This is a genomic window from Lutispora saccharofermentans (genome assembly GCF_024363565.1).
Taxonomy (GTDB): Bacteria; Bacillota; Clostridia; order Lutisporales; family Lutisporaceae; genus Lutispora; species Lutispora saccharofermentans.
On sequence record NZ_JAJEKE010000021.1, the window covers coordinates 1 to 57,671 of the forward strand.

Below are 57,671 nucleotides of genomic sequence, written 5' to 3' on the forward strand. Positions count from 1 at the left end.
ATTTATATTTACAGGTGACAAGACAGGTGTAAATACATTTGAGGAGGTAAAAAATTGGACAAGAGGTTTTCAATTAAGAGTTATCTTATAGACACATTGGGATCTATGGCTTTGGGTCTCTTTTCATCGCTTATTGTCGGACTTATACTTGATCAAATAGGCTCCAAGCTAGGGATAAGCATACTTGTGGACTTAGGCAGAGTCGCAAAATTTCTCATGGGCCCGGCTATAGGTATTGCTGTGGCGTACGGCAGAAAAGCCCCTGCTTTGGCGGTGTTTTCCTCTGCGGTCACAGGCGCTTTGGGCGCGGGAACAGTATTTTTAAATGCGGCTAATCAATACGGCATAAGGGTAGGAGAGCCTATGGGAGCTTTCATCGCTGCCCTTGTAGGCGTTGAAGTGGGCAAATTGATATCGGGAAAGACCAAGGTGGATATAGTGCTGGTTCCTTCCTCGGTGATCATAGCGGGAGGTATTGCAGGCAAATATATATCGCCTGTAGTATCGGCTATAATGACTGCTCTGGGCAGCATAATAAATACAGCCACTGTAATGAATCCCATACCCATGGGCATATTGGTTTCTGCTATCATGGGCGTTGTATTGACGCTTCCCATAAGCAGTGCGGCATTAGCCATAGCTCTCGGGCTTAAAGGGTTAGCAGCAGGGGCCGCAACCGTGGGCTGCTGCACCCAAATGGTAGGCTTTGCTGTCGCCAGCTACAGGGAAAACAAATTGGGAGGACTCATAGCTCAGGGATTAGGCACGTCCATGCTCCAAATGCCTAATATAATAAGAAATCCTATGATATGGATTCCTCCAACCTTAGCCAGCGCAATATTAGGGCCGCTGTCCACTACTTTGTTCAAGATGGAAAATGTTCCGGAGGGCGCGGGTATGGGGACCAGCGGACTTGTAGGTCAGTTCGGGACTTTTGCTGCCATGTCCGGTACAAACGGCGGGGCAGTGATATTGCTGAAAATATTGATACTTCAGGTATTGCTCCCGGCTGCCCTGACTCTCATCATATCGGAGTTCATGAGAAAGAAAGGATATATCAAAAACGGAGATATGAAGCTGGATCTATAGAGCTCAGGATTCAGAACTCAGAGCTCAGAGATTACAGGGAACACGGATTTTCACAGAGGGTATTATTTTAGAGTTACAGGTGAGACTTATGCTCGTCATTGGGAGGATAAACGACCAAGAGTCGTTATCAGTTATGACAACAGCACTAAAACCATTTGAATATTTTGGCTTATGATTGTATAATTTACTTACATAAGCCATATTCTTTTTTTGGAGGGATAACGATGAAAGGTAAAGGGACTTGGAAGCTCAAGGGCCTTGCAATAATATTAATCTTGTTGGTTATGGTTATTGCCGTATTCGCAACTTTGTCCGGTTATTTGATCGATTTTCAGTGGTTTGGAGAGCTAGGCTTCAGAGAAGTATTTTTTAAAAAGCTCTTCACTCAGATTAAATTTTTTATACCTTCCTTGATAGTTAACTTCGCTTTATTTTATGTATTCATGAAATCTATCAACGCACATTCAATAAAGAGGAGCGGGGCAATACTATCGGCTCAGGAAAGCAAAACAAGGAACAGGGTATTCATCATTGTTTCAGGCCTGATTTCCGTCATATTTTCCATAGCCTTTGTTACAGAGGTATGGTACGATTTTCTGATATTTATCAATAAAACGCCATTTAATATAAAAGATCCGATTTTTGGATACGATATCGGCTTTTATATATTTACGCTGCCTTTCTTGAATAAGCTCTACGGATTTTTGCTGGGCATTATAGCATTCTTTGCCATAATAACCTTAGTATTCAATGCCATATTGCTGGTTTCTCCGAAACAGCAGGATGTAGGCATAGAAGATGGTTTTAATGTCCGCCGAATAAAGAGTGTGTCCTATAAGGATGTATTGAGTGCAGCCTGGAAGCAGCTATCCTTCTTGGGAGGGATATTTTTTCTGCTGCTGGCTTTCGGTTTTTATCTCAGAAGCTTCGAATTATTGTATTCTACCAATGGTATAGCCTTTGGAGCAGGTTATACCGATATTCGTGTGAGATTGCCTTTCTACTATGTATATATTGCTGTTTCAATTATAACCGCAATATCTTTTATGATTTCATATAAAGGTAAGAAGCCTAAGCTGGCCATATTCGGCCCCCTTATCCTTGTTGCGGCAATATTATTATCCGGAGTTGTATCCACAGCCGTACAGAACCTTATAGTGACTCCAAACGAGTCGGCAAAGGAAGAGAAATATATTCAGCATAATATAGATTACACTAATTATGCTTATGGGCTTGACAAGGTGGAGGAAAAAGAGTTTGGGGTAGCTCAAAACCTTGTGAGACAAGACATTGAAGAAAACAGGGTCACGATAGATAATATTCCTGTAAATGATTATAAACCGGCAAAGGATATATATAATCAGATTCAGGGCTTGAAGAGCTATTATCAGTTCAATGATATAGATATAGACAGGTATATGATCAATGGCACCTATAGACAGGTTTTCATATCCTCCAGAGAGCTGCAAAGCGCCAATATACCGAAGCAGGAGGTAGGAAACACTGCATCCTGGATTAACAGATATCTAAAATACACCCATGGGTACGGTGTGGCAATGTCACCTGTAAACGAAGTAACTCCTTCGGGTCAGCCAAGGCTCTTTGTCAGAGATATGCCGGTGACTTCTGAGGTGAATATAAAGGTTGAGAGACCGCAGATATACTTTGGGGAGCTGACAAAGGATTTTGTGATTGTAAATACGAGAGAAAAGGAATTTGACTATCCTGCAAGCAATGCCAATGTAGAAACCCTATATGAAGGCACCGGAGGCATAAGGCTTACGCTGCCGAATAGGATCATGCTGGCGCTGACTCAGGGCAAGATGAACTTTTTGCTTTCCCAGGACATAAACTCTCAAAGCAAAATTTTGCTCCACAGAGAGATAATCGAAAGAGTAAAAAAGATAGCGCCTTTTCTGGCTTATGACGAGGACCCATATATAGTAGTAAGCGAAGGCAAGCTATATTGGATTATTGATGCATTTACTCTAAGCAGCAAATATCCTTATTCTCAATCCATAAACAAAAATACCAGCACCAATTATATAAGGAACTCTGTAAAGGTTATAGTAGATGCTTATAACGGAAGCGTAGAGTTTTACGTTGCTGATGAGGATGACCCGATAATAAGCACTTATGCCAAGGTGTTCAGAACCATGTTTAAGCCACTGAGCGGCATGCCCGGTGATTTAAAAGCACATTTGAGATATCCTCAGACCTTGTTTGATATACAGACGGATATTTACAGCAAATATCATATAAAAGATGCCAGAGAATTCTATAATAAAAGCGATATATGGGATATATCGACACAGATATACGGCCCAAGCAGCGGAAGCAGTGAAAGCCAGCCGGTTGAGTCTTCGTACCTGATCATGAAGCTTCCCGACTCAGATAAGGAAGAATTCATACTTATGGTGCCCTATACACCTCAGGGAAAGAATAATATGACAGCTTGGTTTGCCGTGAAAAATGACGGGGAAAGCTACGGGCAGCTTAAGCTCTATACCTTCCCTTCGGGTAAGATCGTAGAAGGGCCTATGCAGGTGGAAGGCATAATAAGCCAGGATGTAGCCATAGGCAATGCTATTAATTTGCTCCAATCCGGCGGCAATTCCCAGGTTATCAGGGGCAATATGCTCATCATTCCGATAGAGGATTCAATACTATATGTTGAGCCTGTATATTTGAGGGCCAGCAATGCCAGCGCATTGCCCGAGCTCAAGAAGGTTATAGTATTTTACAGAAATCAAGTAGTCATGGAAGATAGTTTGGAAAAATCTCTCGCCCGGATATTCCCGCTGCCAAAGGAAGAAGAGCCTAACGTACCGGAGAAGCCTCAAACACCGCCGGCAAACCAGCCAACCGCAGAAGCTGATACGGTTGCAGAGCTTATAATCCTGGCCAATGATACCTTCAATCAGGCTCAGGAAGCCATGAAGGCAGGCAATTGGGCCCTATACGGCGAGAAGATAAACGAGCTCCAGGGCATACTCCAGAAGCTGAACACCTTAGGCGCTGCACCAGCCCAGTGATAAGGCACGGCAGAAGGGGATAAATGGAACAAATAATCGATAAAATCAGTCTAATTGGAAATAGGAATAATTAAAGTTAACCGGGGACATACTGCAATCACAAATATGCGCATTTTGCAGCTATGGGCCCCTGTTCCTTGAATGGGATTTCATTCAGTGTTAAAAAGGGGGAGTGAGAGATATTGAAGAGGTTGACGGCAATAATTTTAGCTGCTGTATTATTAACCGGCTGCAGCAAGGGCATAGAAACCGGTCCCGGCAGCAATGAACCGGAAAATCCATTAAAGCCCTTCGAGATAGTCATGGCCGTTGGGAACAGAGAAATATCCTTGAAGGAGAAGCAGGAGGGGACTTTTGACAACCCATTTCAGCTTGATTTCTGGTTTGACGGCAAGCTGAATATAAAGGACGAGGACCTGGAAAAGTATCTGGTAGTTTCATCCGGGGAGGTGAAGCCTCAGACAAGCATTATACATAGCGACAAGATTGATACGACGAGAATAACTGCTGAATTCAATGAGACTGGGAACCTTCCCGATGAGATAAAAATAACTTTGAAAGCAGGAATCATTGATGATAAAGGTAAAAAACTCGCTGAGGATATTAGCCTGTCTTTAAAAAGAGAGAAGCAGGTGAATGCATACATAAGGCTGAAAAATGACCCTACCATAAGCTCTGATTCCGGGTTTGACTTTAACTCCTATACTTTGGATGAGAAGGATAAGGATTTTGAAGTCACCTTCAATTATCCGATGAACAGAAAAAGTGTAGAAGAGGCTTTTTTAGACGGCTTTAGGTATGTGCCGGAAGAATTCACGGCAAAGGTGTCAATAGCTTGGAAGGATGACAGCAATCTTACAGTTCATTTTTCCGATATGCAGGTCGGACAATCCTACCCTATAAGCTTTAATGGTGCAAAGACAGCAACGGGTGAGGAATATAAGGAAATTGAAATGAATAAAGCTTTCGGATTCCTTGTGCAAGAGGCACAAGAGATATCAAAGATAGATGCCAAAGGCAATATTGCCGGAGATATGCCCATCGGGGATGAAATCCTTGAGCTGGAGGAAGTAGCGCCGGACGGGAAATATGCTTTTGGATATAGGATTATAGATACTGGGGGAGATTTCTTCCCTGTAAGGCCCGTCTTGCTGGAGCTTTTGAACAACGGTGTCAAGAAGCATTTTTTGAGAGGCATTGATAATATGGAAAGCATAATATTCGGATGTAAATGGATGCCGGACGGCAAAAGCTTTCTCATATACAACAGCAAAAGCATATGGCTCTATACCCTTGAAGAAGTGCTGCAAGGCAAGCCGGGCAAGCTTATATTCGGATATGCCGCTGATAAAATGGACTATATAATAGGAGCGGAAATATCCCCTGACGGAAGCATGATCGGGGTGTTCAAATCCGAATATAAGGATTTTGAGGATGAGGACAGCAAGCTGGTAGACCTTTATTATATCGATCTGGAGGGCAAGACTATAGAAAAGCTGGAGGATATTTTCTACCACAACAGCAGCGACGGTTTTCCAATCCCATTGAAATACTCATGGAAGGATAATGATATCATTATATCGGAAGGGTACAGCCAGAAAAATGACGAAGCAAATATATACAGTATCAGCTTAAAAGAAAAAAAGACAGCGGTGATAGCTGCTAAAGCTTCCAATCCAAGCCTTTTGAATGATGACATCATGATAATAAGAAAGGTAGAATATGATAAAGATAACGGATATATGGCATATGGAGACGGGAATATAATAAATTTGAAAAATAACAACATAGAGGATGTAATACAAGGGAATCTTACTTATTCTGTCTATGGACTGGGCAACGCTATAATAGCTTATGAATTGTATGAAGATGATTTCACTATTTATATATATGACAGAGTCCAGCAAAAAGTAATAAAGAAGCACCAGGGAATGATATTTGGTGCAGATTCGGATTATTTTTATATATTGAGATAGGCACGCAATAAAAATAGCCCCGGGGGTAGGGCTATTTTTATTGTTTCATCTTTTGTATTTTAGGAGCTTCATCTATCGTGCTAGATAGATTTTACCCATTAAGCAATGGATTTATTCATCACAATCTTTTTTAAAAATTATCGATTTGCCTATTGCATTTTTAAAAAAGTGAGTGTATAATAATTCGAAATAGGTAAAACTGGTGACAGGGAAAATGATAAATACTTAGTTGAGAGAGCCTGCGTCTGGTGCAAGCAGGTCTGAGATTTTATCTTATCCACCCTGGAGGGATTGCGAGGAGCAAAACGGGGGCAGCCGTTACACTGCATAGAGAGGATCACTAGATCAATTTGGGTGGTAACGCGGAAGCAAGTCTTTCGTCCCTTTATGGGATGAAGGGCTTTTTTTAATGTGGGATTTTATGTCCTGGGCCTGTATGTATGTCAAAATACTCAAAAGATCTATTGGTTAATTTGGGTGGCAACACGGAAGAAGAGTCTTTCGTCCCTTTGTGGATGAAAGACTTTTATTTTTTATTTTAAAAAGGGAGGCAGAAAAATGCACAAAAAACTATTTATTCCGGGTCCTATTGATGTAAAGCAGGATGTGCTGGAGCAAATGACAAGGCCTATGATAGGGCACAGGTCAAAGGAGGCTTCTATCCTTCAGAGGAGTATAAGTGAAAAGCTCCAAGAAGTTTTTTATACAAAGGAGCAAATCCTTCTTTCCACTTCTTCAGGCTCCGGGCTGATGGAAGGGGCAATCAGATCATGTACAAGGAAAAAAGCGGCTGTATTTTCTGTAGGAGCTTTCGGAGACCGGTGGTACAAGATGGCGGTGTCCAACAATGTGCCGGCAGACAAATTTACCGTTGAACCGGGAGAAGCCACTAAACCGGAGATGGTGGATGAAGTTCTTGGAACCGGGAAGTATGATTTGATCACGATTACGCATAATGAAACCTCTACAGGGGTTATGAATCCGGTGGAAGAGATTTCAAAGGTGATGAAAAAATATCCGGAAGTCATCTGGTGCCTGGATGCGGTGAGTTCTATGGCAGGAACAAAGATTGAGGTAGATAAGCTAGGTGTAGATATATGCATCACTTCAACTCAAAAATGCTTCGGGATGCCTCCGGGAATGGCCGTAGCATCTATGTCCAAGAAGGCTGTAGAAGCGGCAAAGCAGGTAAAATACAGGGGTGTATATTTAGATCTTCTGGAGCTTTATGAATACATTCAGAAAAAGGATTATCAATACCCGTCCACACCGGCTATACCTATAATGTATGCCATGGATTACCAGCTGGATAAGATTTTGTCTGAGGGACTCGAAAACAGATTTGCCAGGCATTTAGAGATGGCTCAATATGTAAGGGCCTGGGCTAAGAAGAATTTTGAGATTTTTCCCAGAGAAGAGTATACCTCAAATACACTGACCACCATAAAAAATACTAAAGAAATTGACGTATCCTTATTGAATAAGGAGCTAGGAAAACGGGGATATGCAATATCCAACGGCTATGGGAATTTAAAGGAGAAGACCTTCAGGATCTCTCATATGGGGGATTACACCTTGGATGATGTAAAGGGCCTGATACAAGAGATAGATGATATTTTAGGCAAATAGGGGAAACGGGGAGGACGGAAAACACGGATTAACACGGAATTATGCACGGATTTTCACGGAGGGGGTTAGTTAAGTTTTAAACTCCAGTGAATGAAGTCTCGTTCAAGGTTACAAAAAAGACCTATGAGGAATCCCCTAATCTAGAGGCTGATCCAAGATTGATAAAGAGAGGAGAAAGGATAATGTTAAGAATATTGATAGCGGATGGAATGGAAAAAGCAGCTGTAGAAAAGCTGAAAGATATGAAGTTTGAAGTAGTGGAACAATATTATGGACAGGAAGAGCTCATGGAAAAAATCAAAGCTTTTGATGTTTTGGTAGTGCGCTCAGCCACCAAGGTCAGAAAGCCTGTGATAGATGCTGCCTGTGAGACAGGCAGATTAAGGCTCGTTATCCGCGGCGGAGTGGGGGTTGATAATATAGATGTGGATTATGCAAGGGCTAAGGGCATCATCGTAAGGAACACCCCCAATGCAAGCAGCTCATCTGTGGCTGAATTGGTAATAGGGCATATGTTCAACCTGGCCAGATTTATTCACAACTCAAATGTTACCATGAGGCAGGGAAAATGGAACAAAAAAGCCTATGAAGGGATTGAGATCTTTGGCAAGACAATAGGCGTCATCGGCTTTGGAAGGATAGGCAGAGAAACGGCAAGAAAAGTAAAGGCCCTGGGAATGAATGTGGTGTATACTGATATTGCAGGAGAAATAAATGGATTCCCCGAATATAAATATCTGCCTATGGACGACTTGCTGGCTGTTTCGGATTTTATTACCCTTCACGTTCCTTACAGCGGAGAAAGGGCAGTTATAGGCAGAGAAGAGATAGGCAAGATGAAGGATGGAGCATATATAATAAATTGCGCCAGGGGAGGAGTCGTGGATGAAGGAGCCCTGATAGAAGCTCTCGACTCCGACAAGCTGGCGGGGGCGGCGATGGATGTGTTCGTGGAGGAGCCGGCAAAGAACTGCCCGCTGTGCAGCCATGACAAGGTATCCTGCACCCCTCATATAGGTGCATCCACCATGGAAGCTCAGGAGAGGATCGGAGAGGAAATAGTAAATATAATTTTGGATTTTGTGCAGGAGGGTGAATTGAATGGCTGCGCTGAAAGCCTTTAGGGCAATAAGGCCGGTACCCGGGCTTGCTTCGAGGGTAGCGGCGCTGCCCTATGATGTCATGAACAGTGAAGAAGCCCGGAGAATGGTGGAAGGAAACCCTTATTCATTCCTTCATGTAGACAAAGCGGAGGTAGATCTTGATCCATCCGTAGATATCCATGATAAAAGAGTATATGATAAAGCGAGAGAAAATCTTGAAGCTATGAGGGAAAAGGGCTGGCTGAAAAAAGATGAAAAGGAAAGCTTATATATATATAAGCAGGTAATGGATGGTCATGAGCAGGTCGGCCTGGTGGGCTGTGTTTCTGCAGATGATTATATGAATAACAGGATAAAGAAGCATGAAAACACGAGAAAAGATAAGGAGCAAGATAGAATAAGCCATGTGAAGCATTGCAATGCAAACACGGGCCCAATATTTCTGATGTATAGGGCTCAAGAAGAAATCTCTGAAATGATAGGTAGATGGATGAAGGGAAATGCGCCTATATATGACTTTGTCTCAGAGGACGCCATAGAGCATGCGGTTTGGGTCCTAGATGATTATGAGATCATAAAATCCCTAATATCTCTGTTCAGCGGCTTAGACAGCCTTTATATCGCAGACGGCCATCACAGAGCCGCATCCGCCGTGGAAGTGGCCAAGATGAAAAGAAGAGAAAACCCCGATTATAAAGGGGATGAAGAGTTCAATTATTTCCTGGCAGTTTTGTTCCCTCACAATGAGCTGAGGATAATGGATTATAACAGAGTTGTGAAGGATTTGAACGGGTATACGGCCGAGAACTTCATGGAAAAGGTCAATGAAAAATTTATAGTGGAAAAATTCTCCGGCAAAGGTCAGTATAAGCCTGATGAGAAGCATACTTTTGGTATGTATTTTGATAATAAGTGGTATAAGCTGACTGCCAAGAAAGGGACCTATAATCCCCATGATGCAGTAGGCAGCCTAGATGTGTCCATACTCCAGGATAATCTTTTGAATCCGATACTGGGCATTACAGACCCGAGAACAGATGACAGAATTGATTTTGTAGGCGGAATAAGAGGATTGGAGGAATTGGAAAAGAGGGCAGCGGAAGGTATGGCTATTGCCTTTTCATTGTATCCGACCTCTATAGAGGACTTGATGGCTATTGCAGACGCAGGGGAAATCATGCCCCCCAAGTCCACCTGGTTCGAGCCCAAGCTGAGAAGCGGACTTTTCATACATGATTTGGATTAAAACAGCAGAATACATCAAAATACCCCGAATTATTATAATTGGATTTATAATAATTCGGGGTATAATAATTACAACTGCTTTACCATCGTTTTTCCAGCAAGTCAGGCATATATTAATCGGCTATATCAAATCTGGCATTGAAGAATCTGAGCATTGGCGGCTCATATGTGAATTTCAAGCCCTTAATCTTGCCTCTGTCCTTATATAGCTTGATGCAAGCATCAGCAACAATATCCATGTGCGCATAGGTGTAAACACGGCGCGGAATGGTAAGCCTTACCAGCTCAAGCTTTGGCTTATGGTTTTCGCCTGTTTCAATATTACGGCCTGCAGAGATTATGCCTCTTTCCATTGAACGAACTCCTGACTCAATGTACAGATGTGCAGCCAGTGATTGCGCAGGGAACTTTTCCTGAGGAATATGGGGCAGGAATAGCTTGGCATCAAGGAACACAGCATGTCCCCCAATAGGCTGTACCACTGGTACGCCGGCAGCTATCAATTTATCTCCAAAATATTCTACTTGTTTTATTCTATGCTCGATATAACCTTCGTCTACCGATTCTGTGATACCAATGGCCATAGCCTCCATATCACGGCCTGCAAGGCCGCCGTATGACGGCATGCCTTCATATACAACGACTAGTTCTCTTGCCCTTGTATACATATCATCATCATTCATGCACAGGAAGCCGCCGATATTAACAAGGCAGTCCTTTTTACCGGACATGGTGCAGCCGTCTGCATAGCTCATCATCTCTTTGAGGATGTCTTTGACGAGTACATTTGCATAGCCTTCCTCCCTTGCTTTGATGAAATATGCATTTTCAACACAGCGCGTTGCGTCGAAGAACACTTTGATGCCGTTTTTATGTGCGAGCTCCTTAACTGCCCTCATGTTTGCCATGGAAACAGGCTGGCCGCCGGCAAGATTGACTGTAACTGCAAGACAGATGTATGGTATTTTCTCTGCGCCAACCTCATCAATAAGGGCTTGAAGCTTGTTAAGGTCTATATTGCCCTTGAATGGAAGGTCTTTTTGAGAGTCATGGGCTTCATCGATAATAATATCTCTGAATGCAGCACCGTTTGCCTCCTGATGATATCTTGTGGTTGTGAAATACATGTTGCCTGGCACATAATCTCCCGGCTTTATCATGAGCCTTGACAGCAGGTTTTCGGCTCCACGACCCTGATGAGTAGGAACAATATGCTTGAAGCCATAATATTCTCTGCCTATCTCTTGCAAATGAAGGAAGTTTTTGCTGCCTGCATAGGCCTCGTCGCCGATCATCATACCTGCCCATTGTTTATCAGACATAGCTGTTGTGCCTGAGTCTGTAAGAAGGTCAATGTATGTGTCCTCGCTGTTTATTAGAAATGTGTTGTATCCTGCTTTTTTGCAAACTTCTAATCTTTCTTCTCTGGTCATCGTTTTACATGGCTCTACCACTTTAATTTTAAACGGCTCTGCGGGATAAGTTTTTATGAATAACACCGCTCAAAGCAATATTCAATGCGTGATGTGTCAATACTTTATTTACACGCGTCTGCTAAAGATTTAGAAGTCTTGACAAAATAGGTTTATTTTTATATGATTAAAAAAACGACGGATTAGGGTAAGTGATTGGAATGGCAGAGATTATAAAAAAATCTTTATCTGAGCAGATTTACGATGTGTTAAAAGAGGAGATACTCAATCATCAAATAGGGTTTGGTAAAAGGCTTACGAATCGAGAATTGCAAGAGCGTTTTGGGGTCAGCTCCACTCCTGTCCGTGATGCTATCAACAGGCTTTATCAGGATAATCTGATTGAGGAGATTACAAAGGTAGGAGCTAAGATTATCGACTTCGGCCTGGAAAATGCGATAGAGATCAACGAGCTGATTGGGCTGCTGTGCCGGGATGCCGTGATTCTTTCCGCAAAGAATGGTGATATCGATGAAATATCTGCCTTGCTTGAAGAATCCATCATCAATCAAGAAAGATACATTGATGATGACGAGTACTTATATTATGATTATCTTTTTCACTTGCTATTTTTTGATCACTCAAACAATAGCAAGCTCAGAGAAATATATATAAGGTATAATACTTTACGTTCTATTTTAGTAAAATGTTATTACTCCAATAACACCAGTAAAGCTGAATCGATTATTCAACACAGAAATATACTGGAGCATTATCACGCTGGAAATATAAAAATCGCAGCAGATACGATGAGTGCTCATTTTGAGCATGCAGAAATTCTCATAAAGGAAAATTATGATAAGTATTTTGGCATCTAGTTCAGCATTCATGATAGGGAAAAGGCGCTTCATTTCTAAATAATTATAGAAATGAAGCGCTTTTAGTGATGCTGTAATATGATTTCGTATGAGGCTTCCTTATTTCTTGATCTGCTGCAATATCTGAAACATCTCCTCCGATGTGGCACCCTTGACGTTAATTTCCACCAAGGTATCTCCATACAGCACTCCGAAACGCATCCGGCAGCCAGGTTCATCCCCTGCATCCGAAACCTCATAGGTTCGGGTGCGCACTACATCCAGAGTGAGATCTTCGCTGTGGAAGATGGGATCATTCACCATCTCCCTCAGTCCATCGGGAACCGAATCGGCGCGGGGAATGCGATAGAGTGAAAGATCATAGTTTTGCCTGTCGGTCACAGAGGTGATCCTTGCCTTGTCATCCTCTCCCAGAGCAGAAATGCGCCAGTGAATACTACCCATGCCCTTTACCCATAGGGCACTGAGGTAATTCTGCTTCTGATTGATAAAACGCATGGCGGACTCGAAGGCAAATCCGGACGGCATACTCGCAGGCATATACGGCCCGAAGTCAGCGTCGGCACGGGCCTCATTCAAGTCAAGAGCATCTTCGCGCAGCTCAGGTATTGTGGGATTATCAAATGCGCTGAGGTCGGCTGCGCCTCCTTTAATGAGAAGGCCAATAAGCCCAGAGATTTCCTTTTGAAGCTCTTCCTTTTTCGTTTCTGCTCCGCCAAGCTCCACATAGTAGTCCAAGTTAGCGATCTTGAAGGAAGCAAAATATATGATGTTTCGTTGGCCCTTGCTATTCGGTTTGGTCTCAAAATACCCTGCAGTGACCGCTGTGCCGAGGACATCGGAAATTTTAACCCGGCCATTCAGCACATAGTCAAGCAAGACCTTTCCGGGAGCGGCCTGGATATAAGACGCGCAGCCGTTTACTGACACCGCATTGGCCTCAATGTTGAGCAGCGTTCCATCGCCCTGAAAATTGGCTGTGGCTGTAACGGCATACGTATCCGTCAAGCCGGGGAAGACCTTTTTAAGTTCATCGGAGGTCAGCTCCTGCCAGAAATGACCTGAAATATAGGCACTATCCGCAGAACGCAGGCTGTCGGCTTTATTGAAAATAAGCGCGTATTTGCCGGCTTCTCCGGGTAATGGTGCGGACACACCGGGTTGTGAAACAGACGGAGTATTCCCCGGTGTATTGCTTTGCATTAGCTGCGGTATTGCCACCGCTCCCAATAAAATTACGGCGAGGCAGGCAAAGGCCGTGGCATAACGCCTGATCATAGCTGGGCGGCGTGCGGGCCTGGCATTGGCAGTATGTGATATGAGCCTGTGGTGGAGTGTATCCGAAACTGAGATATTGTCCATATATTGATTATATGCTTTCATAAATATTGTCCTCCTTTAAGACGGACTTGAGCTTTTGCCGGGCTCGGGTGAGCAGGCTACGAACAGTGCTTTCCTTTTGCCCGGTCAGCCCGGCAATTTCTTTTACAGAATAACCCTCGTAGTAGAACAGATGGATGACGGCACGATATTTGGGCGGCAAAGACAGAATGTGCTCCAGCAGCTCATGCTGCTCCGGCTCGGCAGCAGGATAGGAAGCCAGAAGCGGTTCCCTGCGTTTTCGCCAGGGTGAGCGAAGGCGGCTGTTGCATAGATTTACCGTTACCCTGATGAGCCACGCCTTCTCGTGATTATCTGTCTGAAATTCCGGAGCCTTCTCATAGGCACGCAAAAACGCCTCCTGCACCACATCTTCGGCATCGGATATATTTCCCATAATAGCGAGCGCCGTGCGGTAGAGCTTATTCTCGTGCTTTATTACAAACGCCTCGAAGTCCTCCGGCCGACAGGACTTATATGCCATTCGCTCCACCTCCTTTACCTTATATACGCTTTATACGGTGAAAAGGCTGCAAAGTATTCGGAAAAAATTTATATCATTCGCCCGCCATATCAAAACAAATATTTTTCAAGAATCCTTATCAACGATGGCCGAAGCGGCAGGAAGATTTTTTATGCAGCAATTTGGACAGCATCGGTGGTATTATATAATTAAGGTAATATTCATAGGGCTCATGCGTAGTTAAAGCCTTAAGAAAATCTTAAGAATTTGCGGAAGATTTTATTAAGAAATTTAATATATAATGAAGAGCAATTGTTGTAAAAAATATATTATTGATAGATACGGCGGTGGATAGTATTATGACGGATAAAGAAACTGTGCTCATTGTTGACGATGAAAAGGAGATCAGCGATTTAATCGGAATATACCTGAAGAATGAGGGCTATGCTGTTCTGAAAGCCTCTGACGGTCTGGAGGCCCTTGAGGTTTTGAAGAAAAGTGAAGTTCATCTGATCATCCTTGATATTATGATGCCCAAAATGGATGGAATTCAGGCATGCATGAGGATAAGGGAAGAAAAAAACATGCCTATAATCATGCTGTCTGCCAAGAGCCAGGATATGGATAAGATCATGGGGCTCAGTACCGGCGCCGATGATTATGTAACAAAGCCTTTTAACCCTTTGGAGCTTATCGCCCGCGTCAAATCCCAGCTAAGGCGGTACACAAGGCTTAATATACCCAACGAGAAGAAAAAGGATGAAATTGATATCGGCAATCTCAGCATAAATGTTGCTACTCATGAGGTTATCGTAGATGGCAAAGAGGTGAAGCTGACCCCCAGGGAATTTGATATTCTTGAATTGCTTGCCAGAAATAAAGGCATTGTATTCAGCATAGAAAAAATATTTGAAAGCGTTTGGAAAGAAGATTATTATGAATCGGATAATACGGTCATGGTTCATATCAGAAAAATAAGAGAAAAGATTGAAATGAATCCGAGAAAGCCGCAATATATAAAAACGGTATGGGGGGTAGGCTATAAATTTGAAAATTAGATTTTCATTGTTTTGGCTGGTAAAACCATTGATCTGGTTGATGAAGCCAGTATTTTGGCTGATGAAAAAGCTGTTTTGGCCGATAAAACAATTATCCGGGCCTTTAAAAAAGGCTTCTCGAGCGATTCGCAGCAGAATAGAGGCCAGCATCCGCATGCAGATGATTCTGACTTTTACTATTTGTCTTTTATTATCTATGCTGATAAGTTCTGTTACGTCTGCTTTTTTAGCCGACTATACAAAAAAGGCGCGCATAGAATATACTCGGGGCCAATACCAGATCGATGAAGCTGCCAGGTATATTGCGGAGCGGTTGGCTGAAGACCCGTCTCTCCGGTCGGATGATAAAACTGTTCAGGAAATCATTGATGATACCGTTGGAGAGCATAACTATAAAATAATAATTGCAGATGTGGACGGTAAAGTGCTTTACAAATCAAAAAATGCCCAAGAAACTCAGATAGATCTATACAGCCTTATTAAAAAAGTAATGGGCCCTGCGGCTGTGCAGGATAATAGGGGGCAACCATTGGAGTATTCCAGTTTCTATCCGTCCCAGGTAGATCAAACAGAGGTTTATGTCATAGGCACCGGAGTACCTGAAGCAAATATAGTTTACAGGAGCAATGTAGACTTGCTGGTAATGCTGGCAGCTGTTATAGTCTTTGTCGGTGTATTTGGCATTTCATTTCAGATGCTCACAAGGAAAAAGATGAAATATATTGAGGAGCTTGCGGCCGGGCTTCGGGTCATATCTACCGGCAACCTTGACTTCAGGGTAGTAAGCAAGGGGTCAGATGAACTGGCTTCTTTTGCCGACAATATAAACAGCATGGCAGAAGAGCTCAAATGCAAAATAGAGGAAGAACGCAAAGCAGAGAAAACTAAAAATGAACTGATCACCAACATATCACATGATCTGAGAACCCCGCTTACCTCCATTATGGGGTATTTAAAGCTGGTCGGCGATAAAAAATATGAAGATGACAAGCAGCTGGAGGATTATATCAATATAGCATATGGAAAGTCTGAAAAGCTTAAGACATTGATCGATGATCTTTTTGAATACACTAAGATATCTAACCAGGGTATAAGGCTGAATATCACTGATGTGAATATCAACGAGTTGATGGAACAGTTGATTGAGGAGCTGGTTCCCGCCGGCGAAGAAAATGGATTGGAATTTGTAAAGCAAATTCCCCATGAAAAAATGATTGTGCGCGTTGATGCGGATTTAATAGCCAGAGTTTTTGAAAACCTTCTGATGAATGCTGTAAGATACTCTTATAAGCCTGGGAAGATATTGGTAAGGATATACCGCCAGCAGGATAAAGCTTTGTTGTGCATAGAAAATAATGGGGATCCAATACCATTAGAAGAACTGCCCAATCTTTTCAACCGGTTCTACCGGCTGGAGAAGTCCAGATCTTCAGGCACAGGAGGCTCGGGACTCGGCCTTGCTATTGCTAAAAATATAGTGGATCTTCATCATGGCGATATCTGGGCTGAGTGTGAAGAAAACAGGATAAAATTTTTTGTAGGTCTGCCCTTGGGGTAGATTTTATATATAACGCATTAAATATTCTACATAGCTGTTATGCTGTAAAATCTTTTTCACGTTATATATAGATAAGTAAAATAAGCCAGTTATATGGCTTATTTTTTATGCATTAAATGTGCATGTTGGTAAAGAAACAAAATTGTAAGACAATGTTAAGATAATCTTAAGATTTCCTTCAATGATTGTTAAGCTCCATATTGCATAATGGATTCATCACATAAAAAGGAGCTGCTCGATCATGGACAAAAATCATCTTTATATTGTTCTGACCAGGACAAATACGGTATTATCAAGGCTCATCAGGCTATTTATGAATGATGAATACACACATGCTTCAATAGCATTGGACAAAGACCTCAACAAAATGTACAGCTTCGGAAGGAAATACATATACAATCCTTTTATAGGCAGGTTTAAAAGGGAGTATATAGATGATGGGTTTTATAGGCTTCAGAAGGAAGTGCCTTGCATAGTATTGGAGGTTAAGGTCTCAAAGCAGCAGTACGAAAAGGCCCAAAGCATAGTTGGCGGATTCATCTCGAATAGTCATCTGTATAAATATAATTACAAAGGATTGTTCTATAACTTATTTGATGTGGAGAGATATGAAGATAAGCGTTTTGTATGTTCTGAATTTGTATATTATGTTTTGAATCAAAGCGGCATTGCAGATTTAAATATGCCCGGCAACCTGGTCAGACCCCAAAGCTTATTGGATATCAAGAGCAATATCATATTCAAGGGTGACTTGAAGCATTTTGGAAAGCGGGAGAACCATTATATGATAGAGAGAAATTGCATCAGGGGGTTAAGCGCTGTATGAATAACAAGGGAGGAAAGCTCAGATATGTTTATTGGCTTTTGGGGATTACCGGAGGATTAATTGGGGCGGCTGTATATATAAAAACAAGCGGTATTCTGGATATCATCACCTCGCTGGAAGCATTTAAGGAGTATATCGTTGGGTTCGGAACAAAGGCGGATTTAGCCTTTTTCATAATTCAGCTTGTATCCGTTATTATTGCTCCTATACCCAGCAATATAAGCTCGGCTGCAGGAGGGATGATATTCGGCTTGTGGAAGGCATTTTTCATCAGTGCGGCGGCAATAATATGCGGTTCAATTGCGGTATTTGTGCTGGCAAGAAAATTGGGGAAGCCCTTTGCCGATAGATTTATCAGCCCCAAAATTGCAAATAAGTATGGACGCCTTCTTGCGCGCAAGGGAGATATACTGCTTGCATTGATATTCTTTCTTCCATTCTTTCCGGATGATGCGGTTTGTGTTGTAGCAGGACTCAGCAGGATAAAATTCAGCAAATTTTTTATTATTACTTTGCTGACACGGCCTTGGGGGATTCTGGCTGCATCAGCAGTGGGCTCAGCCGATATAGCGATCCGGTGGTGGGGTTGGGTAATAATTGGGCTGATATTTGCAGCATTGTATCTGTTTGTATCAAATTACCATAGAAAAGCTGAGAGTCAACTCTGATAGCAAGTTGCTCTTTGCTGATGTTGCCTTTCCGTTAGGAGCTGTATGATTAAGTAAAGAAGCATATTGATGCTTTATCATAATTATGATAAAATTAAGATAAAACAGTGGAAGGGTGATTTTATGCCACAGATTAGACCCGTTTCCGATTTAAGAAATAATTTTTCAGATATTTCCAGAATTGTGCATGAAACAGGGGAACCGGTGTTTTTGACAAAAAACGGTTATGGGGATATGGTTGTTATGAGCATTGAAGCCTATGAACGCAAGCTGTATGCAAGTGAAATATATTTTAGCCTTAAAGAAGCAGAATTAGAAGCTAAATCTACCGGAATAAGATATTCTCATGAGGAAGTATTTTCGGACTTGAGAAGAAATCTTATTGATAAGGTAGGCGAGGATGAACCTTGAAAAGCTTATTAAATAGTTATTTATGATGCTTGAATTGATGAATCTAATAATATGTTGACGATATCGACACAATAATATATAATAAGCCTAAAATGATATTAAGCAATGAAGAGGAAAAAAGAGCAAGCAATCCGAAAGAGAGAAAGACTCATAGGCTGAGAGGTCTTTCAGGTAAAGGCTGCTTCAACCCACCTCAGAGCTGCTGGCGAAGAGCCAGGCCGGTGAGCCGCCGATAAGGGCTTTGAGATAGCATGATATTCATGCTAAATTGGGTGGTACCGCGAGCACAACCTTCGTCCCATTATGGGGATGAAGGTTTATTTTTTTCAAATATATATATCTTATCGATTAAGGAGTGATTTTTTATGGGAAACAAGAAGGAACAGGATTTTGTAAAAGAGATTACACCTATGGAAGAGGATTTTTCTCAATGGTACACAGATGTAATACTAAAAACTGATATGGTGGATTACGCTCCCGTTAAAGGGTGCATGGTCATAAAACCCTACGGTTATGGAGTATGGGAAGGCATACAAAGGGTGGCAGACAGAAGATTTAAAGAAACAGGGCACAAAAACGCCTATTTTCCTTTGCTCATACCGGAAAGCTTTTTAAAGAAGGAAGCGGACCACTTCGAAGGCTTCGCACCGGAGGTTTTATGGGTCACTCACGGCGGCAACGAAAGATTGGCAGAAAAGCTGTTTATAAGGCCTACATCAGAGACTATAATTTGTACCATGTATTCAAAATGGGTTCAATCCTATAGGGATTTACCGGTTCTTATCAATCAGTGGTGCAATGTTATAAGGTGGGAAAAGACTACCAGGCCATTTTTGAGAACTGCTGAATTCCTGTGGCAGGAAGGACACACAGTTCATGCAACTGAAGAGGAAGCACAGGAAGAAACCTTGAGGATGCTTGAGGTTTACAGACAGGTAGCAGAGGACGAATTGGCTATGCCTGTTATATTGGGAGAAAAGAGTGAGAAGGAAAGGTTTGCGGGAGCCAACAAGACCTATACCATGGAAGCCATGATGCATGACGGCAAGGCTTTGCAGGCAGGAACTTCTCATAATCTGGGTCAGAATTTTGCCAAAATGTTTGATATACAATTCCTTGATAAGGACGGGATAAGAAAATACGGCTGGAGCACCTCCTGGGGCATATCCACCAGATTGATAGGCGGCATCATAATGGTACATGGAGATAACAGAGGGCTCATGATGCCTCCGAGAGTTGCACCTGTTCAGGTTGTTATCCTGCCTATAGCATTCCATAAGGAAGGCGTATTGGATAAGGCTTATGAAATAAAGAGCGAATTGGCAAAGAACTTCAGAGTTGAAATGGATGACAGGGATACCTACAGCCCGGGCTGGAAGTTTAACTATTGGGAAATGAAGGGCGTGCCCCTCAGACTGGAGATAGGTCCTAAGGATATTGAAAATAACCAGGTTACTGCAGTAAGAAGGGACACTCTTGAGAAATTTACGATATCTATGGAAGGCTTGACCGAAAAGATTGGGGAAATATTGGATGACATCCATCAAAACATGTTTAACATGGCATTGAAGAATAGAGAAGAAAAGACTTACACTACCACCGACTATGAGGAAATAAAGAGAATAATGAAAGAAACTCCGGGCTTTGTAAAAACCATGTGGTGCGGAAGCAGGGAATGCGAAGATAAGCTGAAGGAAGAGACATCAGCCACCATAAGATGCTTGCCATTTGAACAGGAGCAACTGGGAGATACATGCCCCTTCTGCGGCAAAAAAGCTGAGCATATGATCTATGTAGCGAAAGCGTATTAATAGGACTCAGGATTCAGAACTCAGAGCTCAGGAGTAGAGCAGGGATCTGAGTAATACATTGGCTTTCGAAACTTTTGCATAAACTGCTTGAAAAATTTAATAATAAGTAGTAAAATAAAAAAAACTATATAGTAAAATGCATTGATGGGAAAAAGTAGATGAAACTGCTATAAAGAGAGTCGGCGGATGGTGAAAGCCGGTGTGCAAGACATTGAATTCCATCCCGGAGCAGCCTGTGATGAGCAGGAGCGGTGAAGCCGTTATATCTTTGAGAGAGCAGCATATGCTGGTGCTGTTAACTAGGGTGGCAACGCGGATTACCTTTCGTCCCTTTTATGGGGACGGAAGGTTTATTTTTTTACCAAAAATTTTAAGGAGGTAATTTTATGCTTGACATTAAAGAAATAAGAGCTAATGCAGAAGAAGTAATAAGAAAGCTGAAAAGAAGAGGCGGAGAATACAGGGTCGGGAAGATACTTGAATTGGATGAAAGAAGAAGGGCGTTCTTGGCTGCCGTTGAAGATTTGAAGGCTCAAAGGAATAAAGTATCCGAAGAAATAGCCAAGATCAAGAAGTCAAGAGGAAATGCGGATGGGCTGATTGCTGAGATGAAGGCAGTTTCCGATAAAATAAAGGAAGATGATGACAAGGTAAGGGAGATAGAGGATGAAATCAATCAAGAGCTCCTGACCATCCCCAATACTCCCAATGACAGCATTCCTGACGGCAAATCCGATGCGGACAACAAGGAAATAAGGAGATGGGGAGAACCTACTAAATTCCCCTATGAACCCAAGGCTCATTGGGATATCGGAGAGGACTTGGGCATATTGGATTTCGCCACCGCAGGAAAGGTCACAGGTGCCAGGTTCACATTCTACAGAGGCTTAGGCGCCAGGCTTGAAAGATCATTGATAAACTTCATGCTGGATACTCATACGGCAAATGGATATACCGAGATACTGCCTCCCTATATGGCCAACAGCAGGAGCATGCAGGGAACAGGCCAGCTTCCTAAATTTGAGGAAGATATGTTTAAAGTAAACAATACGGACTATTATCTCATACCTACCGCAGAGGTTCCTGTGACCAATATACACAGAGAAGAAATATTGGAAGGCGTGCAATTTCCTATAAAATATACTGCCTACAGCGCTTGCTTCAGAGCAGAAGCCGGCTCTGCAGGAAGAGATACCAGAGGGCTCATAAGGCAGCATCAGTTTAACAAGGTAGAGCTTGTGAAATTCGCTCATCCGGATAATTCCTACGAAGAGCTTGAGACACTCACGAATGATGCAGAAAGGATTCTGCAGCTTTTGGGCTTGCCCTATAGAGTAGTATGCCTGAGTGCAGGGGATATAGGATTTTCATCTGCCAAGACCTATGATTTGGAAGTGTGGATGCCCAGCTATAACAGGTATGTAGAAATATCAAGCTGCAGCAACTTTGAAGATTTCCAGGCAAGAAGGGCTGATATAAAGTTTAAGGAAAACCCGAAGGCCAAGGCCAGGTTTGTTCACACCCTGAATGGCTCAGGAGTGGCTATAGGAAGAACAGTAGCCGCCATATTGGAAAACTTCCAGCAGGAGGACGGCAGCGTATTGGTGCCCGAGGTCCTCAGATCTTATATGGGCGGTGTAGACAGAATAAAGAAGTAGCAGGATGGCGCTGAAACCGGTAATCAGGTTTCGGCGCTTTTTCTTTATTCTAGACAGCGGCTTTAAAGAAGGATATAATTTTCTAAAAGGTCAATGTAATACATTGGCATGTATGCCAATAAATGAAGGAGAAATTTTGTATGAAGCGATGTAATTGGTGCGGTGAGGATCAGCTGTACATAAAATACCATGATGAAGAATGGGGCGTCCCTTCCTTTGATGACAAAAAGCAATTTGAATTTCTTGTATTGGAATCTGCCCAGGCAGGGCTGAGCTGGATCACCATTTTAAGAAAAAGGGAGAACTACAGAAAGGCTTATGATGATTTTAATCCTGTGTCGGTAGCAGGCTTTGGTGAGGATAAAGTCCAAGAGCTGATGAAAAATGAAGGAATCATAAGAAACGAAAGGAAAATAAGAGCTTCAATAAACAATGCAAAAAGATTTCTGGAGGTTCAAAAAGAATTCGGAAGCTTTTGTGATTATATATGGGGATTTGTAGATCACAAGCCTATAATAAACTGCTGGACAAGTGAATCGGAGAATCCTGCGAAGACGGAACTGTCCGAGAGAATAAGCGCGGATATGAAGAAGAGAGGGTTTAAGTTTCTGGGACCTGTAATAATATACTCCCATATGCAGGCTACAGGCCTGATCAATGATCATATAAAGGACTGCTTCAGGCATAGTGAGCTGGCGAAGGATAGCGGGATATAGGACGGAGACTAACAGTTGGAGGGATTGACAATGAATTATAGAAGGATTGAACTTAACGGCAGCAATAACGACAAGAAAACAGATATGCTTTTGATGCAGATCGCCAGATGGCATAACCTCACACCGAAGCTGTGGATACCGGATTACAAAGCTTCAGCAGCCGATATAGATGAAACGATACAAAGGATTAAGAATACAAAGAGGGAAGACTTATTTATTGCGGTTGCAGAGGATGATCAGGGCCAAGCTCAGGGATTCATATGGGCGTGCAAGCAAGAAAAGCCCAAAGAAAGCGTTATGATTTTATCTTTATATACTGCAGAAGGCTGCAGGAGACATGGCGCAGCAACAAATCTGAAAGCATTGCTGGAAGAATGGTGCCGGCTTGAGGGTATAAAGACCATACAAACAACGGTTCATTACAATAATAGCAATATGATGGCGTTAAATCAGAAGCTTGGATATATTCCCGGAATGGTGAATATGACCAAAACCTTGCTTTAAAGTGCATGGCTGTCATTGATTGGATTGGAGGATTATTATGGAAATAAGGACTATAAAAGAAAATAATACAGAAATTGCTGTTATAAGCAGCAGCGAAATATTGATAACAGATGTTCAGTCGGCATTGGATTTAATAGCAACGGTAAACTATGAAACAGGCTGTGATCGTATGATTTTGAACAAAGCAGCCCTATGTGAGGATTTTTTTCAGTTGAGAACGAAGCTTGCGGGTGAAATACTGCAAAAGTTTATCAATTATCATATGAAGATAGCCATTGTAGGCGATTTTTCCGGCTATACAAGTAAAAGCTTGAAAGATTTCATTTATGAAAGCAACAAGGGAAATGATATATTTTTCTTGCCAGGCGAAAAAGAGGCTGTCGAAAAATTGAGCGCAGTTTAGCTTTAATGGTTCAATAAATGAGGATAGGAGTGTTTTTACATGTATTATGGAGACAAAGTAAAATTGAGAGCCTATAAAAAGGAAGACATAAAATTGGCTTATGAGTATATGAATGACAGCGAAATGAAAAGATTGCTGGTAGCTCAAATCCCTTACCCTATGATCCTGGAGCAGGAAGAAAAATGGTTTGAAAGCCTGTTGACCGCGAAAGATACTTATAGCTTTGCTATAGAGGATTTAGAAACGGGAAAATATATCGGCGGCTGCGGAATAAATAGTATCAACTGGCTCAACAGGATTGCTACGATAGGCATATTTATTGGGGATAAGGAATATTGGAGCAAGGGATACGGCACAGATGCGCTCAATGTTCTCATCAAATTCATTTTCCAGCAGATGAACATAAATAAGATAAAGTTGAATGTTTTTTCTTTTAACAAAAGGGCTATCAGATGCTACGAAAAGTGCGGCTTTAAAGTGGAGGGAGTTTTTAAGCAAGAGCTTTTCAGAGATGGGCAATACTATGATGATCACGCCATGGCCATTTTCTTCGAGGATTGGCAGAAAGCAAATTTCGCTTTATGTTAGCAGATCTGAGAATAATATAGAAAAGAAAGAGGGGGTTAATATGGATATAGAGAAAGTGGGAAGCAGGGGGACCCTATTCAAATTTAATGAAAAGGATTCATCCTTTCCTCAAGATACATATGTATATTTAATAGATGCAGGGGAAAAGCTATTCCTCTGCGATACTCATGTGGGGCCAAAATCCATGGAGACTGTAAAAGAGTATATAGATGCTCAAGGGCTTGGAAGCAAAGAAATCATAGTGTTCAATTCCCATGGGGACTGGGATCATATCTGGGGAAACTGCGCTTTCCCGGATGCGGTAATTATAGCCCATGAAAGCTGCAGACAGAGGATCATGGAGAGCGGAGAAAGGGATCTGGAGAAATTTAAAGGCAAGTATCATGACGGTTCCTTTAAGCTGAAGCTGCCCAATTTGACCTTTGACAGCAGATTGAGCTATGATGATTATGGTATAGAGTTCATATATGCCCCGGGTCATACGGCAGATTCCGCTATTTGCTATGATAAAAGGGATTATGTTCTGTTTGTCGGGGATTTGGTGGAGCATCCATATCCGTATTTGAGCTATGATGATTTGGAAGCATATATTAAATCGCTGGAATACATAAAGGGCATCGGAGCCCGGACCGTTTTATGCGGCCACTCAGGCAAAGCGGATGAAAAGCTGATAAATGAAAACATTGCTTATATTGAAGAGCAGATGAAATAGGGGGGCCGCTATGTACATTAAGTCACTTAACAATTTAGATTCAGCTGTGGAGAAAGAGATAAGAGAGGTATACTCATGCTGCAAGAAGCATGATAGCCTGAAAGCCAAGCTGCTTCTTGATGGAGCAGTAAACTTTAATCAGGAAATCAATTATTTGTTTTTGCTATATGAAGAAAATAGACTTATAAGCTTCTTATATATGTTTATACCCACAGCCCGGGGAGCTGAAATATCAGCATATACATTGCCTGAATACAGAAGAAAAGGATGCTTCAAAAGGCTGCTGCTAGAGGCAGTGGAAGAGTTAAAAAGATATGATGTAAAAGACATGCTGTTTGTTTGTGAAAGTCAATGCTTATCAGGGCAGGAAAGCATCAAAAGACTGGGCGGAAGCTATGACTTCACTGAATATTTTATGAGATTTGATATATTCGCCAATGTATTTGATAAGAGCTATGAATATAAAACTAAACTATATATGCCTGGCATATCAGATATAGAAAAACTATGCCATGTCAGCATGCTGGCATTTGACGAAAGCCGTAAAGAGGCTGAAAGCTTTATTATAAATTGTTTTAATTCAAAGAATCGGAAGGCATATGCAACTTTTTGGGAAGACAGGATGATAGGCATAGGAAATGGATATCTCGGAGATAAAGAAGCAATAATATATGGCTTGGGCGTGCTTCCGGAGTTTCAGGGCAGAGGCTTCGGCAAGGAGCTATTGCTTTTGATAATGAGGGACTTGCTGAAAAATGGCTACGAAAACATAACTCTTGAAGTAGACAGCAATAATTTGAGGGCCTTTGACCTGTATAAAAGAAACGGTTTTGGGGTAGAGGTTGCGTTTGATTATTATAAGAAAGGCGTGTCATTGGGATAAATAAGGAGGCTGACATTGATTATGCAAACGAAGGATATATTAAGGATATCAGAGGTGGAGCTTGGAGGCATACCTTGCTTGTATGTTAAACCAAGCTTTGTCAGTGATGAAAGACCGGCAGTGATCTATTATCACGGATGGGAGTCAAATAAAGAAAATAATCTTTTCCTTGGAAAGGTATTGGCCTTTAACGGCTTTGAGGTGATCTTGCCCGATGCTCTTCATCACGGCCGGAGGGATGCGTTGAAGAGCTATAATACAGAATCATTGAAATCCTATTTCTGGAAGGTGATATTGAATTCGGTGACGGAATATAAAGCATTAAAAGAAGCTGCCGTAGAAAAGCTTGAAATAAACCCTGACAGGCTTGCCGTTATGGGAAGCTCCATGGGAGGCTTCATAGCCGGCGGAGTGTTTGCATCAAACCCGGAAATAAAATGCCTCATCAATATGAATGGAGCTTGCGCCTGGGAGAAGGCAGAGATGAAGTTTAAGGAAATTGACCGGAAAAGACATGGCCTGGCAGGTGAAGTTCAGCTTGAGCAGATAAGGCAATACGACCCTTGGTCGAAGAAGGATGAATTATATCCCAGGCCTATGCTTTTGCTGCATGGGGACAGTGATACCTCCATATCCATAGATATCCAGAAGTATTTTTTTGAAGGATTAAAGGAAGTATATAAGGATAAGCCTGAAAGATTAGAATTTATTGTAACACCCAGGCTGAATCATTATAAGACCATCGGTATGGTGGAGGAGTCTGTAGCCTGGCTTGATAAATATTTGTAACAAATCCTGCAAAAATTGAGTCTAAAGAGATAGCACCTATAGATGGAGAAAAATGGGCAGGTATGATTTTAGCTGTTCTAATACTGGCAGTAGCCAACCTATGGGAGGCATATATGATAATAAATCGTTAAATACGGAGAGTGATGCGCATGAAAAAAATTTTTGAGCTTCTTGGAACTGTTGTTATAGCATTTGCAATCGCAATGTTTTTAAAATCTACTGTATTTGCTATTCCGGAGATAAGGATGAATTCTATGGAAAACACACTTATCCAGGGTGAGAGGGTGTTGGAGATCAAGTTCATCTATGAGCTTACCGCACCAAAAAGAGGAGATGTGATCATTCTCGACAAGGACAATGCAAGCAAGGGGTTCTTTCTCGATTACGCTGATGAGGTAAAGGAGACCATTGATATTATCAGAGGTAAAGCCGGTAAGAATCATCTGATAAAAAGGGTCATAGGGCTTCCCGGAGATGAAATAAAAATCGAGGAAGGCCAGGTATATATAAATGACGAATTGCTTGAGGAGACCTATGTAAAGGGAGAGACCTATGCCGATGCTCTGGAATTTCCGCTGATAGTGCCTGAAGGCAAGGTTTTCGTCATGGGGGACAACAGAGAGGTCAGCTTAGACAGCAGGCAGCTGGGCTTTATAGACTACAAGCAGATCGAAGGCAAGGCTGTGGCCAGGATATGGCCCTTAGATAAATTTAAAATAATTAAAAAGTGAGATGAAAATCATGAAAAGAAAATTTTTTATTTTAATGCTTGTAATCTGTTCCATGCTTCTTGCAAGCTGCACAAGCCAAGCACTGAAAATTGGAGAAGAAGTGTCGGCGGATGCAAAGGATGGCTCGTACAAGCTTGGGGATTATGAAAAAGCAGTGGCTCTTTTAGACAAGCATCTGAAGGAAGCTTCACCAGAGAAAACCATGGTCGCAAAAAATGATGAAATCCAAATAATGAAGCTTGAAAGGCTAAATGAAAATTATTATCTGGCTTCCTATCAGATTTCTCCCATTTATCCTCTGACAAATTTGAATTATGCTCTTGTGGGTTTTCGGGAAAACAGCTGCAGGACGATAAACCTTGATACTGTAGATTATATTTCCGATACATCCTATGATAATGGCGTAATTTCTTTTTACAGTGAAGGAAATAATATAGTAAACGCTTTCAGAGAGTTTCCTCATAATATAAATTATGATATAAAAAATGGGGAACTTTCAATAGAGCAATTATACCATAGCTTAGAATCAGGTTCTCAAGTAAGGCTGGGAAATGGCATAAATAAAGCAGGCATAAAAAATATTGCTGAAACTGATAAAGAAATCACTTTTGATTTTGAGGAAGTGGAAGGGACTATACTGGCAGGAGGAGCTTTCTGTCCTGCTATTAAATCCGGAGTGATGTTTGATAAAGAAGATAAACCAGTATTTTATCTTGATTTTGAAAATCTGATATTATCAAAAGAAAATGAAAAAATGATAATGGATCTGGCAAAAAAGGAATATATATCCGGTGTAGATATTAAGCATTATGAGGATTTGACGGAAAACAGCCATACAGCTATATATTTTCGCTTCAAAGGTGTATCTGAGTATACCTGCAGCTTTAAAAATGATGACAAAACAGGGTTCGAAAATTTTATTCTTATATTAAGATAGATCTCATAGCAGAGAAGAATAGAAAAGATCTAAAGTGAAACTTGCCTGTATTTTAGAGCTTCCCAAGCTAAATAAGGTCCACAAATTGACACCGGAATTTATTATGCTTTTGTTGACACTTATGATTTTACCTGATATAATTTAATATGTCTTAAATTTGGAGAGATGTCCGAGCGGTTGATGGAGCTGGTCTTGAAAACCAGAGATGTTTCACGACATCCGTGGGTTCGAATCCCACTCTCTCCTCCATAAGAGAATCATAACTTAGTTCTTTGAATAAGAGTATGTATAAGAGGAAAAGTAGATGGGAATTCGAACGGGAGGAACAAGAAGATGCGCCCTTTGGAAGCATTTTCCCTCCCAGGCGTGATAGTGAGCGAAAGCGAACGGAGCGAATCCCACTCTCTCCTCCATAAAGAACTATAGCTTAGACCTGGAGAAGTACTCAAGTAGGTCGAAGAGGCGCCCCTGCTAAGGGCGTAGGTCGGGAAACTGGCGCGAGGGTTCGAATCCCTCCTTCTCCGCCATCTGAAAACGAATCACTCACAAGAGTGATTTTTTAGTATAAACGAATGAGCAACGGGGATTCGAACGGGAGGAACAAGAAAATGCGCCCTTTGGAAGCATTTTCCCTCCCAGGCGTGAAAGCGAGCCAAAGCGAGCGGAGCGAATCCCTCCTTCTCCGCCATCTGAAAACGAATCACTCATAAGAGTGATTTTTTTGCTATATAAATCACGATAAAGAATCTATATCCTATTTTCCCAAGGCATATATTTCAAGTACTTTATACAGGAATTTAAAAAATACTTTTGCATAGTATTTTTCTTCCTCCATACAGTGAACTTTAACGGTCTCATAGTTTAATATTCCAAGCAATTTAACACCATGATACTTTCCATAGGTAGGAATAAGGAATTGCCTACCCTTGGGAAACCAAGTTCTGATGATTGCTTGATAATCACGGATCATTGATTCATCCTCAAATAGGAAACATAGATTACCTGTAACAAATTATTACAGTTTAATGTTGCAATTTAAAGGGAAATATATAATAATTTATTTTGGGTGATATTAATGATAAGTAATAGTTTAAGAAATGAATATACGAAAATTGCCTACTACTATTATAAAGCTGGAATGACTCAGGAAGAGATAGCAAAAAAGATGTCGATGTCCCGTCAGAAGGTTAACAGGGTTTTAAAAAAATGTCTTGAAGATGGTATAGTGAAAATTACTATTGAAGGCTACCCATGCGAGGGCATTGAAATGGAGGTCAAGCTGGAATCCCTGCTGGGCCTTAATAGGGTGATTATCGTAGCTGCACCAGAAAAGGAAGTATTGGGAAATGCATCAGCAGCATATCTTGAAGGCATTATTAAGAACAATGATATTATAGGTTTTTCAGGAGGAAAGGCTTTATCATATATTGTTGATAGGCTCAAGCCTGTAGAGGCAAAGAATCTTTCTGTTACGCAATTGGTAGGAATTCTTAATACAGATGGCGAATATGGAAGTTCAGACTACATTGTCAGGAAGGCATCAGACAAATTGCATGCAAAGCCTCACTTTATTTATGCTCCAATGATGCTGAACAGTACATTGCTTCGTGACTCTCTTTTAAAAGAAGAATTTTATACTGATGTTTTTGATGCCATGAAGGCCTGTACCATAGCTATGGTTCTTATTGGCGACATGAACCATATATCATCGCTCGTTGAAACAAAATTTATTTCAGCAGAAGAATTAGAGGATTTGAAAAATAAGTGTACTGTTGGTGAAGTATGTACTCATTTTTATGATATAGATGGCAATCTCATTACCAACACTATAAATGACAGGGTGCTGTCAATTGATATTGATAGTTATAAAAATATTCCTTTGCGTGTTGGAATAGGAAAAGGAAAAGAATCTGTACAGTCTATAATAGGTGCTGCAAAAAGCAGACTGATTAATGTACTGATAACTGATTTTGAAACTGCTGATGTATTATCAAAAACAATTTGACTTTTAATTATAGACCATATAAAGAAGTTTATGTTAAGAAAAACTCTTTCACTATTAAGTGAAGGAGTTTTTCTTATTTTGTAATGAACTATTCGATACCTCTTCAATATTTTATTCAAATAACCTATTAACAATATTGAAAATAGCGATAATTGTATAGTTAAATTTCACTTTACATACAAAGTTCGATATGATATCATAATTAAGACGTTACAAATGTAAATTGACTGAGCAAATGTAACACAAAATGACGCATTATACTATTATAGAAAAGAGGTGAAGTATAATGGCAAGTAAAACACACCGCTTGAACCATATTTTCAGAGAGGATAAAAAGACATTCATCATGGCAATGGACCATGGAAGCGTTTTTAATGTTCTTCCTGCTATGAAGCGTATAGGTGATATTGTAAGCGATGTGGCTAGAGCAGGAGCAGATGCATTTTTGGCTAATGTTGGATTGGTAGAAAAATTTGCAGATGACTTTCATGGGAAGGGAATCATTTTAAGGCTGGATGGCGCATTTACATTCCTGGGCTCAAAAGATAAAACTGTTGAAACTGTAGCTAACGTTGAAGATGCCATAGGTCTTGGAGCTGATTCTGTAATTGGCATGGGCTTTCCTGGATCTAAATGGGAGGATAAGGTTCTTAAAAACCTGGCAGCTAATATCAGCGAATGCAATAAGTGGGGTATTCCAATGACTGCGGAAATGCTTCCAAGAGGTTTTGAAGGTGGAGAGGATTCCCGTACTGCTCAAAATATTACCTTTGCATGCCGACTTGGCGCCGAGATGGGTGCTGATATTATAAAGACAGAATATACAGGAGATACTGAAAGCTTCAGGGAATTATGCGAAAGCGTTTTTGTACCTGTTGTAATTTTAGGAGGAAGTAAGAAGGTGTCTGAAGAGCAGCTGCTTACAGAAATAAAGGAAGCTCTTGAAGCAGGTGCATCTGGAATTGCCATGGGAAGGAACATATGGGGACATGAGGAGCCAGCTAGATATGCAGGTGCTATAGCTAAGCTAATACATGAAGATTGCAGCGTTGAAGCAGCACTTAAGGAATTAAGCAAGAAATTCTAGGAGGAAGCATTATGGGTGAAAAGTATAAAGTAGCCATATTAACTGGTGTAGGACAGGCAGAAATCACTGAAAAGGAATTGAGACAGCCTCAAGGACATCAGGTGCTTGTAAAGGTTGACAGCTGTGCAATATGCACCCTTGAACAGAGAATGTACAATGGAGTTATGAAAAGATACCCATTTGCAGGAGGCCATGAAGCATCAGGAACGGTTGTTGCAGTAGGTGAGTTTGTAAAAAGTTTGAGAAAGGGTGATAAGGTAGCGGCTAGGCTATTGACTAGCTGCGGTGAATGCTACTTCTGCAGAAGCGGTCATGAAAACCAGTGTGTTATATCCTTCATGGCTAATGTACATGAAGGAGTTGGAGGACCTGGAGGATTTGCAGAATACATGATGCTGGATGCAAAGAAGCTTTACAAGGTAGCTGATGACCTGGATTTAACTCATGCAGCTCTGGCAGAGCCTCTCGCATGCTGTGTGCACAGCATAAATAATGCAAATATTGGGCTGGGTGAGGACGTTGTCGTGATAGGAGTAGGAATAATGGGAGCCTTCCATATTAAACTTGCTAAGCTGAGAGGAGCTAGAGTTATTGCATGTGAGGTAGAGGAGGAACGCCTAGAGGTTGCAAAAAAAATGGGTGCTGACCTCCTGATTAATTCAAAGAAGGTAAATGCTGTCGATAAGGTAAAGGAACTGACCGAAGAAAGAGGAGCAGATGTGGTATTCTGCACTGCAGCTCTTACAAAGCTTGCAGAGGAAAGTATACAGATTGTAAGTAAGGCTGGGCGTGTTATAATGTACTCCTCTTTCCATCCAGACAATCCAATTGACCTTAGCGTAAACAAGGTACACTCATCGGAAATGAATATAACAGGCGCTGTAAATGCTAACACCAGAGATTTCCTTGCAGCAACAAGGCTTCTTTCAAGCCATATGGTAGATCCGTCAATACTTATATCAGAGACAGTTCCATTAGAAAAGCTTGATTATGCTTTTAAGCGTGCAATTGACCCCAAAACATATCGTATAGTAATTAAAGCATAAAGGCTTACACCATATAATCCCAAAATGATGATTGCCCCATAGTATGGGTTGCAATATATACACTAATTCTTACAAATTAGCTTCATAGGGAATCAGACATAAAGCTGTGAAATCATAAATTAAGAAAAGGAGCAATATTATGTCAAACAAAGAAAACGGTAAGCTTGGTTTACTAGACAGTACAACCATTCTCATAGGTGGAATGATTGGAAGTGCCATCTTTTCACTTTCAGGAATGACGATTTTATGTGCTGGTCCTGCCTGTATCATCTCATGGATCATTGCAGCTATCATACTGTATGCTTATGGTCTTCAGACAGCAGAACTGGCTACAGTTTATCCGTCCTCAGGAGGAGTTTTCGTATTCCCTGCTGAGGCGCTTGGAAAGACTAAAAAACAGAAGAAGCTTATAGGATGGATTACAGCATGGGCTTATCTTTTTACTTGCATTGGAGGAGCGGCATTCTCAGCAACCTATGTAGGAACCTACCTTGGAGTTGGCTTCCCAAGCCTAGCCAATGCACAGATTGTTATTGCCATTGGAACAATTGTAGTCTGTGGCATACTGAACCTGTTTAACATATCTGTTACAGGAAAGGCTAACACTGCATTAACGATACTGCTTGCAGCTACAATGGTTGTATTTGTTGTAGTTGCTTTGTTCAGTGGACAGTGGGATGCAGCGATGCTTACACCTTTCTTTACTCAGGGGTCTGCTGGATCGTGGGGCTTCATGAGTGCTATTCCTATAGCAATGGTTGCATATGGATCCATAGTAGCTGTTGCGTTCATGGTTGGAGAAATCAAAGATCCTAACAAGACAGTACCAAAGGCAATGAGCATTGCAATGCTCATTGTTGCAACCCTTTATATTCTTGTTATGATAGCTGTATTAGGCCTTGTATCATCACAGTACCTTCAGGAGAATAGTGGAATGGCTTATATACCCTTGTATGCTGCAGCCTTCACAAAGCTGGCATCAATACCATGGCTTATAAAGCTCATATCTATTTCAGCAGTGTTGGCGCTTATAACCACAATACTTGTTCTTATAGCCCTTGCAGGACGTACCCTTCAGGCTGCAGCAGCTGACGGAGTTCTTCCGATGTCCTTTGCAAAGAATAATGAGAAAACAAAGGTGCCAACGGTATCACTTGAAGTCGTAATAGTAGTTACCGCCATTCTTACAGTATTCCCAAGCTTTACTAGCATGATTGTAAACCTTGGCGCACTTTGTAGTGTGCTGGTAGTTGCAGTAATATGCATTTCAGTAATTGCAGCTCGTAAGCGGCATCCATATGTTGAAGGAAACTTTAGGGCACCTGGAGGAAATGCTATCCCTGTAATAACAATCGTTGCACTGGTTGCATGCTATGTACCTGACATTATCCGTGGAGGATGGCAGATTTGGGCATATACAGCAATATATTTAGTAATTGGTTTGATTATATACTTTATTGGAGCAGGAAAAGCTTCTGACTAATTGAGAATTGTTATACATGTATATTATTACCTGGTCATTCTGCCATTTAATTAACATGGCAGAATGACAATATTGAAAAGAGGTAGTTAGCACTGAAGCATATTTATGGAAATCATTATGCAATGTCCAATACCTGCATAGCCTTCGGCGTATTTGATGGAGTTCATGAGGGGCACAAGGCTGTAATAAGTAAACTGATGGAAATGTCAGTTAAGGGATATACTCCTGTAGTTGTAAGCTTTGAATACGACACTGAATTGCTGCAAGATAAAAAAGTACTTTCAACTGAAATGGAAAAAGAGCATTTGATAGGCCGGCTAGGACCGGAGTTAATGATTTCATATAAAATAGATAAGCATAATAAGGATAGTGACATAAAAAGCTTCATCAGGGATGTGCTGGTTGAAAGCCTTGGCGCGAAGGTTATTGTGGCTGGAAAAAATGATTGCAACATAATGGCATTGCGTGAATGTGCCAAAAGTCTGAGATATTGCCTTGAAGAATGCGACACGGTTACTTCGGATAGCGGTCCTATTACGTCAGAGCGCATAGCAGCTGAGATTGAAAACAATAATTTGGAAAAGGTAAATAAGCTGTTGGGTCATCCATACATCTTTATAGGAAAAGTAATGCATGGTAAGGCATTTGGAAGAACTGTTGGCATGCCGACTGCCAACCTTGAATTTGGAGAAAGCAAGCTTTTGCCGGCTTATGGAGTATATGCAACGCTTTCTGAAATAGATGGCAAAAGTGTAAAAGGACTGACCAACATAGGCAAAAGGCCTTCGGTTGATAATTACGATTATGTGACTATTGAAACCTTTCTCCTGGATTTTTCAGGTGACCTGTATGATAAAATTATAGAGCTTCAAGTACATGCATTCATCAGGAGTGTAAAAAAATTCAACGGACTTGATGAGGTAAAAAGCCAGGTGAACAAGGATATACAGTCCATTAGGGAATATCTTGATAAAATTTCTTAAATAATTATAAATGTATAAATTTAGGAGGTAATCATATGAACCCACTAGACTATGTAAAAAAGGAACCTTACAAATTGTATATTAATGGAGAATTTGTACCGTCTGAATCTGGCAAGACCATGGATATAATCAATCCGGTTAACAATGAGCCATTTGCAAAGGCTTATATAGGTGGAAAGGCAGATGTTGAAAAGGCTATACTTGCTGCAAGAAGGGCCTATGATGAGGGAGTATGGGGAAGGATGACTGCCAAGGAAAGATCCAAGTTGATTATGAAAGCAGGAAGAATCCTTGAGAAAAGAAAGGAAGAGTTTGCAGTTCTTGAAACTCTTGAAGCGGGAAAGCTTTTCGGCAGCTGCTATTACTTTGAAGGGGATATGGCTGTTGATGCATTTGAGTATTGGGCTGGCGTAGCAAGAACTGTTGAAGGAAAGATGGTTCCATGTAACGAACAAGGAGCATGGAACTGCGTATTATGGCAGCCATTAGGCGTTGTAGGCGAGATCATTCCATGGAACGGACCATTCCTAATGGGATGCCAGAAAATAAATGGCATACTTGCAGCAGGTAATACGGTTATCATAAAGCCGGCTACATGGGCTTGCACAACCATGTCACTTTTAGCTGAGGTATATCATGAAGCAGGCTTCCCTGAGGGTGTTGTAAACGTTGTAATGGGTCCTGGAGGGGAGTGCGGAAGTGCATTGGCAGAAAGCCCACTGGTAGATATGGTATCAATGACAGGCGGTACTGAAACAGGACGCAAGATCATAGAGAAATCTGCGGATACAATAAAGGATATAGCCCTTGAGCTGGGCGGAAAGAGCCCTAACATATTCTTTGAGGACGTAGACATAGATAGGGCAGTTGAATGGGCAAGATATGGCTTCACTCTACATGCTGGGCAGGTATGTGTATCGGGCTCGAGACTGATAGTTCATAAGAGCATATATGAGGAATTTATCACGAAGCTGAAGGCAGAGGTTGAAAAATTCGTTCCTGGTGATGGCTTTGATCCGAAGACTACTCTTAATACACTTATTTCCAGGCAACACTGCAATAGCGTATGGAATTACATTGAAAAAGGCAAAGCTGAGGGAGCAAGGCTTGTCACAGGAGGAGTGCCATATACAGATCCAAAGCTTGAGAAAGGAAATTTCGTTCCTCCAACAATATTTGCTGACGTTACTCCAGATATGACCATTTTTCAGGAGGAGATATTCGGACCAGTTGTTACAGTTACATCCTTTGAAACTGAAGAGGAAGCAATAGCATTGGCTAATAGCACTATTTACGGCCTTGCGGGTGGTATAAATACAAACGATGTAAAGAGAGCCTTGAGAGCTGTTAATAAGATCCATGGAGGACAGATATATGTCAACTCCTATTTCAGCAAGGCGATGGTTGAGTCACCAGGAACAGGTTGGAAGCAGAGTGGACTTGGCGTAGCAGGAATACACAAATATATGATATCCAAGACTGTATTCTTTGATACAGTTGAAGGAAGTCAACCACCAATAAGACTTTAGAGAGGAGAGATATACTTGGCGGCATTAAAAGCAATACACTATATAAACCAGTTCTATGCAGGCATTGGCGGAGAGACCATGGCAGATATAGGCCTTCAGGTTTTTACTGGTACAAAAGGGCCCGGTATGGGACTGGAAAAGCTGTGGAAGGGAGAAATGGAGGTTATAAAGACCATCGCCTGTGGCGATAACTTCATTAATAAGGACGAAAACTTCGAGAGCGTGGCACCAGAGATTGCAAAAATAATAAAGCAGGAAAAACCAGATGTATTCATAGCTGGACCGGCATTTAATGCTGGACGTTATGGAGTAGCATGTGCTAAGATGGCAGATTACGTAAGAAGGGAACTTGGGGTTCCAAGCGTCACAGGCATGTGGCATGAAAATCCTGCTATAAGCATGTATGTAAAGGATAATTATATAATATCCACAACTGAGACAGCTACAGGAATGACTAAGTCACTGCCTGCAATGGCAAGTCTTGCTTTAAAACTGGCTAAGAAGGAAGAAATAGGTCCGGCGCGTTTGGAAGGTTATATTAGGACCGGGCACAGATATAACCAGTACAATAAAAAAACAGGTGCTGAAAGGGTTGTTGATATACTGCTTAAAAAGCTGAACAATGAACCTTATGTGACAGAGGTGCCTCTGAGAGGCTTTGAGGTTGTTCCACCAGCACCTAAGGTAGTAAAACTGAAGAATGCGACTATTGCCCTGCTTACTACAGGCGGACTTGTTCCAATGGGGAATCCTGATAAAATAAGACAGGCATTTGCTACAAGCTATGGAAGGTATGACATGGGAGGGAAGGACTCTCTTGACCAGGGAGTATACGAATCCATACATGGAGGCTATGACACTACCTATGCTACCGCCGATCCCCACAGACTGGTTCCCTTGGATGCAATGAGGGCATTAGAGAAGGAAGGAATAATCGGAGGAACATATAGATACTTCTTTACTACCTGCGGTGTTGGGACAAACATTGAAAGCAGTAAGGAGATGGGAAGGAGAATAGCTGACGAGTTGTCAAAGGCTGGAGTCGGCGCAGCTTTAATGACTACCACGTGAGGAACCTGCACACGTTGCGGTGCAACGATTACAAAGGAATTAGACAGGGTTGGAATACCTACTGCTCATATAACTGGCTTTACATCTATAGCACAAAATGTTGGAGCTAACAGAATAATATTCGGCGGTAACTTTACATCACCTGCAGGAAATCCAAGCCTTCCTCTTGAACGTGAAAAGGCATACAGAAGAAAGATAGTTGAAAAGGCTCTGGCTGTGATTTCACAGGATGTTCATGAACCGACCATATTCACTGTTGATGAGAGCAAGGAGGGATAAAGGTGAAGCTGACAAGACAGTATTTTGATATAAAGGACGTAGTATTTGGTAAAAGATGCTCTCTTTCAGAGGGAGTACTCACTATAAACAAGGAAGAGCTTAAAAGCCAGGTTAGTGATCTGTTCAAGGCCATTGAAGATATAGACTTTGAAATAGTAAAGCCCGGAGAGAATGCGCGTATCATACACCTGCTTGATACCATTCAGCCTATGTTTAAGATAGCAGGAAATGGAATGCAGTATTCCGGATTTTTTGGAACACCTTTTACAGTAGGAGATGGGACAACCAATCTTCTGAAGGGCTTTACAGTTATGGAAAGCGCTGCGCTTCCATGGGATGAATCCAGTGCCAGCAGCGGACTGCTTTATCCGAGGGATGCAATAATGGACATGACTGGCCCCATTGCTGGATTTACCCCATTCAGCCAGACAATAAACCTTGTGATATTATATAAGCTGGCCGAAGGCAAATCCTCTATTGAATATGATGAGAACATACGTATGATAGGAGTCAAGGTTTCCACATACCTTGCCCAGCTTACAAAGGACGTAGAGCCGGATGACAAAGAGCTTTTCAGTATTGACGATATCAATCCTGAACTGCCTAATGTGGTGCTTGTTTGGCAATGCCAGAACCAGGGCCCGTATTCAAACACATATCTGTATGGAGAAAGCATAGACAACCTTGTTCCAACTTTGCTTAATCCTAATGAGATGCTGGACGGATGCGTGGTAAGCGGCAATTATGTATGGCCTGCATTCAAGGTACCAACTTACCTTCATGTTAACCATCCAATCCTTCTTGAACTGTATAAAAACCATGGAAAGACAATTAATTTCAGGGGAGTTATATTCTGCAGGAGCCACCAGCCTACCAACTGGCATAAGCAGAGATGTGCAAGTTTTAATGTGAAGCTGGCACAGTATCTTGGTGCCAACGGCCTTGTTATGGCATGGGAAGGCGGCGGAAATGCTTGCGTTGATGGAATGCTTACCATACAGACAGCTGAGAAGAACGGTATAAAGGCATCCACAATAACCTTTGAATTCGGAGGCGAGGATGGTACGGAAGGTATACTTCTTGTTGATGATGTGCCAGAAGCAGATGCTATCATTAGCGGAGGCTCCATAGAAAAGCACTACCTGCTGCCCGATGTAGATAGGGTTGTTGGAGGAGATTCCCTTAGGCTTAACAAGGAATCGGGAGGCTTCTTCCCACCATCTGATAAGGCTATAGAGTTTGATACCACTACCCAGCTGTATCTTGGCGGAAACCAAGCAGGAGCAGGCAAAAATTTTGCTGAATCCTATTAATGTAATAGAATGTGCATAGTATTCTTGCACTGAAAGAGTATACACCGGCAGCCTTGTTGGTTTTTCAGCTCGCAGGATTGTCGGTGTATATTTTTTTCACAGTCATTTTAAAATTACCTATGGATAGTAGTAAGTATATGGATAAAATATCTGGTAAGTAGGAGGTATAGCAATGATATTAAAAGGAAGAAAGGTTATTGCCATTGGCGATAGGGATGGAGTACCAGGACTAGATATTAAAGCATGTGCAGGAGACCCTACATTTGCAGGTCCTCTGGCAGGTGTGGAGCTTGGCTTAAGAGTTTACCACATTGTAGAGCCTGAGATGAAGAAAGAATTCGATTCAGCTGTATATGATGAGCAGTGCGGTATGATGGAAATGGTTCTTGATGTTGACGAGATTATAAAGGAAGTCAACACAATCAGAGCGCAGCATACAAAGTTTGATGACTAATAAGAATATAAGGAAGAATTAGGTGATATATTTAATTTAGTAGGGGAGGATTTTAAAATGGTAAAAGCTTATACACAGCTTTTAATGAAAAAATATATAACCGGGCGAGGAGCCATTTCTTCTCTTGGGAATATGGGTAGAAAGCGTGCAGCCATAGTGCTTGACAGGGGAGTAGTTTCACCTGAAAATCTGGATAAAATTACTGGCTATCTTAAGGATGGAGGAACGGAATATCAGGTGGTAGCTGATATCCGCACAGAACCTTACTTTAAGGATATTTTAAAAGCGAGACAGACAGTAAATGAATTTCAACCTGACATGATAGTAGCTATAGGTGGCGGATCTGTTATGGATACGGCTAAGGCACTTTGGCTTTTTTATGAGCATCCGGAGATGCCCTTCGAGGATGCATTTAAGCCGTTTCAGCTTCCGCCAACCACAGGAAAGGCAATCATAGTTGCTGTTCCTACCACCAGCGGTACAGGCTCAGAGACAACTTCCTGCGCTGTATTTACTAACCAGGATACAAATCAGAAGTCACTGATGCTGGGAAACAACCTTATTCCTGAGTATGCCATTCTGGATGCTGATTTTACTGATACTCTTCCTGACCATATAGCAGCACAGACAGGCATGGATGCGCTTACTCATGCAATGGAGGCATCTGTAAGTGCAAATACGAGCCCTATGGTAGTCACATTAGCCATTTCAGCAGCACTGGACATGTTTGAATATCTTCCTATTTCTGCAGGAACCGGAGCAGAGGGAACAAGTAAATACGAGGCAAGGGAGAGATGCCACAATGCTGCATCACTTGCAGGAGTGGCCATTACCAATTCCTTCTGTGGCCTTGCACATGCATGCGACCAGCCAGGTTCGTTCTTTAAGCTTCCTCATGGACTGGTTTGTGGAATGTTCCTTCCATATACTACTGCTCTGGCTTCTCCTCATCCTACATATGCAGCTGTTGCAAGAAGGCTGGGTTGCAATGGAAAAACCGAAGCCGAGCTATGCAGCCAGCTGGTAGATCATTTATGGAGCTTTACTGAAAAAATGGGGCTTTGCCACAGCTTTAAGGAACTGAATATAGATGAAACTGCATACATGGAACAGCTTCCGCTGTTTGTAAAAGCTGCATGTGAATCTATGTCATCCAAACTTTCACCTCATCCTTTGGATGAAGTTTCAGCTACTAGGCTTTTCAAAGACATATATTATGGCATTAAGCCAGAAGTAGAAAAAAATAGATAGTCTGTCTATAAAGATATATTAAAAATTATCTAGGTGTTTATCATTCAGATGATAAAATTTTAAAATTTTGCGATATTATTTTTCTAGGGTATTTAAAAGATAGTTGAAACTCCGCCTAGTGATTTTCGTATAAGTAATTATTAATATGGACCAGGTGTTCGTACCTTTTTGGGCGCACTAAGCAGATAAATCTATTTTTTAACTTAGCTCAAGGTATTGTTGCTTATTGTGTTTTAGTGATAACTTTAAATTTTACAGAAAAAGGGGGCATCGTAAACTACTTATTCAGTAGTTTTGGATGCCCCCTTTGCGTATTTTGTTTATAGTCAGCGGATATGATAAGAATATAATTGAGCCAAAAGCCTAAGTATTATGGTAATATAAAGATGCAGCTGCAGGGATAGTGAACGATACTTAATTTTTAAATATATACAGTGATGGTCTTTTCGCTGATGTGGCTTACAAAACTGACATAAGCATGAAGAACGGCTTGGGTAAAATAGCTCACTATCTAAAAGGATTTGAAGAGATACCATAACTTAAGCCTATGACGATGAGGATGGAATCACTTAGAATTTGGAGATGAATTATATGAATAGAAAAAATACAAGAAAAATAAAGGTAGGAGATATATACATAGGCGGAGATTCAAGTATATCCGTGCAATCCATGACAAATACTGATACTAAAGATGTGGCTGCTACTGTAAACCAAATCCTTGATTTGGAGAAAGCAGGGTGCGACATAATAAGATGTGCCGTTCCCGATATGGCAGCAGCGGAGGCTTTAAAGGATATAATAAAGCAAATTCATATACCTTTGGTTGCAGATATACATTTTGATTACAGGCTTGCACTTAAATCCATAGAAAATGGAGTCGCCGCTTTAAGAATAAACCCGGGCAATATTGGAAGCCAGGACAGAATAAAGCTGGTAGTTGAGGCGGCTAAGAAAAAAGACATTCCTATCAGGATCGGGGTCAATTCCGGTTCTCTGGGAAAAGACATATTGGGAAAGTACGGGAAGGTTTGTCCTGAAGCACTGGTAGAAAGCGCTCTGAGACATGTAGGCATACTTGAAAGCTTAGGCTTTTACAATATTGTTATTTCTTTAAAATCCTCCGATGTAATGCAAACCATAGAGAGCTATAGATTGATATCGGGAAAAGTGGACTATCCTCTTCATATAGGAGTTACGGAAGCGGGAACTTTGTTCAGCGGCACCGTGAAATCCTGTGTAGGCATCGGGACTCTTCTGGCCGAAGGAATAGGAGATACTATAAGGGTTTCTCTCACCGGTGATGTATTGGATGAAGTTAAGGTGGGCCGTGAAATACTGAAAGCTTTGGGACATATAAATGAGGGCGTCAAATTTGTATCCTGTCCCACTTGCGGAAGGACCCAGATCAACCTTATTGACATAGCGAAAGAAGTTGAAAGAAGACTGGCCCAATGCGATAAGAACATCAAGGTGGCTGTGATGGGCTGTGCAGTAAATGGACCAGGTGAAGCGAGGGAAGCGGATATAGGCATCGCCGGCGGGAAGGGCGAAGGACTGATTTTCAAAAAAGGTGAGATAGTGAAAAAGGTAAAGGAAGAGTATCTGATAGAAGAACTGATAAAAGAAATCGAAAAGATGTAAGAGCAGATTAGAGATAAAGCTTCGGGGAAGGATACCCTGGAGCTTTATCCTTAATCTTTTATTTTATTGCTCATAAATCATAATAATATATTTTGAAGTGAAAAATATAAGCAATATGATAAAATGAAGGTAAGGATTATAGAGTGACTACGAAAAGGGATGGTTGAGAATATATGAGAAAAGTGAGACTGATCTATAACCCGGTGGCAGGGGATGCAAGGTTTAAGAACAGACTGGACACAGTTATAAAAAATTTTCAAAAATCGGGATACATAGTTTCACCTTACAGGCTTATGAAAGCCAATGACATGGATAACGCCCTGTGTGATTTAGATGATAAATATTCCGCTATAGCCATATCCGGCGGAGACGGCACCATAAACAATCTCATCAATGCCATGAGGAGAAAGGCTGTGGATCTGCCTATAGGCATCTTTCCCTTCGGGACTTCAAACGATTTTGCAGCTCATATAGGGATACCCAAGAATATTTCTCAATGCTGTGATATGATAACGGACGGCGAAATAATAAATGTAGACGCAGGCACAGTAAACGGTACCTATTTTGTGAATGTGTGCAGCGCAGGTCTTTTAGCCGACGTACCCTATAAGACGGATATAGGCATGAAGAACAGCCTGGGCAAGATGGCTTATTATTTAAAAGGCTTTGAAGAAATACCGAAGCTCAAACCTATAGCGATGAGGATGGAGTACGATGATAAAGTCATCGATGACAACTTTTATCTTTTCCTGGTTTTAAACGGCAGGTCTGCCGGAGGCTTCTTAAGGCTGGCTCCTTATGCTTCTGTTTGCGATGGGCTTTTGGATGTGATCGCCATAAAAGCAGCAAACATCACAAATGTGATAAATCTTGTTTTAAAGGTGCTGAAGGGAGAGCATACAAGTGATCCCAATATATATCATTTCCAGACGGATAATCTTAAGATATCCTCCAATCAAATTTTTGAAAGCGATATAGACGGAGAGAGAGGCCCTGTTTTTCCCCTTTCGATAGGCGTGAAAAAAGGGGACATAAAAGTGTTCATCCCCAGCCATGGATAATGATGGATGTTAATATAGATATTTAATTGTGATAGTATATTATTAAGGCTCATGAATAATATATAATAATTTAACGCTGAATGAAGTCTCGTTCAACTTTGTTAATAAAGAGGGGGAATGATCACCGTGAAATTCAAACTAAAGCTGCTTCCTTTATTCCTTATACTTATGATCATGATATCGGGCTGCTCCATGGAAAAAGAAGCAGCACCTGCGCTGCAGCTGGATGAGGTCGATGCCAGAAGCTTTTACAATATCGATGCAGAACTGAATGCTGAGGAAAAGACCCTTACGGCGGTTCAGGAAGTGAATTATTATAACAATGATGATATGGAGATGAAGGAATTATATTTCCATGTATATCCCAACGCGTTCAAAACTAAGGAAACAGCTCCCTTCCTGTTTGATGATTTTGATAATGCGTATAAGAGAGGCTTTGAGCCGGGATACGGAGAAGTAACTTCCGTCACTCAAAAGGACAGGAACGGCGAGAAACTTTTAAAACATTCCCTGTCAGGAGAAGGAGCAACTATATTGAAGGTGGAACTGGCGGCTCCATTAAAGCCCTATGAGAGAGTGAATCTCAAGATTGAGTTCATACTGCAGATACCTCCTGCTGGAGAGCGGTTTGGATATGGAGAAAACAATTTCAATATGGGCAACTGGTACCCCATAGCCGCAGTCTATGATGAAAAAGACGGCTGGAATCTGGATAAATATTTCGCTATCGGAGACCCTTTTTACAGCGATGCCGCAGATTATAGAGTCAGCATAAAAATTCCGGATAACTATACTGTTGCAGCTTCAGGCCGGCTCATTGAGGAAAAGAAAGAAGACAGCAGGGTACAGCGCATTTACGAAGGAAAGGCTCTCAGAGATTTTGCATTTGTTGCCAACAGCAATTTTACAGTGCTTGAGGAAGAAGTAGACGGGATTAAGGTCATGTCATATTACTATCCCGAAGACAGGATAAGGGGGGAAGAAGCTCTGGAATATGGAGTTCAATCCATAAAGCTTTTTAACAAATTATATGGCAAATATCCCTATCCTGTTTATTCCGTAGTCCAAACCGAATTCCCCAGCGGCATGGAATATCCTGCTTTGGTATATATAAGCGACAAATACTACAAGCCCGACTATTCCAGCGATCCTTTGATTATAACCGTAGCCCATGAAACAGCTCATCAATGGTTTTATGGCATCGTAGGCAATGATCAAGTCGACGAGGCTTGGCTCGATGAAGGCTTTGCCGCCTATTCGGAAACGGTATTTGCGGAGAAAACTTACGGAAAGAAAACGGCACAGGATTATTACAGAAGAACTGTGGAAGATAGTGTGAAGGAAGCTATGTCCTCTCGAACCATAGATGGAAGCGTGGTCAAATCCCTGTCAGAATTTAAAAACTGGGATGATTACGGCCCTACTGCTTATGACAGAGGGGCTCAAGTCCATAATGAGCTTAGGAATATGCTCGGAGACGATACCTTCTTGAAGATTGTAAGAACCTATGTAGATAGATATAAATTCAAAATTGCAACTACCGATGATTATATAAAAGTATGCGAAGAGGTAAGCGGAAAGGATCTGACGGAATTTTTCAGGCCATGGATCGGAGACAGCAAATAATTTCCGGCTGTAGATTTGTTCTACGGCTTTTTTTTGCTTCATACTTTTTTCGTATTTCCTCGTATATAACTATGAATCACAATTAGCTTGATGAATTGGAGGAATTTTATATGGTTAAGAAAAAGGTAGGCACTATAACCTTAGCTATTGGCCTGATTACAGCGGGTGCAGTGCTCTTTGCCCAAAATTTTACTGATCTTCCTATAAAGGATATATATAAGTATTGGCCTTTGCTGCTCATAGGACTGGGGCTGGAGATAGTTATATATATGTCTGTTTACGGGAGAGATAATGCAAATGTGAAGTTGAGCATAGACGGCTTATGCATAATTTTTATTATCCTGGCTGCAATAATCGGCAGCGGAAACTTCATAGGCTTCAGACATATGCGTATACAGGGAATAGGAGATATACCCTTTATCGGAGGCTTGGGATACCGGGGTCAGATAGAGGAAAACATAAACCGGTCGGGTATATCCAAGGACTATGACATAAAGGAACTGAAACTTACCAACAGCTTTGGGGATATTGAAATAAGAAAAGGCAAATCTGATGAAATCAGATTGGAAGCTGTGGCAACAGTTCAGTATAATGATGAGAGGAAAGCTAAAAATTATGTAAAAAATGCTTTAAAGATTGAAGAAGGCGAAGTTACAAATATTTATATTGAGGACTTATCAAATCTTGCCAACAGAGATTATAATAAAGCCATGGTGGACTTTATAGTATATATTCCCGAGGGAATAACCTTAGATATAAAGAACAGCTTCGGCAAGATTGAAATAGAAGGTGGAGGAAAGACCACAGTAAAAAACGGCAATGGAGATATTAAGCTCATAAATTGCTCCGAAGATGCAGAAATAAAGAATTCCTTCGGGAAAATAGAAATTGAGAATATAAAGGGAAGCATAGATGCCTCAAACAGCAATGGAAGCATAGATATAAGAAAAGCTGCCGGAAATATTGATGCCGATACCTCCTTCGGCAATGTAAGGCTTGAAGAAGTCGGAGGAAACATAGAAGCTGAGAGCAGCAACGGCAATATAGAAATATTTAAAGCAAAGGGCAATATAGAAGCAAAAACTTCCTTTGGAAATGTGAGATTGGATAAAGAAAGCATAGATAACGGAAAGGTTTCTGCCGAAACCAGCTTTGGAAGCATCAAAGGCTTCGATGATGCAAGTGTTCGGGACTCCGGACAGAAGAAGAGCCTGGAAGCCGCTTACGGCAACGGCAACAGGGATATAAAATTGAAAACCAGCAATGGCAACATAGAAGCAAGATAGGAAAGAAATTGGGGGATATTCCCCTTTCCTCATTTTTTTGAAGAATAATCAAAAAAAATTCGTCAAAACACATAAGTCGGAGGGCGGTGGGTAAATTTGAAAGATGAGGAGCTCATTGAGCTTATAATAAATGGAAATACGGAACTGTATGCTGAACTGATAGAGAGATATAAAAACAAGGTATATTCTACAGCTTACAGCTATACGAGGGATTATGAGGAAGCCAAGGACTTGACTCAAGAGATATTCATAAAGGTGTATAACAATCTGTCCGGCTTTCAAAATAAAGCCCAGTTCTCTACATATCTTTACAGAGTAGCAGTAAACAGGTGCATAGATTGGACCAGAAGAAAGCGGCCCAAGACCATTTCCATTCTGACCTGCCAGGATGATGAAAATGTAGATATATATGATTTTATAGCCGATTATGACAGCAATCCGGAGGAAATACTACTGAGGCAGGAGAATATGGATTTCATAAGGCGGGAGGTAAATAATCTGCCTGAGATATATAGCACAGTGATGATCATGTATTACTTTCAGGAGTTCAGCCCACAAGAGATTTCAGACATATTGGGGGTTCCGAGGAAAACTATTGACACCAGGCTTTTCAGAGCAAGAAATCTTATCAAGGAAAGAATAAAAAGGAAGCTGGATTTTGGGGGTGGGAAAGTTGCTATGCAGCCGAGTTAGAAAGAGCTTACACAGCTATGCGGCAGGCGAGACAGAAGGATTGGAGCATTTCCTTATAAAGGAGCATCTAGACAACTGTCCTTCCTGTAAAGCGGAATATGAAAGGATACTGGAGATAAAATCCATATTGTCGAATATGGGAAGAAATATTGCGGTTCCTTGCAGTCTCGTGGTAAATATTATGGAGGCTATTGACCTGGAAAAATATAAAGCTATAGGGATTCATGCTCTCAATAACCTGAGAAACTTTGGGATCAGCTTTATAGCAGCAGGGCTGATCATATCCCTATTCAGCGTAGCCCCTGGTATGGGATGCTCCAATAAAAGATTCATCGGGAGGAGCATGGCAAAGGTCCAGGAAAGCATACTAAAGCCCTTTGAGGTGCTAAACAATAGCGTTATCAGCATTTCAGATAAGATATCAAATTTAAATGAAGCAATGAGTGCAAACAATGAGTAATTAATAGGGGGGACCAGAATGATCCGGGATATTTTATTCTTTTGTTTTTCTTTGATACCGGGTGCTGCTCATATGTCTATGGGTTTTTTCAAGCGGGGAGTTCAATTGATGGTAACGACCATCGGGGCTTTTTCCCTTTTGATCAGTTTTAATACGGAGCAATTGGTTGCTGTGGTATGCTTGCCATTATGGTTTTTTAGTTTTTTCGACGGGTATAATATAAGAAAGCAGATAGCCGCAGGCAATACCGTAAAAGATGAAGAAGTATACAGCTATGATATATTTTTTAATAACAAAAAATATTTGGGGCTTGGGCTTTTGCTGCTCGGACTTATAGGCCTCATCAATTCCCTTCCTAACAGCCTGATAATATCCTTATTCGGCGTCAGCTCACAGAATATTTATTGGATGCTGAGAAGAAGCATCGTGCCATTATTTTTAATAATAATCGGTTCATACTTGCTTATGAAAAGCAGGAAAAAATAAATCGCCATAATTTTGCAGTTTGATTTTAAAATGCTTTTGTGATAATATATAATGTGTTTAAAAAATTGCGCTCGTAGCTCAGTTGGATAGAGTACTTGACTACGAATCAAGGGGTCGCATGTTCGAATCATGTCGGGCGCACCATATGTGTGAATTATAAAACCTTGAAAATCCAAGGTTTTTTGTTTTTTTGATTTAGTAGAACAGCGCTGCTGTATTTATCGGAATAGTGAGAAAAATGAGAATAATAAGAAATAAATGAGAAAAACAAGATAAAAATGAGAAAAAGTAAAAGATCCTTTTTTAGTATTATATAATACTAAAAAAGAGCACTTAATTCCAGTTTCTACTCTTGCTAATAGGTGGTATAATTAAAATTTTGAACAAATATTTCTCAAAAAAGAGTGACAAGCTGTAGAATAGAGGTGTTCTGGCTTAAGATACTATTTTAAGGAGGTCTCACTATGTTAAATAACAGTCGTATGAAAAGGATCTGGATAATTCTTTTAGTAGTTGTTATGGTAGTTACTATGTTGACTGCGTGCTCACAGCAAGCTGCGCCCAATTCACCGGCTTCTTCGGGTGAGTCCGAAACGCCAGTTTTACCTACAAAAATGGAAGGTGACGAGTTTAATAATGGTGCTATTGGACTGCATGGCGGCGTATCCAGTTGCAGCGAATATTCCTCTCAGATAGGCATCGATGTTCTAAAAGCAGGTGGCAATGCTGTAGATGCAGCAGTTGCGACAGCTTTTGCCATAGGGGTAGTTGAACCGAACCTTAGCGGTGTAGGCGGCTGCGGTATGATGAACATTTATCTTAAGGATACTAACGAGTACATAATCTTAGAATACATGGAAACTGTCCCCAAAGCTGTCACTCCCGGATGGTTTAATAAGGATGAAGATTCGTACACTGCCAAGAACGCAGCTGTTCCCAGCCAAGTAAACGGTTTGCTTACAGCTTTGGAAAAGTACGGGACAATGAGTCGTCAGGAAGTTATGGCTCCTGCAATCAAACTAGCAAAAGAAGGCTTTAAGATGGATTCAAGGCTTGCCGGAGCTATAGCTGATAATTTCGATCTCTTTTCTGAACCAGGGAAAGAATATCTGCTTGAACTGTATACTAATGGGGGCATTCCTTATTCTGAAGGAGATTTGTTTAAGAATGAGGATCTTGCAAATACTCTTCAGGCAATAGCTGATGGTGGTATAGATGAGTTCTACAAGGGCGATCTTGCTAAGAAGATAGTAGACGGACTCCGTGCAGGCGGCAGCCTTATCACAATGGAAGATATGAAAGATTATGAGGCTGCAATTCGCGAACCTATCAAAACAACATATCATGGATATGAAGTAATCGCTCCTCCAGCTCCGTCCAACGGCGGTGACTGGCTGCTGGAAACTCTCAACATTCTTGAGAGCTACGATCTTAAAGCAATGGGATTCAATACACCGGAATATATCTTCACATTTAATGAAGCATCTCGCTTGGGCCTCGCAGATTCCTATGCTTTTATAGGAGACCCTGCTTTCTATGATTTGCCTATCGACAAAATGGTATCAAAAGAATATGCAACCGAACGTGTTAAGCAGATGCCTAAAGATAAGGTCCTTGAGAATCCACCTGCAGGAGACCTGCCTGTTAAACGCTTGGATCCTACTGGTGAAGAAAGCAAGCACACGAGCCATATTGCCGTTATCGACGAAATGGGCAATATTGTTTCCACAACTAATACACTTGGATTAGGTTGGGGCTGCAAATTTGCCGTTCCCGGAACAGGCTTTTTCTATAACAGCCATATATCCAATCTGGAACACGATCCTGCCAAGTCGGATAGTCCTGACTATGTAATGCCTGGCAAACGCGTGCGAAGCACAATCACACCTTCACTGGTGCTTAAGGATGGAGAGCCTATAATGGCTATCGGTTCCCCAGGTTCACTAGCTATTCCTCCGGCGGTCGCAATGGTTATAAACAATGTCTTGTTGTTTGATATGAATATACAGCAAGCTATAAACGCTCCCCGGGCTATGGCTATAGACCGTTTCGGCCCTACTATGACTATTGAACAAGGACGCTTTGATGAGGCTACTGTCAAGGCTTTGGAAGCATATGGCTATAAGATCAAGGCTGTTAAGGATTATGATTCTGCAGTTGGCGGTATTGCAGCTATCTATTTGGATAAAAAGGCCGGTATCTTCTATGCCGGCGGTGACCCAAGAAGAAACTATAAAGCTCTTGCTTATTAAAATAATAATTATTCTTAAACATTACGTAGGGTATATACAATAATGCAGATTCTTTTATGAGTCTGCATTATTGTACACATGGCTGAAAGATAAAAATGAGAAAATCATAAAACAAATCTAAATACGAGAGGTAAATCCTCCCTGTAGCAAGGAGTGATATTTGTGACAGAAACCTTTTTAGTTTTGTTTATTGTGTTAGGTATAGTTGCTGCAGCAAGTTTCGTCTTTAAAAACGATGAAGCAAAACTAGCGCCGATAATTTTTGCTGCCGCTGCAGCCGGAGCGCTGGCAGCAGGCATGGGCCTGCGTATACGTGAACTTGTGGAAGGCCCATTTGCTTATCTTGATTCAGTATTGGCTGTGATGGCCGGAATGTTATTCGTTATGATACTTATGTATAACGGCACCTTTGAGCTTCTCTTTGAAAATATAATCATAAAAAAGCGCAGTGCTTTTCTTCAAGCCTTGCTGCTGATCCTTTTAGTAGCGCTGCCTGGTATATTTACAGGTACAGCTGCAGCCTGCGTCTTTACAACAGGAACAATGGTTGGCATATATCTCATCAAAAAAGGTGTGGAAAAATACAGAGCAGTACAGTTTGTGTCTGTCGGAGCTCTGTTTGGTTTACTTTTGCCGCCCATCTGTCTTCCTGCTATGATAACTGTAGTTTCGCGAAGCGGAAGTTTTCCCGCATCCTTTGAGGGTTATACGATACCTTTGCTGATTATTGTACTGCCTGCATTGCTTGTATATTCGGGCATGTCGGCAAAATGGATAGGAGAGCTGGAGGCAGAGCCGGCTACATTAAATTCAATGCCGTCCCGATGCATTATACCGATTGCAGTAGTAGCGGTATTGCTTTTCAACCACAACTTCCTGTTTAAATTAATGCCATTCCTTGGATATCCTCTTATATTTTTTATAGGTACAATTCTGGCAGTCTTGCTGCCTGCTAAGAAAGCAAATGTTATTGAGAGTTCAGGAAAGGCAGTCGGCCTCATAGCTCCTGTGATAGCCGTTGCTTTTACAGTCGCTTCAGCGCTGGAGATATTGACCCTTACAGGTGTTACAGGAAAGCTGGCCACAATATGGTATACGGTCAATCCTGCTGTGTTTACTGCGGTGTCTATGGCAATAGTCGTACTATGCGGAGTATTTTTTGGGGGGCCTTTTGCTGCCATAGCAGCAGTGATTTCCTCCTATGTGATAGGTGCAATAGCTTATGAAGGCAATGAGATGCTTTTAACTGCTCTTTCTGCCGCTCTTTGTACAGCAATTTTTATGCCTATTCGCGGCGGCCTTATTGCGAGTACGGCAGCTGCTATTGGTGCTGATAGTATAGATGTCAAGAAGATAATTTCAGGAGCTGCTTTTCCTGTAGCACTTATTCTTATAATAGGTGTAATTTATGCCTTAGCATATAAAAATCTTGTGTTCTTGATAGTGTAAGGAGGATTGTATATGGGGGCTTTATATTTCATTTATCAAGGCTTAGCAGCAATTATATGCTTGCTGACTTTATGGGAGTTACTCAAGGAAAAATCTTTTTCCCGGGCGCTTAGTTTAGGACTGGTCAGCATTCCGCTGATTCTCAGAACCCTTATGATTAAGTGATATACTGGAAGAATGTGAGGAATGACTATGAAAAAACAGTTTATTATGAATATTGCCGTTCTCATAGCGGTTGCTGCCATATGCATATTGTCGGGAAATGATTTTCTGCGTATGCACGAACCCGATTTGATCGCTGTGACTAACCAAAATCTTACTGAGGTTAAGATGCTCAGCGAATACAGCCCTGGACTGAAAGGAACAGCTGGAGATACGGAGGTTTATGTTATTAAAGGGAAGAAAGCCGGTGCCAGCATGCTCATACTTGGCGGTACTCATCCAAATGAGATTGCAGGGATGTTAAGCGCCGTTACCTATATAGAAAATGCCAGGGCAGAATCAGGCACACTGTATATAATACCTCGGGCCAACAACAGCGGTTACACTCATACCGCACCGCTTTGGGGCATGATGGATATTGTAGATTTTAAGCTGCCCGACGGTTCTGTACGGGAATTTCGTATAGGAACGCGTCTTACCAATCCAGTGCATCAGTGGCCGGATCCCAATTACTATAATGGGAATTCAGGCCGCGAGCTTAAGCATGAGGAAGTTGCAGAAATCCGAAATCTTAATCGAAACCATCCTGGCAATGAAAAAGGTACGCTTACTGAAAAGGTCAACTATGGGATTGCAAACCTCATCCGCACGGAAAAGATAGATATAACTTATGATGGCCACGAAGCGGGGCCGGAGTTTTTACGAGTAAACTATCTAATAGCCCATGAGCGGGCAATGCCTGTTGGTTCTATGGCAGTCATGAATGCCAATATTGAGGGACTGCCGTTTGCGATAGACCTTTCAGGCAAAACATCCTATGGCCTTTCGCATCGTGCTCTGGGAGATAACACAGAAACCTTGGCGACACTTTTTGAAACTTTAAACCCTGCACAAGGCTGTAGACGTGGTAAAATGAGCAAGGAGCTTGTTCTCGGCGGAATAGACCAAAACTATGTAGATATAACCAACAGAGGGCTGCTGAGTTCTGGCGAACTTAGCGCTGAAGGCAGCAGCATCAACCAGCGTACTGCTAATCATGCGGTTATGTGCAGAGAACTTATGATAGCATTTAGCGAATCCAATCCTGATAAACCGATAGAAGTTTCTGGTATGCCAAGTTATGACGATTATATTAACAAAGGTCTGGAAAACATTTTGCTTTCTATTAATAAATAAATTTCTTTAGGAGGAAAACAACAATGAAGAATTCAAAAATTTTTACTGTCGTATTGCTATTACTTTTAGCAGTCTCCATGCTGGTCACAGCTTGCAGCGGCGGTCAAGCTCCTGCATCTTCTTCCGAGCCGGCTTCTTCTGCACCCGCGGGCATTGAACCTTCAGGCACTGAACCTGCGGAAGCCGGGAAGGTTGAACGTCACACCAGTGACGATAACAAGGTAGTCACTTTAAACGGCGAGCTCAAGGCTATGGAGACTCCAGTGCTTCTTACGTCTGTAGGCCAGTCCGCCGATGTTTCTATGCTGGATGCTTTATTAAAGAAGATAGGTGCTGAATATACCTTCAATACGACTGCTAAGGCTGACGATATGGGTGGTGCAAAAACCATAATTATCGCTACAGGTGCAAGCTCAAAGGGATTAGGTGCCGCGGGCATATCTGCCGATGAAGAAAAGGCAAGGGGAAAAGAGCTGCTTCAGGCTTGCAAAGATAACGAAGTAACGGTTATTATGGCCCATCTTGGAGGTACTTCAAGGCGCGGTAAGCTCTCCGATGAGTTTTCAGATATGGTGCTGGAGTATGCTTCAGGTATCATAATGGTTGAAGACGGTAACGATGATGGTAAATTCAGCGATTTTGCCAAGGAGAAGAATATTCCTATTACATTGGTAAATAAAATTGCAGATTGCATAGATCCGCTTAAGACAATGTTTGGGAAATAACACGAGCTCCATTGGGTGAATTTTAAGCCCGCATCCCTTACATTTTAATAACATGGGTAGGGATGCGGGCATAGTAAAACTTGCTGTATCGGATCTTCTTCCAACTCTACCCATAATACTGAATAAACTCAACGGAGGGATAAAACTTGCAAATAGAACTATTAGTTTTTATTGTAATGCTGGGCGCATTTTTGCTTGGTAATTTTCTGCTAAAGTTGCCTGTGAGCATTTCTATGATCATGGGGGCAGTGCTTGGTGCTTTGGTTGCTGGAGAAGGTTTTCCGCTCCGTCATCTATTTGAGGGTACCTTTGTATACATAGATACTATACTTATTATTTCTACAGCAATGATCTTTATGAAGGTTATAGAAAAATCCGGAGCTATGGAGGCTCTTAATGTCACTATTGTAAAACGGTTTCATAAGATACCGGCTGTAATGCTTATTATGCTTATGCTCATGATCATGTTTCCGGGCATGATCACCGGGTCCTCAACAGCTGCGGTACTTAGTGCAGGGTCTATTGTGGCACCGGTTTTGCTGCTTATGGGTATTCCTGCTCCGCAGACAGGAGCTATACTTGCTATAGGCTCCATTATGGGTATGGCGGCCCCGCCGGTAAATATTCCTGCAATGTTGATTGCAGGCGGTGTAGATATGCCTTATATCGGGTTTGAAGGGCCCCTGCTTTTCCTTACCATTCCAGGAGCAATCTTTACGGTGTTATTCATAGGTATGAGATACTGCAAAAACTTAAATTATGATGAGATAATCAAAAACCTTAACTTCAATATGAACGCCAAACATGGCTTTAAGTTATACCTTCCTATTCTGACAGTACTGACGCTTATGGTTTTAACGCGTGTGCTTCCAACCGCTATACCAAACCTCGGCATGCCGCTTATCTTTATGCTAGGTAGTATTGTGGGAATGTTTACAGGAGAAAAACTGGATTTCATAAGCACTGTAAAGGATGCAATGAACACGACGGTACCAGTGCTGGGCAAACTGATGGGGGTGGGCATGTTTATACAAATCATGACCCTTACGGGAGTCAGGGGATATATAGTAATAAGCTGCCTTGGTCTTAGCACAGTGCTTCTTTATGTAGCAATTGCTACGGTTATGCCCGCCTTCGGAGCAGTTTCTTCCTATGGAGCCGCATCTGTGTTGGGGGTGCCTTTCTTGCTGGCACTTCTTTCTGGGAATCAAATAATCGTTGCAGCAGCGCTTTCATTCATATGCTCTTTAGGTGACTTGATGCCTCCTACTGCTTTGGCCGGTAACTATGCCGCCCAGATAGTAAACGAAAGATATTTCAAGGTATTGCGCTATTGCTTAATACCGTTTACAGCATGCATTATATTCGGTATAATTTGTCTGATTTACTCTAAAAACCTTAGTTTTTTAGTGTAACGGGAGGTGTTTTGCGTGTTATATATTTATCTTGGAATAATATTGTTCTTAATAATATTTATATTATGGAATATGTTTGAAGAAAAGGACATCCTTGCTCAAATCGATGCGGCATTGGTGCTTGTCCCTCTGGTGCTTCGGCTGCTGCTTATCAAGTAATAAGGTGGTGATTAAAGATGACGATAAAAAAAATAAAAGCCTCTAAGACTACCGCTGCTTTGTTGCAGTTTTGTGCAGTTTTGTGCATATTTCTGTTGTCACAGCAATTCCTTTCCATGAGAGAACCCGAAATGATCTACAAAGGTCCCGGTGTAACTGCGGTAAAGATGCTCAGCGAATACTATTCAGATATAGCAGGTACTGCCGCTGACACTGAGGTTTATGTGCTTAAGGGAGAAAAGCCGGGCCCATCTATGTTGGTACTTGGTGGGACTCATCCCAACGAGCCTTCGGGTTTTCTGGCAGCCATATTGCTTATTGAGAATGTAAAGCCCAAAGAGGGAACTCTTTATGTTGTGCCACGCACCAATAACAGTGCGTTTACTTGCACCGATCCGCAGGAAGGTGAACCAATGCGTTTTACTATTGAGACCGATAACGGGCCACGATGGTTCCGGTTTGGTTCACGTGCGACAAATCCAGTGCATCAGTGGCCCGATCCGGAGATCTACATACATGCTTCTTCAGGACAGAGACTTTCAGGGAGTGAAACCCGCAATATCAACCGGTCATATCCCGGCAGAACAGACGGAACCTTTACGGAAAAGATAAGTTTTGGAGTGAGCGAGATGATTCGAAAAGAGGGGATAAATATTACAGTGGACCTTCACGAAGCCTCACCGGAATATCCCACAATTAATGCAATCGTAGCTCACGAGGATGCAATGGAGCTTGCTTCACAGGCTCTTATAAATATGCAGATAGAAGGCATGGATATAAGTCTTGAGCCTTCGCCCAAGAATCTTCATGGGCTTACCCATCGTGAGCTGGGCGACTATACTGATACATTGGCTGTCCTTATGGAAACCTCAAATCCGTCTCAGGGTCGTTTGCGCGGACGGACAGATGAAAGCCTTGTTGTAAATGGAATCGATAAATTTTATGAAATGGCAGATGAATATGGGAGGCTCTATGTACCGTTTGATGAAAAGGGTCATCCTATTCAGGAGCGTGTGGCCCGCCATATTACCGGCATAGCGCAGCTTGCTTCAGCTTATAGTGAATTAGGCCTAGGCGGCAGTTTGGTGATCGACGGTATACCTACGTATATGGATATTGCAGAAGGTGGACTGGGTTCCTATTTGGCACACAAACAATAATAGGCTTATGAAGAAAGGATAATGCTATGAAGCAAAATTATAAACAACTTGCGCTATGTCTTTTCATCTCGCTGTTTTTGGCTGGCTGCACACCGGCTGCTGATTTTGCACAAAAGCCACCTGACTCTGCAAAGGAAGCATCTTCTGGATCAAATTCGCAAATCCCCGGCTCAACTGTTGCTGACGGCTCTATTACAGATGCTTGGGAGACTAAAGGGCTCTTCGCTCCAGAAAAAGCGGCAACCACTATAATTGAAACCTATAAAATCTGTGAGGGAACTGAGGCTGAAAATGAGATAACCGTGTTGACAGCTATGGAGGAAGGCCCTACAATTTTTATTGTAGCAGGACAGCATGCCGACGAGGTGGCTGGATACACAGCTATTAATAAACTTAAGAGTATAGAGCTGAAAAAAGGTAAGGTATATATACTTTCTCCGGCAAATATGCCGGGCTTTAAAGCCGAGCCCAAAACGCGCTATGTCAACGCTGAGGAAGATCTTAACCGTTCATTCCCCGGCAATAAGGACGGCACAAAAGCCGAGCAGCTGGCAGCGGCCATATATGCTGAAATAGAAAAAATAAAGCCTGTCTTGATACTGGATCATCATGAGGCTAGGATGATCAAAGCTGATAGGGATTTTTTGGGGAGTTCACTTATATATACTACTTTGAACGGTATGGAGGATCTTTTCCTGAATATGCATCAAGCAACCCAGGACGGAGAGCTCTGCTCAGGCCCCTTCAATTTTTTCGGCCCGGGGCCTATTGGCAGCATGAATAATGTTGTGGCCAACAACCTTAAGATTCCCGTAATAACGGTTGAAACCTATCGTGCATATATGTTGGAACGTCGCATAGAAGAACATATGGCAATTGCCGGCTATGTACTTCGTTACTACGGAATGGTGTGATATTTTGTTAGATATAATATTGTTCTTACTCTTTGGATCATA

General features: G+C 41.6%; 52 protein-coding genes, 3 tRNA genes, 1 pseudogene and 2 other annotated features (1 of these 58 running past the window's edge). Of the genes and pseudogenes, 52 read left to right on the forward strand and 4 right to left on the reverse strand.

What is annotated here, in order from left to right:
* Positions 1 to 105 precede the first annotated feature (105 nt).
* The 6 genes from LJD61_RS17485 to LJD61_RS17510 all read left to right on the forward strand — a co-directional run bounded on the left by LJD61_RS17485 (position 106) and on the right by LJD61_RS17510 (position 10,078).
* Complete coding sequence (locus tag LJD61_RS17485) at positions 106 to 1,089, forward strand: PTS transporter subunit IIC (protein WP_408615796.1); 984 nt, start codon at positions 106 to 108, stop codon at positions 1,087 to 1,089.
* A 224-nt stretch (positions 1,090 to 1,313) separates the two neighbouring features.
* Positions 1,314 to 4,124: a UPF0182 family membrane protein gene (locus tag LJD61_RS17490; protein WP_255228848.1), complete on the forward strand. Its 2,811-nt coding sequence runs from the start codon at positions 1,314 to 1,316 to the stop codon at positions 4,122 to 4,124.
* 182 nt (positions 4,125 to 4,306) lie between these two features.
* On the forward strand, positions 4,307 to 6,100 hold the full coding sequence (locus LJD61_RS17495) for a hypothetical protein (RefSeq protein WP_255228849.1): 1,794 nt from the start codon (positions 4,307 to 4,309) through the stop codon (positions 6,098 to 6,100).
* A gap of 193 nt (positions 6,101 to 6,293) precedes the next feature.
* Positions 6,294 to 6,488, forward strand: a binding site (T-box leader).
* A gap of 170 nt (positions 6,489 to 6,658) precedes the next feature.
* Positions 6,659 to 7,729 carry a pyridoxal-phosphate-dependent aminotransferase family protein gene (locus tag LJD61_RS17500; RefSeq protein WP_255228850.1) on the forward strand — a complete coding sequence of 357 codons (1,071 nt, stop codon included), beginning with the start codon at positions 6,659 to 6,661 and terminating at the stop codon, positions 7,727 to 7,729.
* Between the two features lie 182 nt (positions 7,730 to 7,911).
* A complete protein-coding gene (locus LJD61_RS17505; protein WP_255228851.1) occupies positions 7,912 to 8,853 on the forward strand; it encodes a D-2-hydroxyacid dehydrogenase in 942 nt (313 codons plus the stop codon).
* Positions 8,831 to 10,078, forward strand: a complete 1,248-nt coding sequence (locus tag LJD61_RS17510) for a DUF1015 domain-containing protein (RefSeq protein ID WP_255228852.1) — start codon at positions 8,831 to 8,833, stop codon at positions 10,076 to 10,078. The genes LJD61_RS17505 and LJD61_RS17510 overlap by 23 nt, the downstream gene beginning before the upstream one ends.
* Positions 10,079 to 10,190: 112 nt before the next feature.
* Here the strand turns inward: LJD61_RS17510 and LJD61_RS17515 are convergent, their stop codons facing one another.
* Complete coding sequence (locus tag LJD61_RS17515) at positions 10,191 to 11,567, reverse strand: tyrosine phenol-lyase (protein ID WP_255228910.1); 1,377 nt, start codon at positions 11,565 to 11,567, stop codon at positions 10,191 to 10,193.
* Positions 11,568 to 11,710: 143 nt separating this feature from the next.
* On the opposite strand from LJD61_RS17515, the gene LJD61_RS17520 reads away from it, so the two are divergent.
* The gene (locus LJD61_RS17520; RefSeq protein WP_255228853.1) at positions 11,711 to 12,367 is read left to right on the forward strand and encodes a GntR family transcriptional regulator; all 657 of its coding nucleotides are present in this window, start codon (positions 11,711 to 11,713) and stop codon (positions 12,365 to 12,367) included.
* A 99-nt stretch (positions 12,368 to 12,466) separates the two neighbouring features.
* Here the strand turns inward: LJD61_RS17520 and LJD61_RS17525 are convergent, their stop codons facing one another.
* The gene (locus tag LJD61_RS17525; RefSeq protein ID WP_255228855.1) at positions 12,467 to 13,750 is read right to left on the reverse strand and encodes a hypothetical protein; all 1,284 of its coding nucleotides are present in this window, start codon (positions 13,748 to 13,750) and stop codon (positions 12,467 to 12,469) included.
* On the reverse strand, positions 13,737 to 14,231 hold the full coding sequence (locus LJD61_RS17530) for an RNA polymerase sigma factor (protein ID WP_255228856.1): 495 nt from the start codon (positions 14,229 to 14,231) through the stop codon (positions 13,737 to 13,739). The genes LJD61_RS17525 and LJD61_RS17530 overlap by 14 nt, the downstream gene beginning before the upstream one ends.
* 338 nt (positions 14,232 to 14,569) lie before the next feature.
* Here LJD61_RS17530 and LJD61_RS17535 point away from each other — a divergent pair, with 338 nt between their 5' ends.
* The 18 genes from LJD61_RS17535 to LJD61_RS17620 all read left to right on the forward strand — a co-directional run bounded on the left by LJD61_RS17535 (position 14,570) and on the right by LJD61_RS17620 (position 28,990).
* Positions 14,570 to 15,268, forward strand: coding sequence for a response regulator transcription factor (locus LJD61_RS17535; protein WP_255228857.1), 699 nt, complete (start codon positions 14,570 to 14,572; stop codon positions 15,266 to 15,268).
* Positions 15,258 to 16,826, forward strand: coding sequence for a sensor histidine kinase (locus LJD61_RS17540; protein WP_255228858.1), 1,569 nt, complete (start codon positions 15,258 to 15,260; stop codon positions 16,824 to 16,826). The genes LJD61_RS17535 and LJD61_RS17540 overlap by 11 nt, the downstream gene beginning before the upstream one ends.
* Before the next feature lie 241 nt (positions 16,827 to 17,067).
* Positions 17,068 to 17,652: a hypothetical protein gene (locus tag LJD61_RS17545; RefSeq protein ID WP_255228859.1), complete on the forward strand. Its 585-nt coding sequence runs from the start codon at positions 17,068 to 17,070 to the stop codon at positions 17,650 to 17,652.
* The gene (locus tag LJD61_RS17550) at positions 17,649 to 18,320 is read left to right on the forward strand and encodes a TVP38/TMEM64 family protein (protein ID WP_255228860.1); all 672 of its coding nucleotides are present in this window, start codon (positions 17,649 to 17,651) and stop codon (positions 18,318 to 18,320) included. The genes LJD61_RS17545 and LJD61_RS17550 overlap by 4 nt, the downstream gene beginning before the upstream one ends.
* A gap of 123 nt (positions 18,321 to 18,443) precedes the next feature.
* The gene (locus LJD61_RS17555; protein WP_255228861.1) at positions 18,444 to 18,731 is read left to right on the forward strand and encodes a type II toxin-antitoxin system Phd/YefM family antitoxin; all 288 of its coding nucleotides are present in this window, start codon (positions 18,444 to 18,446) and stop codon (positions 18,729 to 18,731) included.
* A gap of 365 nt (positions 18,732 to 19,096) precedes the next feature.
* A complete protein-coding gene (gene proS, locus LJD61_RS17560; protein ID WP_255228862.1) occupies positions 19,097 to 20,542 on the forward strand; it encodes a proline--tRNA ligase in 1,446 nt (481 codons plus the stop codon).
* A 132-nt stretch (positions 20,543 to 20,674) separates the two neighbouring features.
* Positions 20,675 to 20,877 (forward strand) — a binding site (T-box leader).
* A 51-nt stretch (positions 20,878 to 20,928) separates the two neighbouring features.
* Positions 20,929 to 22,200: a serine--tRNA ligase gene (serS, locus tag LJD61_RS17565; RefSeq protein WP_255228863.1), complete on the forward strand. Its 1,272-nt coding sequence runs from the start codon at positions 20,929 to 20,931 to the stop codon at positions 22,198 to 22,200.
* 140 nt (positions 22,201 to 22,340) lie between these two features.
* Complete coding sequence (locus LJD61_RS17570; protein WP_255228864.1) at positions 22,341 to 22,916, forward strand: DNA-3-methyladenine glycosylase I; 576 nt, start codon at positions 22,341 to 22,343, stop codon at positions 22,914 to 22,916.
* Positions 22,917 to 22,946: 30 nt separating this feature from the next.
* The gene (locus LJD61_RS17575) at positions 22,947 to 23,420 is read left to right on the forward strand and encodes a GNAT family N-acetyltransferase (protein WP_255228865.1); all 474 of its coding nucleotides are present in this window, start codon (positions 22,947 to 22,949) and stop codon (positions 23,418 to 23,420) included.
* 37 nt (positions 23,421 to 23,457) lie between these two features.
* The gene (locus tag LJD61_RS17580; RefSeq protein ID WP_255228866.1) at positions 23,458 to 23,823 is read left to right on the forward strand and encodes a DUF4180 domain-containing protein; all 366 of its coding nucleotides are present in this window, start codon (positions 23,458 to 23,460) and stop codon (positions 23,821 to 23,823) included.
* Positions 23,824 to 23,862: 39 nt separating this feature from the next.
* Positions 23,863 to 24,411 carry a GNAT family N-acetyltransferase gene (locus tag LJD61_RS17585; protein WP_255228867.1) on the forward strand — a complete coding sequence of 183 codons (549 nt, stop codon included), beginning with the start codon at positions 23,863 to 23,865 and terminating at the stop codon, positions 24,409 to 24,411.
* Positions 24,412 to 24,451: 40 nt separating this feature from the next.
* Positions 24,452 to 25,123 (forward strand): MBL fold metallo-hydrolase, encoded by a 672-nt coding sequence (locus tag LJD61_RS17590; RefSeq protein WP_255228868.1) that lies wholly within the window; start codon positions 24,452 to 24,454, stop codon positions 25,121 to 25,123.
* Between the two features lie 10 nt (positions 25,124 to 25,133).
* The gene (locus LJD61_RS17595) at positions 25,134 to 26,006 is read left to right on the forward strand and encodes a GNAT family N-acetyltransferase (protein ID WP_255228869.1); all 873 of its coding nucleotides are present in this window, start codon (positions 25,134 to 25,136) and stop codon (positions 26,004 to 26,006) included.
* A gap of 21 nt (positions 26,007 to 26,027) precedes the next feature.
* Complete coding sequence (locus tag LJD61_RS17600; RefSeq protein ID WP_255228911.1) at positions 26,028 to 26,795, forward strand: alpha/beta fold hydrolase; 768 nt, start codon at positions 26,028 to 26,030, stop codon at positions 26,793 to 26,795.
* A 149-nt stretch (positions 26,796 to 26,944) separates the two neighbouring features.
* A complete protein-coding gene (lepB, locus tag LJD61_RS17605; protein WP_255228870.1) occupies positions 26,945 to 27,526 on the forward strand; it encodes a signal peptidase I in 582 nt (193 codons plus the stop codon).
* A 10-nt stretch (positions 27,527 to 27,536) separates the two neighbouring features.
* A complete protein-coding gene (locus LJD61_RS17610) occupies positions 27,537 to 28,463 on the forward strand; it encodes an outer membrane protein assembly factor BamD (RefSeq protein ID WP_255228871.1) in 927 nt (308 codons plus the stop codon).
* A gap of 159 nt (positions 28,464 to 28,622) precedes the next feature.
* Positions 28,623 to 28,712, forward strand: a tRNA-Ser gene (locus LJD61_RS17615).
* Between the two features lie 186 nt (positions 28,713 to 28,898).
* Positions 28,899 to 28,990, forward strand: a tRNA-Ser gene (locus tag LJD61_RS17620).
* Between the two features lie 230 nt (positions 28,991 to 29,220).
* Here LJD61_RS17620 and LJD61_RS17625 read toward each other — a convergent pair.
* Positions 29,221 to 29,472, reverse strand: a pseudogene (locus LJD61_RS17625) (transposase); the annotation flags it as partial.
* Between the two features lie 66 nt (positions 29,473 to 29,538).
* Here LJD61_RS17625 and LJD61_RS17630 point away from each other — a divergent pair.
* The 27 genes from LJD61_RS17630 to pgsB form a co-directional block, all read left to right on the forward strand.
* Positions 29,539 to 30,468, forward strand: a complete 930-nt coding sequence (locus tag LJD61_RS17630) for a sugar-binding transcriptional regulator (protein ID WP_255228872.1) — start codon at positions 29,539 to 29,541, stop codon at positions 30,466 to 30,468.
* Positions 30,469 to 30,754: 286 nt separating this feature from the next.
* Positions 30,755 to 31,555, forward strand: coding sequence for a class I fructose-bisphosphate aldolase (locus LJD61_RS17635; RefSeq protein ID WP_255228873.1), 801 nt, complete (start codon positions 30,755 to 30,757; stop codon positions 31,553 to 31,555).
* Between the two features lie 11 nt (positions 31,556 to 31,566).
* Positions 31,567 to 32,601, forward strand: coding sequence for a zinc-dependent alcohol dehydrogenase (locus LJD61_RS17640; RefSeq protein WP_255228875.1), 1,035 nt, complete (start codon positions 31,567 to 31,569; stop codon positions 32,599 to 32,601).
* A gap of 139 nt (positions 32,602 to 32,740) precedes the next feature.
* On the forward strand, positions 32,741 to 34,084 hold the full coding sequence (locus tag LJD61_RS17645; protein ID WP_255228876.1) for an APC family permease: 1,344 nt from the start codon (positions 32,741 to 32,743) through the stop codon (positions 34,082 to 34,084).
* A 122-nt stretch (positions 34,085 to 34,206) separates the two neighbouring features.
* Positions 34,207 to 35,067, forward strand: coding sequence for a riboflavin biosynthesis protein RibF (gene ribF / locus LJD61_RS17650; protein WP_255228877.1), 861 nt, complete (start codon positions 34,207 to 34,209; stop codon positions 35,065 to 35,067).
* Positions 35,068 to 35,102: 35 nt separating this feature from the next.
* On the forward strand, positions 35,103 to 36,596 hold the full coding sequence (locus LJD61_RS17655) for an aldehyde dehydrogenase family protein (protein WP_255228878.1): 1,494 nt from the start codon (positions 35,103 to 35,105) through the stop codon (positions 36,594 to 36,596).
* 15 nt (positions 36,597 to 36,611) lie between these two features.
* The gene (locus LJD61_RS17660; RefSeq protein ID WP_255228879.1) at positions 36,612 to 37,946 is read left to right on the forward strand and encodes a glycine/betaine/sarcosine/D-proline family reductase selenoprotein B; all 1,335 of its coding nucleotides are present in this window, start codon (positions 36,612 to 36,614) and stop codon (positions 37,944 to 37,946) included.
* Between the two features lie 2 nt (positions 37,947 to 37,948).
* Positions 37,949 to 39,259 carry a glycine/sarcosine/betaine reductase component B subunit gene (locus tag LJD61_RS17665; RefSeq protein ID WP_255228881.1) on the forward strand — a complete coding sequence of 437 codons (1,311 nt, stop codon included), beginning with the start codon at positions 37,949 to 37,951 and terminating at the stop codon, positions 39,257 to 39,259.
* Positions 39,260 to 39,431: 172 nt separating this feature from the next.
* Positions 39,432 to 39,713 carry a hypothetical protein gene (locus tag LJD61_RS17670; RefSeq protein WP_255228882.1) on the forward strand — a complete coding sequence of 94 codons (282 nt, stop codon included), beginning with the start codon at positions 39,432 to 39,434 and terminating at the stop codon, positions 39,711 to 39,713.
* Positions 39,714 to 39,770: 57 nt separating this feature from the next.
* Positions 39,771 to 40,964 (forward strand): iron-containing alcohol dehydrogenase, encoded by a 1,194-nt coding sequence (locus tag LJD61_RS17675; protein ID WP_255228883.1) that lies wholly within the window; start codon positions 39,771 to 39,773, stop codon positions 40,962 to 40,964.
* Positions 40,965 to 41,555: 591 nt separating this feature from the next.
* Positions 41,556 to 42,605 (forward strand): flavodoxin-dependent (E)-4-hydroxy-3-methylbut-2-enyl-diphosphate synthase, encoded by a 1,050-nt coding sequence (ispG, locus tag LJD61_RS17680; protein ID WP_255228884.1) that lies wholly within the window; start codon positions 41,556 to 41,558, stop codon positions 42,603 to 42,605.
* A 173-nt stretch (positions 42,606 to 42,778) separates the two neighbouring features.
* On the forward strand, positions 42,779 to 43,666 hold the full coding sequence (locus LJD61_RS17685) for a YegS/Rv2252/BmrU family lipid kinase (protein ID WP_255228885.1): 888 nt from the start codon (positions 42,779 to 42,781) through the stop codon (positions 43,664 to 43,666).
* A 126-nt stretch (positions 43,667 to 43,792) separates the two neighbouring features.
* A complete protein-coding gene (locus tag LJD61_RS20610) occupies positions 43,793 to 45,292 on the forward strand; it encodes a M1 family metallopeptidase (RefSeq protein ID WP_255228886.1) in 1,500 nt (499 codons plus the stop codon).
* A gap of 110 nt (positions 45,293 to 45,402) precedes the next feature.
* Positions 45,403 to 46,578: a DUF4097 family beta strand repeat-containing protein gene (locus LJD61_RS17695; RefSeq protein ID WP_255228887.1), complete on the forward strand. Its 1,176-nt coding sequence runs from the start codon at positions 45,403 to 45,405 to the stop codon at positions 46,576 to 46,578.
* 96 nt (positions 46,579 to 46,674) lie between these two features.
* Positions 46,675 to 47,271 (forward strand): RNA polymerase sigma factor, encoded by a 597-nt coding sequence (locus tag LJD61_RS17700; protein WP_255228888.1) that lies wholly within the window; start codon positions 46,675 to 46,677, stop codon positions 47,269 to 47,271.
* Complete coding sequence (locus LJD61_RS17705) at positions 47,243 to 47,731, forward strand: zf-HC2 domain-containing protein (protein WP_255228912.1); 489 nt, start codon at positions 47,243 to 47,245, stop codon at positions 47,729 to 47,731. The genes LJD61_RS17700 and LJD61_RS17705 overlap by 29 nt, the downstream gene beginning before the upstream one ends.
* A gap of 18 nt (positions 47,732 to 47,749) precedes the next feature.
* Positions 47,750 to 48,217, forward strand: coding sequence for a hypothetical protein (locus tag LJD61_RS17710; protein ID WP_255228889.1), 468 nt, complete (start codon positions 47,750 to 47,752; stop codon positions 48,215 to 48,217).
* 67 nt (positions 48,218 to 48,284) lie between these two features.
* Positions 48,285 to 48,361 (forward strand) — tRNA-Arg (locus LJD61_RS17715).
* A 320-nt stretch (positions 48,362 to 48,681) separates the two neighbouring features.
* The gene (ggt, locus tag LJD61_RS17720; protein ID WP_255228890.1) at positions 48,682 to 50,469 is read left to right on the forward strand and encodes a gamma-glutamyltransferase; all 1,788 of its coding nucleotides are present in this window, start codon (positions 48,682 to 48,684) and stop codon (positions 50,467 to 50,469) included.
* 162 nt (positions 50,470 to 50,631) lie between these two features.
* A complete protein-coding gene (locus LJD61_RS17725) occupies positions 50,632 to 51,918 on the forward strand; it encodes a hypothetical protein (protein WP_255228891.1) in 1,287 nt (428 codons plus the stop codon).
* A gap of 192 nt (positions 51,919 to 52,110) precedes the next feature.
* The gene (locus LJD61_RS17730) at positions 52,111 to 53,256 is read left to right on the forward strand and encodes a succinylglutamate desuccinylase (RefSeq protein ID WP_255228892.1); all 1,146 of its coding nucleotides are present in this window, start codon (positions 52,111 to 52,113) and stop codon (positions 53,254 to 53,256) included.
* Between the two features lie 23 nt (positions 53,257 to 53,279).
* Positions 53,280 to 53,981, forward strand: a complete 702-nt coding sequence (locus tag LJD61_RS17735; protein WP_255228893.1) for a DUF6305 family protein — start codon at positions 53,280 to 53,282, stop codon at positions 53,979 to 53,981.
* 146 nt (positions 53,982 to 54,127) lie between these two features.
* Entirely contained in the window at positions 54,128 to 55,396 is a 1,269-nt protein-coding gene (locus tag LJD61_RS17740) for a TRAP transporter large permease subunit (protein WP_255228894.1), read from the forward strand.
* A 15-nt stretch (positions 55,397 to 55,411) separates the two neighbouring features.
* The gene (locus tag LJD61_RS17745; RefSeq protein WP_255228895.1) at positions 55,412 to 55,555 is read left to right on the forward strand and encodes a hypothetical protein; all 144 of its coding nucleotides are present in this window, start codon (positions 55,412 to 55,414) and stop codon (positions 55,553 to 55,555) included.
* Between the two features lie 17 nt (positions 55,556 to 55,572).
* Positions 55,573 to 56,715 carry a M14 family metallopeptidase gene (locus tag LJD61_RS17750; protein ID WP_255228896.1) on the forward strand — a complete coding sequence of 381 codons (1,143 nt, stop codon included), beginning with the start codon at positions 55,573 to 55,575 and terminating at the stop codon, positions 56,713 to 56,715.
* A 26-nt stretch (positions 56,716 to 56,741) separates the two neighbouring features.
* Positions 56,742 to 57,629 (forward strand): M14 family metallopeptidase, encoded by an 888-nt coding sequence (locus LJD61_RS17755; RefSeq protein WP_255228897.1) that lies wholly within the window; start codon positions 56,742 to 56,744, stop codon positions 57,627 to 57,629.
* A gap of 4 nt (positions 57,630 to 57,633) precedes the next feature.
* A protein-coding gene (gene pgsB, locus LJD61_RS17760) for a poly-gamma-glutamate synthase PgsB (RefSeq protein WP_255228898.1) crosses the window boundary here: on the forward strand, positions 57,634 to 57,671 show its beginning. Its footprint extends 1,093 nt past the window's final position; only the first 38 of its 1,131 coding nucleotides appear in the window; its start codon is at positions 57,634 to 57,636; its stop codon lies off the right edge, out of view.

What these genes read in the sequence shown, in the direction of transcription:
- LJD61_RS17485 (WP_408615796.1), top strand. Translation starts at nt 106, where the DNA reads ATGGCTTTGGGTCTCTTTTCATCGCTTATTGTCGGACTTATACTTGAT.
- LJD61_RS17490 (WP_255228848.1), top strand. Translation starts at nt 1,314, where the DNA reads ATGAAAGGTAAAGGGACTTGGAAGCTCAAGGGCCTTGCAATAATATTA.
- LJD61_RS17500 (WP_255228850.1), top strand. Translation starts at nt 6,659, where the DNA reads ATGCACAAAAAACTATTTATTCCGGGTCCTATTGATGTAAAGCAGGAT.
- LJD61_RS17505 (WP_255228851.1), top strand. Translation starts at nt 7,912, where the DNA reads ATGTTAAGAATATTGATAGCGGATGGAATGGAAAAAGCAGCTGTAGAA.
- LJD61_RS17510 (WP_255228852.1), top strand. Translation starts at nt 8,831, where the DNA reads ATGGCTGCGCTGAAAGCCTTTAGGGCAATAAGGCCGGTACCCGGGCTT.
- LJD61_RS17520 (WP_255228853.1), top strand. Translation starts at nt 11,711, where the DNA reads ATGGCAGAGATTATAAAAAAATCTTTATCTGAGCAGATTTACGATGTG.
- LJD61_RS17525 (WP_255228855.1), bottom strand. Translation starts at nt 13,750, where the DNA reads ATGAAAGCATATAATCAATATATGGACAATATCTCAGTTTCGGATACA.
- LJD61_RS17530 (WP_255228856.1), bottom strand. Translation starts at nt 14,231, where the DNA reads ATGGCATATAAGTCCTGTCGGCCGGAGGACTTCGAGGCGTTTGTAATA.
- LJD61_RS17535 (WP_255228857.1), top strand. Translation starts at nt 14,570, where the DNA reads ATGACGGATAAAGAAACTGTGCTCATTGTTGACGATGAAAAGGAGATC.
- LJD61_RS17545 (WP_255228859.1), top strand. Translation starts at nt 17,068, where the DNA reads ATGGACAAAAATCATCTTTATATTGTTCTGACCAGGACAAATACGGTA.
- LJD61_RS17550 (WP_255228860.1), top strand. Translation starts at nt 17,649, where the DNA reads ATGAATAACAAGGGAGGAAAGCTCAGATATGTTTATTGGCTTTTGGGG.
- LJD61_RS17555 (WP_255228861.1), top strand. Translation starts at nt 18,444, where the DNA reads ATGCCACAGATTAGACCCGTTTCCGATTTAAGAAATAATTTTTCAGAT.
- proS (WP_255228862.1), top strand. Translation starts at nt 19,097, where the DNA reads ATGGGAAACAAGAAGGAACAGGATTTTGTAAAAGAGATTACACCTATG.
- serS (WP_255228863.1), top strand. Translation starts at nt 20,929, where the DNA reads ATGCTTGACATTAAAGAAATAAGAGCTAATGCAGAAGAAGTAATAAGA.
- LJD61_RS17570 (WP_255228864.1), top strand. Translation starts at nt 22,341, where the DNA reads ATGAAGCGATGTAATTGGTGCGGTGAGGATCAGCTGTACATAAAATAC.
- LJD61_RS17575 (WP_255228865.1), top strand. Translation starts at nt 22,947, where the DNA reads ATGAATTATAGAAGGATTGAACTTAACGGCAGCAATAACGACAAGAAA.
- LJD61_RS17580 (WP_255228866.1), top strand. Translation starts at nt 23,458, where the DNA reads ATGGAAATAAGGACTATAAAAGAAAATAATACAGAAATTGCTGTTATA.
- LJD61_RS17585 (WP_255228867.1), top strand. Translation starts at nt 23,863, where the DNA reads ATGTATTATGGAGACAAAGTAAAATTGAGAGCCTATAAAAAGGAAGAC.
- LJD61_RS17590 (WP_255228868.1), top strand. Translation starts at nt 24,452, where the DNA reads ATGGATATAGAGAAAGTGGGAAGCAGGGGGACCCTATTCAAATTTAAT.
- LJD61_RS17595 (WP_255228869.1), top strand. Translation starts at nt 25,134, where the DNA reads ATGTACATTAAGTCACTTAACAATTTAGATTCAGCTGTGGAGAAAGAG.
- LJD61_RS17600 (WP_255228911.1), top strand. Translation starts at nt 26,028, where the DNA reads ATGCAAACGAAGGATATATTAAGGATATCAGAGGTGGAGCTTGGAGGC.
- lepB (WP_255228870.1), top strand. Translation starts at nt 26,945, where the DNA reads ATGAAAAAAATTTTTGAGCTTCTTGGAACTGTTGTTATAGCATTTGCA.
- LJD61_RS17610 (WP_255228871.1), top strand. Translation starts at nt 27,537, where the DNA reads ATGAAAAGAAAATTTTTTATTTTAATGCTTGTAATCTGTTCCATGCTT.
- LJD61_RS17630 (WP_255228872.1), top strand. Translation starts at nt 29,539, where the DNA reads ATGATAAGTAATAGTTTAAGAAATGAATATACGAAAATTGCCTACTAC.
- LJD61_RS17635 (WP_255228873.1), top strand. Translation starts at nt 30,755, where the DNA reads ATGGCAAGTAAAACACACCGCTTGAACCATATTTTCAGAGAGGATAAA.
- LJD61_RS17640 (WP_255228875.1), top strand. Translation starts at nt 31,567, where the DNA reads ATGGGTGAAAAGTATAAAGTAGCCATATTAACTGGTGTAGGACAGGCA.
- LJD61_RS17645 (WP_255228876.1), top strand. Translation starts at nt 32,741, where the DNA reads ATGTCAAACAAAGAAAACGGTAAGCTTGGTTTACTAGACAGTACAACC.
- ribF (WP_255228877.1), top strand. Translation starts at nt 34,207, where the DNA reads ATGTCCAATACCTGCATAGCCTTCGGCGTATTTGATGGAGTTCATGAG.
- LJD61_RS17655 (WP_255228878.1), top strand. Translation starts at nt 35,103, where the DNA reads ATGAACCCACTAGACTATGTAAAAAAGGAACCTTACAAATTGTATATT.
- LJD61_RS17670 (WP_255228882.1), top strand. Translation starts at nt 39,432, where the DNA reads ATGATATTAAAAGGAAGAAAGGTTATTGCCATTGGCGATAGGGATGGA.
- LJD61_RS17675 (WP_255228883.1), top strand. Translation starts at nt 39,771, where the DNA reads ATGGTAAAAGCTTATACACAGCTTTTAATGAAAAAATATATAACCGGG.
- ispG (WP_255228884.1), top strand. Translation starts at nt 41,556, where the DNA reads ATGAATAGAAAAAATACAAGAAAAATAAAGGTAGGAGATATATACATA.
- LJD61_RS17685 (WP_255228885.1), top strand. Translation starts at nt 42,779, where the DNA reads ATGAGAAAAGTGAGACTGATCTATAACCCGGTGGCAGGGGATGCAAGG.
- LJD61_RS17695 (WP_255228887.1), top strand. Translation starts at nt 45,403, where the DNA reads ATGGTTAAGAAAAAGGTAGGCACTATAACCTTAGCTATTGGCCTGATT.
- LJD61_RS17710 (WP_255228889.1), top strand. Translation starts at nt 47,750, where the DNA reads ATGATCCGGGATATTTTATTCTTTTGTTTTTCTTTGATACCGGGTGCT.
- ggt (WP_255228890.1), top strand. Translation starts at nt 48,682, where the DNA reads ATGTTAAATAACAGTCGTATGAAAAGGATCTGGATAATTCTTTTAGTA.
- LJD61_RS17730 (WP_255228892.1), top strand. Translation starts at nt 52,111, where the DNA reads ATGAAAAAACAGTTTATTATGAATATTGCCGTTCTCATAGCGGTTGCT.
- LJD61_RS17735 (WP_255228893.1), top strand. Translation starts at nt 53,280, where the DNA reads ATGAAGAATTCAAAAATTTTTACTGTCGTATTGCTATTACTTTTAGCA.
- LJD61_RS17750 (WP_255228896.1), top strand. Translation starts at nt 55,573, where the DNA reads ATGACGATAAAAAAAATAAAAGCCTCTAAGACTACCGCTGCTTTGTTG.
- LJD61_RS17755 (WP_255228897.1), top strand. Translation starts at nt 56,742, where the DNA reads ATGAAGCAAAATTATAAACAACTTGCGCTATGTCTTTTCATCTCGCTG.